Consider the following 57,671-nt stretch of genomic DNA (forward strand, 5'->3'; position numbering starts at 1 on the left):
CAATGGTGGGCTGGACGGGGGCATCGAAAGATGCGCCGGGTTCTCTGTTGACCGGTCTGCTAACCCCGTTCAGTCCACTACCCAAAGGGATTAGCAGCTCTTGGTGGTGGGATAAAGCCATCAACTGAGAGGTTGTCATCATAGATTCGACGACTAAAGCCCCTTGCCGTACCGCTTTTCTTCACCTGCCAGCATCACTGGCCGCCACTCTCCGGCCGAAGGTGCGCCATGTACGATAACTCGCCCCGCGAAGTGGAAGACCTCATTGATCATTGCCGTGCGCTCATTTACGCCGTTGTCGTACTTGATCAACCCGTTGCAAAAGAAATACTCAATCTCGTCCTATGGCAGCAAATAGACCTGCTATATCAAACTTATCATCACGCCACCAGCGAGCCTCTCGAGGCCGAATAACCCCTAAATGCAAAAAGGCATCGTGAGATGCCTTTAAAAAGTTTGGATAACTATTTCAGCCAGATAGCAAATATCCCTCCCCTATGCCCGTTTCCCAAACCTACCATGAATCACATTCTCGCCATTTTCCAGGCTATCCATATAGTCGGCATACCATTGAAGCATTTCTCTGCGACCATTCAGATATTGAGCGTGATTATAGGTACCGCGAATACTGTTTTTATCGACGTGAGCCAGTGGTGTTTCTATCCAGGCCGTATTGAAACCCTGCTCATGCAAAATAGTGCTCATTGTGTGGCGAAAACCGTGGCCGGTGGCCCTGCCGCCATAACCGATACGTCGGATCAGTACATTGAGTGTCATCTCACTGATAGGCTTGCTGTGCTGTATTCTGCCGGGGAACACAAACTGATAGCGCCCGCTGATAGGTTGAATCTGCTTTAGTATCGTAATGGCTTGATCCGGAAGCGGCACCATATGTGGCCGACGCATCTTCATTCTCACCGCGGGGATCTCCCATAAGGCATTATCAAAATCAAACTCTGCCCATTCGGCCTGCCGCAATTCACCTGGGCGGGTACCGGTGAGGATCAGCAACCGCATAGCTAATTTAACCAACATGCTGCCGCTATAACTGGCAAGGCTAGAAAGAAATTCAGGGATTTCATTAATCGTAAGATGTGGATAGTGTTCGCGTTTATGGGGAGCAAAAGCACTGGCAAGGTCAGGGGCGGGATTATATTCGGCTCGGCCTGTGATGATGGCGTATTTCCAAACCTCACCACATCGCTGCCGAACCTTACGCATTTTCTCAGTGGCACCCCGTTTTTCTGACTTGGACAGCACGGCCATTAGCTCAAGTGGTTTAATTTCTTTGATTGGCCGGTAACCGATATATGGAAAAACATCTCTTTCAAACGTGCTCATCATTTCTAAACGATAAGATTCAGACCATCTATCATAACGCCGCTGATACCACTCTCGGGTGATAGCTTCAAAGGTATTACTACCCTCTCCTTGCTGCACTAACTTTTGTTCTTTTCTTAAATCACTGGGGTTAATACCCACCATAACCAGCTTTTTAGCCTCATCCCTTTTTCGCCTTGCCTCAGTTAGCGAGACAGCAGGATAAGTGCCCAATGAAAGCATCTTAGGTTTGCCAGCAAAACGGTATCTAAAGCGCCAACCTTTCGAGCCATTTGGCTCCACCAGCAGCGACAATCCATTACCATCCGCTTTGGTGTAGGGCTTCTCTTGGGGTTTTGCACAGCGTATCTCAAGGTCCGTGAGTGCCATGTGTATAGAATCCAGAGTGTATAAAACATGATGTGTATAGAATTTGGAGTGTAGAGAATTTCTATACAGATAACTATACACGTTTGTATGTGGATTCCCGTGAGCAACAATAGCCGTCAAGAGACAACAACAGTGGCCTAAACCTTGCTATGACTGGGTTTGATGTACTTCGGGAGATACTGCGAGACGTTAAGTTGGAGCGGGTGAAGGGAATCGAACCCTCGTATAGAGCTTGGGAAGCTCTCGTTCTACCATTGAACTACACCCGCTTCGGTGTGCGGTTTGCATTATAACCGGTTCTTTGACGTGGGCAAGAGAAGATATGGTATAAGCGCCGGTATTTTAAGCGATTAGATTAAACAAAGCATGACCGCTGCTGTTTTTGCTTGGTAAAAAGGGCGCCGTGGCGCCCTGATAGGTTTACCGTTAATCCGCGTAACTTATTTTACCGGGCGCATTGCCGGGAACAAGATAACATCGCGGATAGTATGGCTGTTGGTAAATAACATCACCATACGGTCGATACCAATACCCAGACCCGCTGTTGGCGGCAAGCCATGTTCCAGTGCGGTAACATAGTCTTCATCGTAGAACATCGCTTCGTCATCGCCTGCTTCTTTAGCGCTAACCTGATCAGCAAAGCGTTGAGCCTGATCTTCAGCATCATTCAGCTCAGAGAAACCGTTACCAATTTCACGACCACCGATAAAGAATTCGAAACGGTCAGTGATAAACGGATTATCATCATTACGACGTGCCAGTGGGGAAACCTCAGCCGGGTATTCAGTAATGAAGGTTGGCTGAATCAGGTGGCTCTCGGCGGTCTCTTCGAAGATCTCGCATTGAACACGGCCCAGGCCCCAGCTCTTCTCAACTTTAATACCCATTGACTCGGCAATTGCCAGAGCTTTGTCCATATCGTCCAAATCTGCCACATTGGTTTCAGGACGATATTTGCAAATGGCTTCTTTCATGGTCAATTTAGCAAAAGGCTTACCGAAATCGAATGTCTGTTCGCCATATTGCACCACACTGCTGCCCAGCACGGTCTCAGTCAGAGTGCGGAATAACTCTTCAGTCAGCAAGATCAAGTCGTTGTAATCCGCATACGCCATATAGAGTTCCATCATGGTGAACTCTGGGTTATGACGCGGTGAAACACCCTCATTGCGGAAATTACGGTTGATTTCGAACACACGTTCAAAGCCACCAACCACCAGGCGTTTCAGATACAGTTCCGGTGCGATACGTAAGTACATATCGATATCCAGCGCATTGTGATGAGTCACAAACGGACGCGCCGCCGCGCCGCCTGGGATCACTTGCATCATAGGCGTTTCGACTTCCATGAAGCCTTTTTCTACCATGAAGCTACGAATACCGGACATGACTTGTGAACGAATTTTGAACGTTTTGCGGGATTCATCGTTCGCGATCAGGTCCAGATAACGCTGGCGGTAACGGGTTTCCTGATCAGCCAGACCGTGGAATTTATCCGGCAACGGACGCAGTGCTTTGGTCAGCAAACGCAGTTCGCTACAGTGGATAGACAGCTCGCCGGTTTTAGTCTTAAACAACTTACCGCGTGCACCCAGGATATCACCCAGATCCCACTTTTTAAATTCTTCGTTATAAACGCCTTCCGGCAGATCATCACGGGAAACGTACAACTGAATACGGCCACCGACATCTTGCAACGTTACGAATGATGCCTTACCCATGATACGACGAGTCATCATACGACCAGCAACAGTCACTTCGATATTCAGCGCTTCTAATTCTTCATTCTCTTTGCTGCCGTACTCAGCATGTAGCTGATCAGAGAGATGCTCACGACGGAAATCATTAGGGAAAGCAATCCCCTTATCCCGCAGCACAGCCAGTTTTTCCCGACGAGCTTGTAACTCACTATTGAGTTCTTGCGCTGGCTCAGCGACTTGTGTTTTTTGCTCTGACATCTCAGTTCCTCATAGCCCGGCTTTCAAACTTGCTTCAATGAATTTGTCCAGATCGCCATCCAGTACTGCTTGCGTGTTACGTGTTTCCACGCCGGTACGCAAATCTTTGATACGGGAGTCATCCAGTACATAAGAACGGATCTGGCTACCCCAACCGATGTCGGACTTATTGTCTTCCAGAACCTGTTTATCAGCATTTTTCTTTTGCATCTCAAACTCATACAGCTTCGCTTTAAGCTGTTTCATTGCTTGATCTTTGTTTTTATGCTGAGAACGGTCATTCTGACACTGAGTCACGATATTGGTAGGAAGATGGGTAATACGTACCGCAGATTCTGTTTTGTTAACGTGCTGACCACCCGCACCAGATGCACGGTAAACGTCGATACGCAGGTCTGCCGGGTTGATTTCAATATCAATATCGTCGTCAACTTCTGGATAAACAAATGCAGAACTGAAAGAAGTATGACGACGGCCACCAGAGTCAAACGGGCTTTTACGTACCAGGCGATGTACGCCAGTTTCAGTACGTAACCAACCAAACGCATATTCACCAATAATCTTAATGGTGGCAGACTTCAGGCCCGCAACATCACCATCAGATTCTTCAATGATTTCAGTTTTGAAACCTTTGGCTTCAGCCCAGCGCAGATACATCCGCAGCAACATGCTGGCCCAGTCCTGGGCTTCTGTACCACCGGAGCCAGCTTGCAGATCCAGATAACAGTTGGCGCTATCATATTCACCAGAGAACATGCGGCGGAATTCGAGCTGGCCCAGTTTACCATCGAGGATTTCTAGCTCAGCGATTGCTTCGTTAAAGGTCTCTTCGTCATCAGCTTCAATGGCTAATTCCAGCAGGCCGGAAACATCGTCCATACCTTGATCCAATTGATCAATGGTGGAGACAATTTCTTCCAGCGCAGAACGTTCTTTACCCAGCGCTTGAGCGCGCTCAGGTTCATTCCAGACGTCGGGCTGTTCCAGCTCGGCGTTTACTTCTTCCAGTCGCTCTTTCTTGGCATCATAGTCAAAGATACCCCCTGAGAACGGCTGTCCGATCAGACAGGTCCTGAATTCGGTTTTTTACCGGATTTACTTCAAACATGGTTTTGAGTCTTACTTTGGGTATAGAACCGGTAATTCTAACGGATCTATACGACGGTTTATAGCAGGTTGACTATATTTATAGCGCCTACCCTATTTGTAGCGCCTTACCCTGCAGACTTAACCTGGCAGCCGTATTTAGCGCTATTTAGGTCATTTCGATGCTAAATCAATAAGGCCATAAATGCTGAACCAGTAATTGAACACTGCGATTACCGCGATATTCATTAATATCGAGTTTATAGGCCAACTTAACTTCACGCACGCTGCTGTCTGGCCACAAGGTGGTATCGATATTAAAAGCAATGCCATCCAGTAATGGCCCACCATTTAGCGGTTCAACCATTAGCTTCAGGTGGCGTTCCCCCACCAGCCGCTGTTGCAAAATGCGGAACTTGCCGTCAAATGTGGGTTCAGGGAAAGATTGCCCCCACGGGCCACCATCGCGCAATAACTCTGCTGTTTCCAGCGATAACTCCTGGCCTTTCAGTTCACCATCGGACCAGACAATGCCTTCTAATTGTGAGGCATCCATCCATTCACCGACTAAATCTGCAAAGCACTGGCGAAACGCTTCAAACTTATCCTGCTCCAGCGACAACCCTGCCGCCATCGCATGCCCACCAAATTTCAGTATCAGCCCTGGGTTCAAAGTATCGAGACGCTCAAGGGCATCGCGCATATGTAAACCAGCAACACTGCGCCCCGAGCCTTTCAGTAAGCCGTCACCCGCTGGAGCAAAAGCGATAACTGGCCGGTGAAAACGCTCTTTAATCCGTGAGGCCAAAATCCCTACTACGCCCTGATGCCATTCAGGGTGATACATCGCGATACCGTAAGGTAATTCAGTGCTGGTACGTTCCAGTTGATCACACAGTTGTAATGCTTCTACCTGCATGCCCTGCTCTATCTCACGGCGTGTCTGATTAAGTGTATCAAGATCGATGGCTAGCGCTCGAGCCTGACCAATGTCATCACTGAGAAGAAGTGCCACTCCGATAGACATATCATCCAACCGACCCGCCGCATTCAGCCGTGGGCCAAGGGAGAAGCCAAGATCGTTGGCTACCAGTTGGCGGGCATCACGGTTGGCAACTTCCAATAATGCGCGGATCCCCGGGCGGCATTTCCCCGCACGGATACGGCTTAACCCCTGATGCACCAGAATGCGGTTATTGGCATCCAGTGGCACCACATCCGCCACGGTACCCAGCGCCACCAAATCGAGCAATTCAGCTAAATTTGGCACGGCCAAAGCCCGTTGGTCAAACCAGTCGCTGTCTCTGAGGCGGGCGCGTAACGCCAGCATCAGATAAAAAGTGACCCCGACCCCGGCCAGAGATTTCGAGGGAAAGTCACATCCGGCCAGATTCGGGTTAATGATGGCTTCGGCTGCGGGTAAGGTGTCACCCGGCAAATGGTGATCGGTAACCAGCACCTGAATACCCTTGGCGTGGGCCAGATCCACCCCGGCATGGGAAGAAATACCGTTATCTACCGTCACAATAAGTTCCGCGCCACGGGCCGCAACTTGCTCGACCACTTCGGGGCTAAGCCCATAGCCGTCTTCAAAGCGATTAGGCACCAAATAATCAATATTACTGCCCCCCATACTGCGCAAAGCGAGTACCGCCAGCGCAGTGCTGGTCGCGCCATCGGCATCAAAATCACCGACAATCACGATACGCCGCTGATCAGCCAACGCCTGTTGTAACAGGGTTACGCCAGCATCGATACCGTCGAGTTGCTGCCATGCCAATAAGCCTTTTACGCCTCGTTCCAGCTCTTCGGCACTTTTTACGCCACGACTGGCATAAAGGCGGCGCAGCAACGGATGCAACTGTGTGGGCAAATCGTTATTATCCACCGCCTCACGACGACGAAGTTGAGTTTTCAGTGTCACGCGTGATTAACCCGCCGCTTTTACAGAAGCCTGATGCTTATTCAGCATCTGCAACATTTCTTTCGGCTCCAGATACCCAGGCACGACAGTGCCGTTTTGCAGCACAATGGCAGGCGTCCCCTGAATACCAAATTGCACACCTAGCTTATAGTGCTCTGAAATATCGGTTTTACAGGTGGCCGGTGATATCTCGGTGCCTTTCATCGCATTATCAAAGGCTTTATTGCGATCTGCCATGCACCAAATAGAACGCATGTCTTTTTCTGCCTGGGAGCTCAACCCCTGACGTGGGAAGGCCAGATAACGAACCGTAATACCCAGTGCGTTGTAGTCTTTCATCTGCTCATGCAATTTATGGCAGTACCCGCAGGTGATATCGGTAAATACGGTAACAACGTGTTTTTCCTGCGGCGCTTGATACACAATCATTTCGCCGCTCAATGCGTCCAGTTTTTTCAGTAATAACTGATTAGTGATATTAACCGGTGGGTTGCTGCTTACGTCGTACATCGGCCCTTGCAACAGATGCTTACCGTCTGCCGAAATATAAAGCACGCCACTTTCGGTCATCACCGTACTCAAACCGGGAATGGGCGATGGCTGGATATCAGTTTGCTGAATATCTAACTTTTTTAGCGTTTGTAGGATAGCGGCATCATCTGCGTTAACCGGGCCGGCGAATACGGCGATTAACATCGGCAATAGCAATAAACTTTTTCTCATTTTTAAATCCTATCTCGTTCCACACTGCAATTATGCGCGCGGATGATGCTGTTGATGTAGCTGCTTTAAGCGTTCCGTAGCTACATGGGTATAAATCTGGGTGGTCGACAGGTCACTGTGGCCCAGTAACATTTGTACCACCCGTAAGTCCGCACCGTGATTCAGTAGGTGCGTGGCGAAAGCATGCCGTAATACGTGAGGTGAAAGCCGCTCACTATCAATACCGGCAAGGATCGCATAGTGTTTGATACGATGCCAGAAAGTCTGTCGGGTCATTTGCTGGCTGCGGTTACTGGGGAATAATACATCCAGCGATTGGCCATTGATCAGCCATGGACGCCCGTGTTCCATGTAATTCTCAATCCAGTACACCGCTTCTTCACCCAATGGTACCAGCCGCTCTTTATTGCCTTTACCAATCACCCGTACCACCCCCTGACGCAAGCTGACATCACTGATAGTCAGCCCCACCAGTTCAGACACCCGCAGACCCGTGGCATACAGCACTTCCAGCATGGCTTTATCACGCAATTCTAGCGGGATATCCACATTGGGTGAGTTGAGTAACGAATCGACCTGCGCCTCGCTTAAATCTTTAGGCAAGCGCTGCGGTAATTTGGGCGATGACAACAATGCGGTAGGGTCATCTTCACGTAGCTTTTCACGGTATAAATACTGAAACAAGCGACGCATTGCACTGAGTAAACGAGCAGAACTGGTGGCTTTATAACCGCCCTCAATGCGCTCGGCAAGGAAAGACTGCAAGTCCTGCGAACCGGCACTCAATAAATCACTACCCTGATGGTCTAACCATCCGGTTAAAGCCTGTAAATCCAGACGGTATGAGGCCAGTGTATTCTCCGCCAGATTTCGCTCCAGCCACAAGGCATCAAGAAACTGTTCAATCAGCGGGTTATTTTGCTGTTGCATTGCTGTTTCTCTCTTTGATTGAACTCAACTGCCATTATGCCTGATGACGAGGCAAATCTGGTACACTCGATGCTATTCCTTATTAGTAATGCTATGGCTATACATCATGAAGATTGGTCTCTTTTACGGCTCCAGCACCTGTTATACCGAAATGGTAGCAGAAAAAATCCGTGATATTCTCGGCGAAGATTTAGTTGATTTACATAATCTAAAAGATGTCAGCCCGCGCCTGATGGAAGAGTATTCCATCCTGATTTTGGGCATTCCCACCTGGGATTTCGGTGAATTACAGGAAGATTGGGAAGCAATCTGGCCACAGTTAACACAGCTTAATCTCAAGGGGAAAATTGTCGCCATGTATGGCATGGGAGATCAATTTGGTTATAGCGAATGGTTTCTTGATGCACTTGGCATGTTACATGACCATATCGCGCCGCTGGGTGTGAAGTTTATCGGTTTTTGGCCAATCGAAGGGTTTGAGTTTACCAGCCCGAAACCACTCAGCGCAGACGGCAAGCATTTTGTCGGTTTGGCATTAGATGAAGTCAATCAATATGATGTGAGCGAAGCGCGCATCGATCAGTGGTGTGATCAAATTCTGTTAGAGATGGATGCACTACTGTAGTCAGATTCACGGGCGCTCAAGACGCCCGTTTTTACTTATCCTGACTGACGTTCACAAGCGAAACCTGTGTTGAGAGCCGTTGGCAAGTGCCGCCAGATCAAAGGTTTCATTAATCCTCCCCCTCATCAGAGCCAAATGAATGGCGCAACAGCAGGCATAACTGCCGCCACTCATCTTCTGACATACTGTCGGCGGCTAGCCATAAACGCTTACGTGTCGAACGACTGCTAGCTTGTTTTAAATTTAATAACACGCCATAACGGGTAATCCATGGCTGTTTGGCGACAATCCATTCATGCCTTTTCCACAGTACCAAGTTGCCGGGTTTCAGCCTGATCTCGCCCTGACAGGATGTAATGTTTTTCTGGCTGCGGATACACTCAAACACCGCCAACGTCAGCAATACCAACCACAGCGCGGTATACCCCTGAGGCCAGGGCGCGACCAGCGTTAATATCACTAACACGCCATGTGCTAATAGGGAGAAAAGCTGAGTGTGCCAGGATACCCGCAGGTCACATCGCCACTGGGCCACGGGCTTTATTTCGTGTTTGAATCAGTTTGACCATCTGACACAGCTCGCTGTCTTGCGGCTCCCCGTGATTCATCAGCCAGTTAAATAAGTCTGGGTCATCACATTCTAGCAAACGAATAAACACCAGCTTCTCGTTATCACTCAAGCCATCATACTCATATTCAAAAAACGGCATGATAGAGATATCCAGTTCACGCATACCACGACGGCACGCCCAATGAATACGGGCTTTATTATCGATTTCCATGTCCTGATTGACTCCTCAATGAAGGGGATTGTCTGAACCCGGCCGCTAATGAGCGCCCGATCCAGTGATGTGTAAGAGTAACAACTTGATACACCATCACCACTGAAATGTAAGCTTAAGGGGATTAATGTCCAGCAAATGCTGTTTTTTTTCAATCACCTTCGGCATCCTGATACAGGGGCGGTGGTTATTGTACCTCAGATATCGGTTAGTTCAGATATTGGATAATAATGGTAAATCTGTGGAATAACTGCTTGCAAAGCTACCCGGCTATTTTACCATTGGGCATCAGTTCACCGCATCTCATTGGCTCAATACGGCTAATGTGCAAGATGCCATCTATTCACAAACACTATACCCAAAGTCATTGGCGTTGCAGGTAGGCCGCAAGCAAACAGATCCCGATGAGCTTACTTCAAGTAAGTGATTCGGGTAAGTGCGCGTAGCTAATACCCCTGCGACTTCAAGGACGAAGGTGATACTTATTTGCAGGTAAACCATGGTCTATAACACTCCATTTGCCGCACAACCGCCGGTCGCCTCTTCCGGGCTACCTTTGACCCTTATTTCACTTGATGATTGGGCGCTGGTAACCTTAACCGGTGCTGAGCGGGTCAAATATCTACAAGGGCAAGTTACCGCAGATATCGATGCCCTACCCACTGACCAGCATATACTTTGCGCCCATTGCGATGCTAAAGGGAAGATGTGGAGCAACCTGCGGCTATTTTACCGTGGCGAGGGACTGGCGTTTATTGAACGTCGCAGTCTGCTCGATAATCAGTTAAGCGAACTGAAAAAATATGCGGTGTTTTCTAAAGTGGTGATTGCAGCACAGCCCGATGCAGTTCTGTTGGGGGTTGCTGGCACATCGGCAAAAGCTGCGCTGGCGGAAGTCTTCGCCGAATTACCGAGTGCCGAGCATCCGGTCGTACAGCAGGGTAACAGTACATTGTTACATTTCTCACTGCCCGCCGAGCGTTTCCTGCTGGTGACCCATGCGCAGCAGGCGCAACAGTTAGTGGAAAAACTGGCTGACCGTGTACAGTTTAATAACAGCAAACAGTGGCTGGCACTGGATATCGAAGCTGGCTACCCGATTATTGACACTGACAGCAGCGCGCAATTTATCCCACAAGCAACAAACATTCAGGCATTGAATGGCATTAGTTTTAGCAAAGGTTGCTACAGCGGGCAGGAAATGGTCGCCAGGGCAAAATACCGGGGTGCCAACAAACGTGCGTTGTACTGGCTTGCGGGGGCTGCCCGTCGTGTACCGGTAGCCGGTGAAGATTTAGAGTGGCAGTTGGGTGAAAATTGGCGTCGTACCGGCAGCGTTTTGGCTGCGGTTGAGCTCAAAGATGGCACTGTGTGGATTCAGGCCGTATTGAATAACGATCTGGCGGCAGATAGCGTACTGCGGGTGCGCGATGATACGGAAAGCCGGCTTACCATTCAGCCGTTACCTTACTCACTGACCGAAGAGAAGTAGTATAACTCGGACCAGAGGCCGGTTATCCGGCCTCAATGCATCAGTTAATACATCAAACGTACAAATAGATCGCCATAAAGTGGCAGACACTGCCACCCAAAACAAAACCGTGCCAAATGGCATGACCGAAGCGGATACGCTTAGAAGCATAGAAAACGACGCCCAGGGTATACAGCAAGCCGCCAATGGTCAGTAATGCCAGCCCGCCAATCTCAAGTTTTATCGCCAGTTGGTAAATTACAATCAGTGATAACCAGCCCATCGTCAGGTAAGTCACCAGCGACAGCACTTCAAATCGATGAGCAAAAGCCAGCTTGAATATCACGCCGAACAGTGCCAACCCCCAAATAACCGCCATTAGACCTCTGGCCAGGGGCGAATCTAACCCTACCAATAGGAAGGGTGTATAAGTCCCAGCAATTAAGATATAAATGGCGCAATGGTCAAACTTCTGCAACCAAAGCTTCGCTTTACGGTGCGGGATCGCGTGGTACAAGGTTGAAGCCAGAAACAGCAAAATAATACTGCCGCCATAGAGGCTATAACTGGTGAGTGCTTTGGTATCGGCACCACTATCAACGGCTTGAACCAACAGTAATACCAGGCCAACAATACCGAATATCACGCCAATACCGTGACTGATGCTATTGGCTATCTCTTCCGCCCACGGATAAGCCGGGGCGGTAGTCGCATTAGCGGTTACGGGAGCAGACGGTGTTTCAAGGACAGATGATGTCGTCGAGACAGAGGGGGTTGTAGCAATAGACTCTGTTGTGGAAATAACGTGTATCGCTGATTTATTGTTCAATACTGATTACCCTGAACATGTGCTGTTCTGCCATTGTGCAAAAATATTACACTCAGGTTAGCTGAGAATGATTCCAGTGTACACGTGTAAGCTTAAATATTCTGTCAGTACATGTAACCCGCCATGTCCGCGGCTCAGTGAATAGCCTCCCCCCGACAATCCGGATAGACCTCTGTCGCCTAAAGATACGGGCAATACTGTATTCTGCTTATTTCCCGCCCGCCAGATCCAGCACACTGCCGGTAACATAAGAGGCATTATCTGACAGTAACCAGATAATCGCCTCCGCCACTTCATGAGGGTGACCACCACGTTTCATGGGTAACAAATGTTGGATCCGGTCAACCCGCCCCGGTTCACCACCACTAGCATGTATATCGGTATAGATAACACCTGGCCGTACCCCGTTGACCCGAATCCCCTCAGCCGCCACCTCCAGCGACAAACCGATGGTCAGCGTATCAATCGCCCCTTTCGAGGCCGCATAATCCAAATACTCCCCCGGCGCACCAAGGCGGGCAGCGGCAGAAGAAACATTAACAATTGCCCCACCATTACCACCATGACGCAATGCCATACGTCTGACAGCCTCGCGGCTACATAAAAAATAGCCCGTAACATTGGTGGCTAACACTCGGTTAATACGTTCGGCGGTCAAGCCTTCAATACTGGTTTGTGGGAACAGAATACCGGCATTATTGACCAGCGCAGTGATTGGCCCAAGTTGGGCCTCAAGCTTTTCAAATAGTGCGACAACCTGTAGTTCATCAGCAATATCAGCCTGTAGTGCCACTGCCAGCCCACCCCCGGCGGCTATCTCAGCAACAACCTGCCGGGCTGCCTGTTCATCATTAATATAATTTACTGCCACCCGATAGCCATGTTTTGCCAACAGCAATGCGGTGGCACGACCAATTCCCCGGCTACCGCCCGTCACTAATGCCACTTTCTTATGCATATCCCTGTTCCTTATTCAGCTGTGAGTTTTTTCCCAACTTAACACGCCAACCAGCACAGAGTTATTCATTTGCAGCGGCGGTGTCCGCAGCGTTAAACGGTCTTCCTCAAATTGATAATAACGAACCTGCTGACTACCCACCCAGTTGGGGAATAAACAGCCTTCGACAATATGGGTGACGATGTTCTGCTCTTCATCGATTTTGTAACGACCAAAATAAGTGAGCGCGGTAAGAAAAGCATTTTTTATCTCACCATCACTGCCTTGTAGCCAGTCTTCAGAAACAAACTTCGTTCTACCTCCACTGTAAATTTGTGCCGCCATAGTGCCTTGTTTTTCATAATTAAGTCGCCCTAACACCTGCTGCCCCATCGGGTAATGAATACGGCCATCCGGCAAGGTAAAGTACTGCGAGATAAGTGACCAACTACCTATAAATCGGCTATTCATCATAATATTCCCCCATTGATATAACTAAGAGTAAGCGTAGCCATTAATTGAGGGATATATCGAATATCACTGTTATGCTGATAGCAAAAGAGCCGCTTGCGCGACCCTTAGATTTACTCACAACATATCTCACAATGTATATCACTCATAATCACTGACTGGCACACATGAACAGAACAAATTACGATCGCCGTACACATCATCCAGACGTTTCACGGCCGGCCAGTATTTATTTTCCATCACACCCGCAACCGGGAATACCGCCAGCTCGCGGCTGTAAGGATGCTGCCAGTTACCCACCAACTCAGCTTGAGTATGTGGCGCATTCACCAGTGGGTTATCTTCCAGCGGCCACTCGCCTCGCGCCACTTTTTCAATCTCAGCGCGGATAGCTAACATCGCATCGATAAAGCGATCCAACTCAGTTTTACTTTCAGATTCCGTCGGCTCAACCATCAGTGTTCCGGCAACTGGGAAGGACATGGTCGGGGCGTGGAAACCGAAATCAATTAAGCGTTTGGCGATGTCCATCTCGCTGATACCGGTCGCTTCTTTCAACGGGCGGATATCCAGAATACATTCATGTGCCACACGACCATCATGGCCGATATACAGTACCGGGTATGCCTCTTTCAGACGGGTAGCAATATAGTTGGCATTCAGGATCGCCACCTGACTGGCTTGTTTCAGACCATCGGCTCCCATCATGCGGATATACATCCAACTGATTGGCAAAATAGACGCGCTACCGAATGGTGCTGCAGAAACCGCCCCTTGCTGGGTCGTCATGCCATCAATTTGAACGACACTGTGGCCTGGAACAAAGGGGGCTAAATGGGCTTTGACACCAATTGGCCCCATGCCTGGGCCACCACCGCCGTGTGGAATACAGAAGGTTTTGTGCAAGTTAAGGTGTGAAACATCCGCGCCGATATAACCCGGCGTAGTGATGCCCACCTGCGCATTCATGTTCGCGCCATCAAGATAAACCTGCCCACCAAACTGATGTACTATCTGACACACTTCACGGATAGTTTCTTCATACACACCGTGGGTCGACGGGTAAGTCACCATAATACAAGACAGCTCATCACCGGCTTCACCCGCCTTTTGGCGCAAGTCATGCAAGTCGATATTGCCTTGCTTGTCACAAGCCACCACCACTACCGACATACCGGCCATTTGCGCCGAAGCCGGGTTAGTGCCGTGAGCGGAACTGGGGATCAAACAGATATGACGGTTCGCCTGATTACCGCTTTCATGGTAACGACGAATAGCCAACAGACCGGCATATTCACCTTGAGCACCTGAGTTTGGTTGCATGCAAACCGCGTCATAACCGGTCAGTTGCACCAACCACTGTGACAATTGACTAATCATTTGCTGATAACCAGCCGCCTGCTCCGGCGGGCAGAACGGGTGTAACTCAGCGAACTCCGGCCAGGTGATAGGGATCATTTCTGCGGCAGCATTCAGCTTCATGGTGCAAGAACCCAGCGGGATCATCGCCTGATTTAGCGCCAAATCTTTGCGTTCTAAACGATGCATATAACGCATCATTTCGGTTTCGCTGTGGTAGCGGTTAAATACCGGGTGGGTCAGAATAGGATCTTGACGCAGCATCGTGTTCTGAATCGATTGGCTATTCTGGCTAACCCTGGCGTCAAGTTGGTCAATATCCAAGCCGTGATTATCACCGGCTAACAATGCAAACAGGGTTTGAAGATCGTCGCGGGAGGTGGTTTCATCCAGCGTAATACCCACTGCGCCATGAATGTCAGTACGCAGGTTAATACCAAAACTCAAGGCGCGGGCCAATACGGCGGCTTTATCTTTGACTTCAACTGTCAGAGTATCGAACCAATGCTGGAAGCGCAGAGTCAGACCCGCTTGCTGTAAGCCAACGGCCAGAATATCGGTCATCCGATGAATGCGGCCAGCGATACGCTGCAAGCCCTGTGGACCATGATAAACTGCATACAGGCTGGCGATATTGGCCAGTAATACCTGAGAAGTACAGATATTGGAGTTGGCTTTTTCACGGCGGATATGTTGCTCACGAGTTTGCATCGCCATACGTAATGCGGTGTTACCGGCGGCATCGCGCGATACGCCAATAATCCGGCCCGGCATCGAGCGTTTAAACTCATCACGGCAGGCAAAGAATGCGGCATGTGGCCCACCATAGCCCATTGGCACACCAAAACGCTGCGCGGAGCCAAAGACCACATCGGCACCTTGTTTGCCCGGTGCAGTCAGCAATACCAACGTCATAATATCAGCGGCAACACTGGTAATAATTTTGCGACTTTTCAGTTCAACCAGCAGCACGCTGTAGTCATGCAGCTCACCAGTAGTACCCACCTGTTGCAGCAGCACCCCGAAAACGCCCTCTAGCTCCAGCACTTTTTCAGCACGGTCAACAATCACTTCAAAACCAAAGGTTTCAGCGCGAGTACGCACCACATCCAGCGTTTGTGGATGTACGTCATCGGCGACGAAGAAGCGATTAGTGTCCTTTAGCTTACTGGCACGTTTAGCCAGTGCCATAGATTCTGCCGCTGCTGTTGCTTCATCCAGCAAAGAAGCGGAAGCCAGATCCAAACCGGTCAGGTCTTGTGTCAGTTGTTGGAAATTCAGCAATGCCTCAAGGCGACCCTGAGAAACTTCAGGCTGATAAGGGGTATAGGCCGTGTACCAACCGGGGTTCTCTAACATATTACGCAGGATAACCGGTGGTGTCAGAACCGGACTGTACCCCATGCCGATATAGGATTTATAGCACTGATTCTGGCTGGCAATCCCTTTAAGTTCCGCCAGCGCCTGATGTTCCGTGGCAGCATCACCTACCGGTGGTGGGCTTGGTAATTGGATATCTGCCGGAACAATCTGCTGGATCAATGTACTTAACGAGCTGGCACCAATGGCGGCCAACATCTGTTGCTGCTGTTCAGTTGAAGAGCCAATATGGCGCTGAATAAAAGCATCGTTATGTTCAAGCTGGCTGAGATTCTGAGTCATTGCTACACATTCCTGAATAGGGCATGGGACGGAAAATATTTGATATTATTTACTAACCGCGCCTTGGAGAGGTTTTAGACATACTCACAAAGCCGAACTAAGGGGAAACACGTCGTTCGGATCGTAGTGGCGTAAGCCACCGGAGTGCCCGTAGACGTGGTCAACCCTTAGCTCATTGCACTGATCACTCACCTCAGGCTTTTTTCATTTACTCGTCGATAGTCGCCAGATAAGCATCGGCATTTAGCAAGCTGTCTAACTCGCTTTCATCAGATGCTTTAATGCTGAACAACCAACCATCGGTATAAGGCGCGCTGTTCACCAATTCTGGGGAACTTTCCAACTCGGTATTCACGGCAATGATTTCGCCGCTGATGGGGGCGTAAATATCGGAAGCCGCTTTCACTGACTCGGCCACAGCACAATCACTGCCAGCGGAAACTTCACTGCCCACTTCTGGCAAATCAACAAACACCATGTCGCCCAGGAGTTCTTGCGCATGTTCGGTGATCCCAATGCTATAGACGCCATCGCCATCGGCACGAACCCACTCATGTGATGACGCATATTTTAATTCTGCTGGTACATTGCTCATGACTGCTCCTTAAAAAAGAGTTAGAGCCGAAAATTTAGGCCCTTATAATTCGGAATAATTTACAGCGCGACCGGCTTACCCGCCCGCACAAAACCCGGTTTTGTCACCCGCACCGGCATTTCACGGTTACGGATTTGTACTACGGCACTCTCACCAATGCCCGCAGGCACACGGGCCAGGGCAATACTGAAGCCCAGCGTTGGCGAGAAGGATCCGCTGGTGATTACACCGACATGCTGATTGCCCGATGCATCAGAAAAATGCACTGGCAACTCATTACGTAATACGCCTTTTTCGGTCATGATCAAGCCAACCAGTTGCTCAGTCCCTTTAGCACGTTGCTGCTCCAGGGCTTCACGGCCAATGAACTGACGATCCTCCGGCAACCAGGCTACCGTCCAGCCCATATTGGCGGCTAACGGAGAGACACCTTCATCCATTTCCTGACCGTAAAGATTCATACCGGCTTCCAGACGCAAAGTATCACGTGCGCCAAGCCCTGCGGGTTTCACACCAGCGGTCAGCAATTGTTGCCAGAATTCAACGACCCGCTCTTTCGGTAACGCGATTTCATAACCGGCTTCACCGGTATACCCCGTGGTGGCGATAAACAAATCACCCGCTTGAATACCAAAGAATAGTTTCATACCGGCGATAGCTTGCTGCTGCTCAGCAGTGAGTAACTTCGCTACTTTCTGTTGGGCTGTGGGGCCTTGTACCGCGACCAGCGCCAAATCGTCACGCACCGTTACTTCAACCTGATAAGGTTCGGCATGCTGAGTTATCCAGGCCAGGTCTTTATCACGGGTGGCGGAGTTAACCACTAAGCGGAAATAGTCTTCGCGGAGGAAATAAACAATCAAATCATCGATAACACCGCCGGATGCATTCAGCATCCCGCTGTAAAGGGCTTTGCCCGGCTGGGTCAGTTTGGCAACATCATTAGCCAACAGATAACGCAGAAACTCACGAGTTCGGGCACCCTGTAGATCGACAATAGTCATATGAGAGACATCGAACATACCGGCGTCCTGACGCACAATATGATGCTCATCGATTTGTGAACCATAGTGTAATGGCATCATCCAGCCATGAAAATCTACCATGCGCGCACCGCACGCTAGGTGTTGGTCGTACAGTGGGGTCTGCTTAGCCATTTTGTCCCTCAAACAGTTGCATGTAACGAGTGTCACTATAAACAGGCATATACCCTAGATAATTCGGGTTGCAGGAAGGCGGCAACTAAGCGAGCCCCCAGGAGCTTACATCAGTCAGTGACTGGGGTAACAAATCTGCCGGGAGCAGATTTGAACGCTGTTTGCCGCGGCCTCGCAGAGGCGAGGCCCATGGACGGGCCGAGTAATGAAGGCAGCCAACACACATGCAACTTGAAGTATGACGGGGATACGCAAACGATACCTTTCACCCAACGTATCACCGAATCTATCCGGTAACCATAAGCTAAAATAGGCGATAACACGCCATGAAGGTATAAAATTCGGGGATATTGTGTAGAGTTTTCCACTGTAAAACTGCGCACGCAGGCACAAAATTAACAATTAAACCGTTAAATCAGCGATTTTATATAACCAGATAACCAAAATCCTGTCAGTTTCAACTTTTCAGGCTTTGGTTATCAATAAGAAAAACTAATGCGAAAATCATGCTGAAATTAGATTATTTCAACTGAGGGTAAATTTGGCGAGTCACGAAATTACTTATCTAGCCAATCGGGTAAATCATTTAGCCCCATCGCCTGACGGACTAACTGTGGTTTTACACCCGGCAAGTTATCAGCCAGGGTTAACCCAATGTCACGTAACAACTTTTTAGCCGGATTGCTGCCAGCAAACACCTCACGGAAACCCTGCATACTGGCGAGCATAACCGCAGCACTGTGCTTGCGGCGGCGTTCATAACGGCGCAGATAGAGATGCTGACCGATGTCTTTGCCCTGACGCTGTAAGCGCCGGAGTTCTGAAACTAATGCGGCGGCATCCATAAAGCCCAAATTAACACCCTGCCCAGCCAAAGGATGTACGGTATGAGCCGCATCACCCACCAGTGCCAAGCGATGGGCGGCAAAACTACGCGCATAACGCCCAGTCAGTGGGAAGGTCTGTCGCTCACTCTCAAGCTGACATGGCCCCAAACGCATATCAAATGCCATTCCCAACTCGCGGTTAAACTGCTCTGCAGGCAGTGCGGCTAATTCGGCGGCGCGTTCCGGGGGTAATGACCAAACAATCGAGCTGAGATGTGGATCACCAAACGGCAGGAAAGCCAGAATGCCATCGCCATGGAACACCTGACGTGCTGTGGCCTGATGAGCCTCTTCAGTTCGAATGGTTGCCACCAGCGCATGGTGAGCGTAATCCCAGAAAGTCAGCGGAATATCTGCATGTTGGCGTAACCAAGAATTCGCGCCATCCGCCCCGACCACCAGCCTGGCACTGAGCATCCGGTCGTCAGTCAGGGTGATAAAAGCTTCGCTTTCCCCCCAAGCTACCTGCTTGAGGCTGGCTGGAGCCAACAGCGTGACGTCTGCCAATTGGCAGGCACGCTGCCACAGTGCCTGCTGAATCACCTGATTCTCAATGATATGCCCAAGATGGCTGAAACCGTATTCATCGGCATGGAAAGCAATTTTGCCAAAACTGTCCTGGTCCCAGACGTCCATACCACCGTAAGGGCTGGCACGCAGCGCCAGAATGCTATCCCACACGCCAATTTTTTGCAGTAAGCGCTCACTGGCTGCATTGATCGCCGAGACACGGAGCGCCAACTCGCCGGTCAGAGGCGCGGGAAGCAACTCCTGCACCGGCTGGTGCTCAAGGATAGCGATACGTAGGCCACTGCCCTGTAGGCCACAGGCTAGCGACAGACCGACCATTCCGCCACCGGCGATAACCACGTCATATGATTGCATGCCGAAACATTTCCCCATGAAAGATGAACTTTATTTACCCTATAGATTTCTCGATGCAGGAAGGCGGCAAGCGAGATAACCCCGATGAGCTTACATCGGCGGTTATTGAACGCCGCCAACACACCTGCAACGTGAAAGATGACGGGTAAAACGTTAACGTTCAACCCACCCCAGTGTACGCCGGGCAAAAGTATCACGTATTGCAGGTATCTGTTCCATCGACATCAGAGCCAAATTACGCCCAACTACCAACGGCCCATAGCGATTGGCAAACAGGCGAATCAACCCATCAGTGACACCGATAGTCGCCTGTTGGTCCGGTTGCCGCCGTTGTTGATATTGGCCAAGCACCGCATAGCTACCAGGATCGCTCCCCACAAGGGCAGCCTGTGCAATGGTTTCAGCCAGTGACATCACATCACGCAGCCCTAAATTAAAGCCCTGCCCGGCTATCGGATGCAATGTTTGGGCGGCATTGCCCACTAACGCCAGACGATGGCTGACATGGCGCGAAGCCGTTAGCAGCTGCAATGGGTAGCTGTCGCGTTTGCCAGCATGAAGCATTTTCCCCAGCCGCCAACCGAAAGCCCGCTGTAGTTCAGCCAGAAAACGGGTGTCATCCCAGCTATCGACTTGCTGCCTATCTTGTTTGGCGTGACACCATACCAGCGAGCTGCGCCCTTGTGACATCGGCAATAACGCCAATGGCCCATTGCGGGTAAAGCGCTCAAAGGCACGGCCATCAGGCGGTTCGGCGGTCGTGATATTGGCAATTACCGCAATCTGTTGATAATCCTGTTGCTGCCACTGAATATTACAGGCCTGTGCCAGTGCTGAATGCGATCCATCGGCAGCGACCAGTAACTTGGCACTCAGTTGCTGGCCGTTATCCAACGTTACGCTGGCTGATTCGGCGATACGAACCACATCAACCACAGTGGCCGGGCAATGCAGCGTCACACCCGGTGCTGTCTGTAATAAGGCGAACAGACGTTGGCCGGCATCATGCAGCTCAACAACATGGCCCAATGCCGGAACACGATAATCTGCCGCCCGTAAATTGACAAAACCGGAATGGCCGCAGTCACTGACGTGAACATGTTCAATAGCAGTGGCACAATCGGCCAAAGCCGACCAGATACCAATACGGTCCAACTGCTGGCAGGTTCCCTGCGCCAGTGCAATGGCTCTGGCATCAAAGCCCGGATGTTGCCTGCTATCAGGTTGTTGTGCCTCAACCAGTGCTACCGGCACCCTCCCTTGAGTGAGGGATGAAATAGCCAACGCCAGTGTCGCACCGGCCATACCGCCACCAACAATGATCACGCTCATCAGTTATCTCGCCGCCGCCATCAGTGCTTCAATGGCATCGGGGTCTTTCACTACACTGGCGGTCAGATTTTCATTGCCATCAGCGGTAATCACGATGTCATCTTCAATACGAATACCGATACCACGGTATTGCGACGGGACATCGGCATCTGGCGCAATATACAGGCCAGGCTCAATGGTCAGCACCATGCCGGGTTCAAGAATGCGGCCACGGTCGCTGTTGGTATAGTCGCCGACATCATGCACATCCAGCCCCAACCAGTGGCTCAGGCCGTGCATAAAGAATGGCCGGTGTGCCTGCTCTGCGATTAACTGCTCGATATCGCCTTTCAGAATAGCCAAATCGACCAACCCGGTTACCATAATCCGCACCACCTGCTCGGTAACCTCGCGGATGCTGGTTCCCGGACGGAACAGTTCCAGTGATTTATTAATCGAAGCCAGAACAATGTCATAAATCGCCCGTTGTGGCGGGGTAAATTTACCGCTAACCGGGAAAGTACGGGTGATATCACCGGCATAGCCCTGATATTCACAACCCGCATCAATCAACACCAAATCACCGTCGCGCAGTTCACACTCATTTTCGGTGTAATGCAGAATGCAGCCGTTTTCACCGCCGCCGACGATAGTGTTATACGCCGGATAGCGCGCACCGTGGCGAGTAAACTCATGTAGAATTTCCCCTTCCAATTGGTACTCAAACATACCGGCGCGGCATTTCTCCATCGCGCGGGTATGGGCCAGGGCGCTTATCTCACCGGCGCGGCGCATCACTTTAAGCTCTTCGTCTGACTTAAACAGGCGCATCTCATGTAACCATGGACGCCAATCAGTTAAGGTCGCGGGCGCACGCAAGTTTTTACGAAAACCGTTACGTAATCTTTCCAATGCGGCAAAAACAATTTTATCAGCATAGCTGTATTGCCCCTGCGCGTGATAAATCACATCAAGGCGATTGAGTAGCAAATAAAGCTGTTCATCGATGTCATCGAAAGGTAATGCGCGATCAACACCTAACTTAGCGGGAGCGGCCTCTTGCCCTAAACGGCGACCAAACCAGATTTCAGCGGTTAAATCCCGCACCCGGTTAAACAGCACACTGTGGTTATGGGTTGCATCACTTTTTACCAAAATCAACACGGCCTGTGGCTCATTAAAGCCGGTCAGATAACTAAAATCGCTATTCTGCCGATAAGGATATTCCGAGTCTGCGCTGCGCGTGGCCTCTGGCGCGGCAAAAAAAATTGCCGCACTGCCTGGAGCCATCTTCGCCAACAGCGCCTGACGGCGGTTCTGGTATTCTTGCTGAGTCATTACACCCTCCTGAAATATCCGGTTTTAATTACCTGAGACTCACTTAACCATAGCTACCAATTGATAAAATCAGCTCATTGCTCACAATCAATGCAGTGTCGGTTTGCGCATCTCTGGCGCAGTAGGCTTTTGTTGGGTAAATTCGATATGGCACAAAATGGCTGCCACACGGACATATTCGATAACTTCTTCCAATGATTGAGCCAGCTCTTCTTGATCTTCATCTTCGTCATAGCCTAGCTGGGCAATATTACGCAGATCATCAATGGCTTCGCCCACTTCATCTTTCACTTGGGCCAGCTTCGGCTGCATCATGCCCAGCCCCAGTAAAAAATGGTTTACCCAACCAGAAAGTGCGTCAGCCCGGTCAAATACCGTGGCGGGTTCCCCTTCGGGGATCAGCAACTGGAACATAAAACCTTCGTTCTCCAGTGCTTCTTGTGTTGCTTCATGTAACTGTTGTAACGGTAAGTTGAGGGCTTGCGGGAAAGCGAGACCTTCATTGGTCAGGTCATACACCAGTGTCTGCCAGCCGTTGTCCTTGCTGCCGCCACACAGTATGCCGCTGATAAGACCATGCATTTCAGCGGGGGTTAATGCCACTGCTTGCTGGCTCAGCGCCAGGGCAAGTGATGAGTAAGTGGGTAATGTATTCTCTATAGACATGCGTATTGGTCATCGTTGGCAGGATAAGTTCGTGTTATGCTACCATCAAGAAAGGTCGCTATACCAGAAACGCAACACTCTATCCTCTATAGATTTTAAGATACAGGAAGGCAGCAAACGAGAGCAGCTAACATGTCTGCGGCTTGAAAGATGACGGGGATTAGGGGTTGAATCTTGGTATCGAGATATATATAGTGACGCCCGCTTGACGGCTACGAGCAATTTGCTTCGGGTTTACAAGGGCAGCGCGAAAATCAGTCAGGAAGGTGGCATGTCTGCACAACCGGTAGATATTCAAATTTTTGGTCGCTCGTTAAGGGTAAACTGCCCGCCAGAACAACAAGATGCGTTGAACATGGCAGCAGAGGATCTTAACCAACGGTTGCAAGATCTTAAAGTTCGCACTAGAGTCACAAATACTGAGCAGTTAGTTTTCATCGCGGCATTGAACGTCTGTCACGAATTAGCTCAGGAAAGGTTGAAAACCCGTGACTATGCATCCAATATGGAGCAACGTATTCGGATGTTACAACAGACCATTGAACAGGCATTGCTTGAGCAGGGTCGCATCTCTGAACGTCAGGATGCACAATTTGAATAAATCACTGTTGAATGATAAATTCAGCAGTGAGTAAAAAATTCTCTGAGATGTTTGCCAGCGGGCCCGTCCCCTGAGCCGATAATTAATACCAACAGAATGTAGTGCCTCCGTAACTGGTGCGCATGCTCGGTTCGCCGAGAAGCCTTAAGGTTACGACGCTGCGTTCACCTTGAACCATGGGTTCAAGGGTTACAGCCTGCAGCGGCATCTCGGAGATCCCCCTTCTTTATCGGGTAACCCGCATTCTGGGTTATCACGTTCGTTTTGATACTGGCAGCTTTATTTACCTGAATTAACGACAAGTATTTGAATTTACGACAACGACTTGAATAAACAATAAGTATTTGGATTAACAACACGCCATTTGAATCAGCATATGCCTTTGAATCCACAACATGCTCTTGAGCGGCAACATATTCGTAGCGAAATTCGTAAACGTCGGCGTCTTTTGACTCCAGAGCAACAGCAACAATCAGCCCATCTGGCAGCCAAACACATCGCTACCCACGACAAAATTCAACAAGCCAGCACCATTGCCGTGTTTCTCTCTTTTGATGGCGAGCTGAATACCCACCCCATTATTGAACGGTTATGGCAGCAGAAAAAACGCGTTTATCTGCCGGTTCTCCACCCTTTCAGCCCCGGCCACCTCTTGTTTCTGCGTTATCGCCCTAATAGCACGCTGATCCGTAATCGCCTCAAAATCCTTGAGCCACAATTAGATGTCCGCGATGTTCTGCCGTTAAACCAACTGGATGTAGTGATCACTCCACTGGTGGCATTTGATAGCCTCGGGCAACGCTTAGGTATGGGCGGCGGCTTTTATGATCGTACACTACAGCACTGGCAGGATGGTGGCCCATATCCTATTGGTCTGGCCCATGATTGCCAGCAAGTAGAGAGTTTACCAAGTGAATTTTGGGATGTGCCATTGCCAGAGATTGTGACACCAACAAAAGTGTGGCGGTGGTGAGAAATAACCCTTCAATATAAAAAACACCCGATATTTTATAGATAGCGGGTGTTTAGTTATTCAATTCAATGTTTATACTCAAATCATTGGCAATGCAGCCAGACAGCAAGCGAACTAATCCCGATGAGCTTACATAAGTAAGTGATTCGGGTTAGTGAGAGCCGCTAACAACGCTGCAAAGTCAAGACCGAAGGGCATATCAGTAAAGCAAACGAGCGCGGATAGTCCCTGGGATCGCCTTCATAGCCTGCAATGCTTTTTCTGCATTTTCCGCATCATCAGTTTCAACATCAATAACGACGTAACCAATTTCAGCGCTGGTTTGCAAATATTGCGCCGCGATGTTCACGTTCTGCTCAGCAAAAATTTTGTTAATGCTGGTCAGAATGCCAGGACGGTTTTCATGAATATGCAACAAACGGCGGGTATTATCGCCATGAGCAGGCAGAGAAACTTCCGGGAAGTTAACCGCAGACAGCGTTGAGCCATTGTCGGAGTACTTCGCCAGCTTACCAGCCACCTCATCACCGATATTTTCCTGCGCTTCCTGAGTGGAACCACCGATATGCGGTGTCAATAACACATTATCGAACTCGCACAATGGTGAATTGAACGGGTCTTTATTGGTGGCCGGCTCTTCAGGGAATACGTCGATTGCCGCCCCTGCCAAATGATTGCTGGCCAAAGCATCACACAGCGCCGGGATATCAACCACAGTACCGCGTGAGGCATTAATCAGCATGGCACCCGGCTTCATCAGTGCCAACTGCTCAGGACCAATCATATTCTTGGTAGAGCGATTTTCCGGCACATGCAAGCTAATCACATCACTCATATTCAGTAGATCAGACAGGTGACGAACCTGCTGCGCATTCCCCAACGACAGTTTATTTTCGATATCGTAGAAGAACACTTTCATACCGACACTTTCGGCCAGAATACCTAATTGAGTCCCGATATGACCATAACCGATGATACCCAACCTCTTGCCACGAGCTTCATAGGAGCCCACAGCCAGCTTATTCCACTCGCCACGATGTGCTTTGGCGTTAGCGGACGGAATGCCCCGGAACATCAGCAGTAACTCGCCCAGCACCATTTCGGCGACCGAACGGGTATTGGAGAAAGGTGCATTGAATACCGGCACGCCGCGCTTGGTGGCCGCGTTTAAATCAACCTGGTTGGTACCGATACAGAAACAACCTACCGCAACCAATTTCTCTGCTGCGGCAAAAACTTCTTCGGACAGATGCGTGCGCGATCGAATGCCGACGAAGTGAGCATCACGAATAGATTTTTTCAGTGATTCGGTGTCTAAGGCACCTTTATGGTATTCAATATTGCTATATCCGGCTGCACGCAGATTATCAACTGTGCTCTGGTGCACCCCTTCCACTAACAGAAACTTAATTCTGTCTTTCTCCAGTGATACTTTTGCCATGTCCCCGACCCTATTTTCAGACTTCAGATGTGGCTGCCGCTATCGAATGAATCCGGTCAGCACCCTGTCAACATAACAAATATTACACGGGCAGCAATACAAACGATTGCCTGCCGGTCAGCATAACAATCAGTGCCAATGTTAATTTATGGAATAAAAAACTGGCAGGAAGAGGGTTAATGGCAGGTTAATAAAACGAAATGAAGAAATGTGATATATATCACCAAATTTAACCATTTTAAGAAAAGAGTTTTAAAAGCAAAAAAACTTTCAGGATGAAGCGGCCAGACCTTATCCTGAGAGCGAATTAACTGATCACTTTAATTTTATGGTCTTAACACCGTCGGCAGTACCGATCAGCGCCACATCAGCACCACGATTAGCAAATAGCCCCACCGTGACGACACCGGCAATCCCATTGATGCTATTTTCTAACGCGATGGCATCTAAAATAGTCAGGTTGTGGACATCCAAAATGACATTACCGTTATCGGTCAGCACATTCTGACGATATTCAGGCAACCCACCCAGTTTAACCAGTTCACGAGCGACGTAAGAACGAGCCATCGGGATCACTTCAACCGGCAGAGGGAATTTGCCCAGCACATCAACCTGTTTGGAAGCATCAGCGATACAAATAAACTTACGGGCGATCGCGGCGATGATTTTCTCGCGGGTCAATGCCGCACCACCGCCTTTGATCATCTGCATCTGACCGTTAATTTCGTCGGCCCCATCAACATAGATATCCAGTACATCCACTTCGTTGCAATCAAATACGTGGATGCCATAACTTTTCAGTTTGGCGGTAGACGCATCAGAGCTGGAAACCGCCCCCTCTATCTGGCCTTTGATGGAGCCGAGAGCATCAATAAAATGTGCCGCGGTTGAGCCGGTACCAACCCCAACGATAGTACCGGGTGTAACATAGTCTAATGCTGCCCAGCCCACTGCTTTTTTAAGTTCGTCCTGAGTCATGGTAAGTTCACGCCTTGATGTGAAAGAAAACCTGACGTCATTATAGAGCATGTGCGCAGGAAATCCTGTGAATAAAGCCCGTATGCGATACGGTTAACTCTAGCGAGATCACAGTTATACCGGTTTATTTGTGGCGAACGTCTTGGGATTGCTTCATAGCAAAATGACCAAAACGTAGCGGTAAAATGTGGCATAGTGCCGTATCAACTTAATATTTGGAGAGATGACTCCGATGAAACGCCCAGACTACCGTACGCTACAAGCGCTGGACGCGGTGATCCGTGAACGCGGTTTTGAACGCGCTGCACAAAAACTTTGTATCACCCAATCGGCGGTATCTCAACGCATTAAGCAGTTGGAGAACCTGTTCGGTCAGCCACTGCTGGTGCGCACTGTGCCACCACGGCCGACTGAACAAGGGCAGAAATTGCTCGCGTTACTGCATCAAGTCGAGCTGCTGGAAGAAGAGTGGCTCGGTAATGATAACGGGGGGGATACGCCACTGTTACTGTCACTGGCAGTCAACGCCGACAGTCTGGCCACCTGGCTGCTACCGGCTTTAAAACCGGTACTGGTAGACTCCCCTATCCGCTTGAATTTACAAGTCGAAGATGAAACCCGGACGCAAGAACGGTTACGCCGTGGTGAGGTTGTCGGCGCGGTCAGTATCCAGCCACAGCCTCTGCCCAGCTGCTTAGTCGATCAACTCGGCGCGCTGGATTACCTGTTTGTGGCGTCCAAACCTTTCGCTGAGCGCTACTTCCCCAATGGCGTGACCCGTTCAGCATTACTGAAAGCTCCGGCAGTGGCCTTTGACCATTTGGATGATATGCATCAAGCGTTTTTACAGCAGAATTTTGATTTATCGCCGGGCAGCGTACCCTGCCATATCGTCAACTCATCGGAAGCCTTTGTACAGTTGGCGCGGCAAGGAACCACCTGCTGTATGATCCCGCACTTGCAAATCGAGAAAGAACTGGCTTCAGGCGAATTGGTTGATCTGACACCGGGGCTACTGCAACGGCGGATGCTGTTCTGGCACCGGTTTGCACCTGAAAGTCGGACGATGAGAAAGGTGACTGACGCCCTGCTATCTTACGGGCGTCAGGTGTTACGGCAGGACTAGTGTTGTAAAGTGATTGAGTTACTTGGCAGGAGTGCTGGCGCGGGTTTGTAGCTCAAATACGACATCAACCTGATCATCAAAATGGATGGTCTGTTGCTCGTAAGTTTGGGCTGCATCATTAGCAGGTGCCGCTTCCGCGCTTTTAAACATGCGGGCTACCGGCATTGGCTGGTAGTTAGCCACATGGTAACGGATGCTGTACACCGGCCCCAGTTTGACATTAAACCCATCGGCCAGCGACCCGGCCTGGCTAATGGCATTCTCAATGGCTTTTTTACGTGCCTGCTCACGATAATTCTCCGGATTAGCGACACCCAGCTCTACCGCACGGATCTCATTCAGACCAGACTTCAGCGCCCCATCCAGTAACTCATTCAACTTATCGAGCTGGCGCAGTGTGACCTGAACCTGACGCACCGCACGGTAACCTTTCAATACCGCTTCACCGGTTTTCTGGTAATCGTACTCGGGTTGGGTACGGATATTAGCGGCATTGATATCTTTCTTATCAATGCCACTTTTACGTAAGAAATCAAAATATTGTGCGACGCGAGTATCCGCCTGTTTTTTGGCATCAGCGGCATCTTTAGCAGAGACACTCACTTCAATGGCAATGGTGGCAATATCCGGTGTTGCATCAACACTGGCAGTACCGGAGGTGACAACATGCGGCCCTTCTGGCACTTCGGCGGCCTGAACGTGCAGCGCCAAAGGTAACGTCCCTAATCCCATCATTGCGGCCAAAGCCAATGTCTTCAACTTCACAGTGCCTCCTAAGATATACATGACAAATTATTTATGCCTTGCCAGTTAGATAACCAGTGAATTCAATTAGTCGCAAATACATTTGCAGTTAATTACACTCACTTGCATCTCATTGGCAAGGTGATTAATTTGCCGTTGGTGATCGTCTTAACGCATCAACCGTAGCATATCTTACGAAGCATGGGATTCAGATTAATGATAAAAACTCACAGATTTAATCCCTGCCGTGCTAACTGAAAAGCAATAAACCACATCACGCCGCCTACCAGCAGATGAATCACCCGTTGCGAGGTTGGACGGTTGAGCCAGGGTGATAACCACGCTGCCAGTAGCGCCAGAGCAAAGAACCAGACAATAGACGCACTTACTGCCCCCAAAGCAAACCAAGACCGTACATCCGGTAATAGCTGGCCGCCAAGACTACCCAGTACAACAAAAGTATCCAGATAAACATGTGGATTAAGCCAGGTCACTGCCAGTAGCGTTACCAGTATCCGCCAGCGCCCCTGTGCACCTGCACTGACAGAAGACGATGCGCTATCACCCCGCCATGCTGCCACCAACGCCCCCCAGCCATACCACAGCAGAAAAGCCACCCCACCCCACGTCACCAGCGCCAGCAGTAATGGCGAACGGCTCAATAAAGCACTGCCGCCAAAAATACCCGCGCAAATTAAGATGATGTCACTGAGGGCGCACAGCGATGCACTCATCAAATGGTGCTGGCGCTTTATCCCTTGGTTCATCACAAAGGCATTTTGTGGCCCCAAGGGCAGGATCATGGCCGCACTGAGGACAAACCCTTGCAAATATACAGCTAACATACTGTTACCTTTAAATAATACTCAGAATTGACTGAGCGAACAGGAGAGTAATGAGCAGCATAATACGGGGATAAAATCATCAGAGGAAATTGATATTTCTTATCAACTATAAGTAAATCTAATAATGAATAATGGGAAGCCAAAATAAGCGGAAAAAACGGGCTGATAACCGCCCGTTTTGAAATATTTACTGTTAATTTTTAGATGGTTACTGTTAACCAGTGCTTACGCAGGCCGGTTAGATTCCACTTTTGCTATCTGATGTAAATGCACATCCATCTGCGGGTAAGGAATGCCAATTTTGTGGGCATCCAGCGCGCGTTTGAAGCTCTCCATCAGATCCCAATACACGTCCATCGCATCGCCATTAGTGGTCCAGACGCGCACCGTAAAGTTCAACGAAGAGGGTGCCATCTCATTCAGACGCACCGTAACGCCTTTGTCATGCATGATGCGCTCGTCGGCTGCAATAATGTCACCCAGCACTTTCTTCACCGCATCAATATCAGCATCGTATGCTACGCCAATAACCATATCGGTACGGCGGTTCGGTTCGCGGCTGGTATTGATGATGTTGTTGGCAATAATTTTGCCATTTGGCACTACAATGATTTTGTCATCAGCAGTGCGCAACGTGGTTGAGAAGATCTGCACCTGCACCACCGTACCGGCTACACCGCCCAAATCGACATACTCACCCGCTTTAAATGGACGGAAGGCCACCAGCAGCACACCGGCTGCAAAATTGGATAGCGAGCCTTGTAGCGCCAAACCGACGGCTAAACCAGCGGCACCAATAACCGCAATCACCGAGGCGGTTTGCACGCCAAGACGCCCCAGTACTGCCACAATGGTGAATGCCAGAATGCTATAGCGCGCCATTGCCGCCAGGAAATCCGCCACAGTGGCATCAATACCCCGTAGCTTCATTACCCGACCGATCATACGTGATACGACTTTAGCGATGATCGAACCGACAATCAGGATCAAGAGCGCTGCAACAAGATTGACAGCATATTGAATCAGCAAGTCTTGGTTATCCACCAACCAAGTACTCGCATTATTGATACCATCAACTACGTTTAATTCTTCCATTTTAACCATCCTACAAAAAGCTCCCTGCGGGAGAGATTACGCCAAAAATTACCGCAATATGCTGACCAACATGGCAGACAGCCTGTTTAGGGTAACTAACAATAGAGAATGTTGCCAATTTTGGCCGATAACTTAAGGCCGAGAGACCAGACTATGAGTCTATAGCGGCAGCGAGAATGCTATTTAGGCGGGTTAGATTACGAAAAAAGGCCCCGCAGGGCCTTTAAAGTCAGTCAAAGCAGAGCTGAATTACAGAACGTCTTTCGCGTTCAGTTCTTCAAATGCTTTTTCCAGACGAGCGATCATAGTCACCTGTGCAGCACGTAGCCACGCACGTGGATCGTAGTATTTCTTGTTAGGTTTATCTGCGCCTTCCGGGTTACCCAGTTGAGCTTGCAGATAGCCTTCGTTCTTTTTGTAGTAGTTCAGAATACCGTCCCACGTTGCCCACTGGGTGTCGGTGTCGATATTCATTTTAACTACGCCGTAGCTGACGGCTTCTTTGATTTCAGCAGCAGTAGAACCTGAACCGCCGTGGAAAACAAAGTTTAAGCTGTTGTGCGGCAGATTGTGTTTCTTAGAAACATAATTCTGAGAATCACGCAGAATAGTTGGGGTCAGCTTCACGTTACCAGGCTTGTAAACACCGTGTACGTTACCGAAAGAAGCCGCGATAGTGAATCGTGGGCTGATAGCATTCAGTTTTTCGTAAGCGTAATCAACATCTTCCGGTTGAGTATACAAAGAGGATGCGTCCATATGGCTGTTGTCTACGCCATCTTCTTCACCACCGGTGCAACCCAGTTCAATTTCCAGTGTCATACCCATTTTCGCCATGCGAGTCAGGTATTTGCTACAAATTTCGATGTTTTCTTCCAGCGACTCTTCCGACAGGTCAATCATGTGAGAAGAGAACAGAGGTTTGCCGGTCGCTGCAAAGTGTTTCTCACCCGCGTCCAACAAGCCGTCTAACCAAGGCAGCAATTTCTTGGCGCAATGGTCGGTATGCAGAATCACGGGAACACCGTAGTGTTCAGCCATCTGATGTACATGGTGCGCACCAGAGATAGCGCCCAGAATTGCAGCACCTTGTGGCACGTCAGTTTTGACGCCTTTACCTGCGATAAATGCGGCACCACCGTTAGAGAACTGAACGATAACCGGCGCACGCACTTTGGCTGCTGTTTCCAGCACTGCGTTGATAGAGTCGGTGCCGACACAGTTAACCGCTGGCAGAGCAAAGTTGTTTTCTTTTGCTACTGCGAACACTTTCTGAACGTCATCGCCTGTGATGACACCTGGTTTTACGAAATCAAAAATTTTAGACATGTACGTTGTCCTGTTTCGTCGACTGAAGATAGCAGCTATCCGATGGGGATAGGCCCTAAATGTAAATCGCCTATACCCGTCATACTTCAAGCTGCATGTGCGTTGGCTGCCTTGCTCACCCGAATCATTGACTCGCGTCAACTCATCGGAATTCACTTAATTGCCGCCTTCCTGCAACTCGAATTATTTAGGGTATAAAGCCCGCGAGCTTCATTGGCTAAAAGCGAAACGGGTGGCTCTCGCCCCCCGTTATCTAAATTACTGCTTAGCGCGTTCTTCCAGCATCACCACCGCTGGCAGTTTTTTCCCTTCTACGAACTCCAGGAAAGCGCCACCGCCGGTAGAGATATAGGAGATTTGGTCAGCAATACCGAACAGATCGATTGCCGCCAGTGTGTCACCACCGCCGGCGATTGAGAATGCGTCGCTCTCTGCAATAGCACGAGCCACAATCTCGGTACCTTTACGGAAGTTAGGGAACTCAAACACACCCACCGGGCCATTCCACAGAATGGTCTTGGCGTTTTTCAGGATCGCAGCCAGACGTTCCGCAGACTCGTCGCCCAAGTCCAGAATTTGCTCATCATCTTTGATTTGATCAGCAGGCTTCAGTGTTGCAATTGCCGTTTCAGAGAACTCAGTAGCAACACGAACATCAGTAGGAACCGGGATATCGCAGGTTTCCAGCAAGCGCTTGGCTTCGGGGATCAGGTCTGCTTCGTACAGAGATTTACCGACATTGTGGCCTTGAGCTGCCACGAAGGTGTTAGCGATACCGCCACCAACGATCAGTTGGTCGGCAATTTTAGACAGCGCACCCAGCACGGTCAGCTTAGTAGACACTTTAGAACCACCCACGATGGCCACCATTGGGCGCGCGGGGTTACCCAGAGCTTTACCCAGTGCTTCCAGCTCTGCTGACAACAGCGGGCCAGCACACGCGATAGGGGCAAATTTACCTACACCGTGAGTAGAAGCCTGTGCACGGTGAGCGGTACCAAAAGCATCCATGACATACACATCACACAGTGCGGCATATTTCTTGGACAGAGCTTCGTCGTCTTTCTTCTCGCCTTTGTTAAAGCGAACGTTTTCCAGAACAACCAACTCGCCAGCTGCAATTTCAACGCCGTCCAGATAGTCTTTCGCCAGACGCACCGGAGATGACAATTTGTCTTTCAGGTAGTTAACTACTGGCAGCAAGGAGAACTCTTCGTTGTACTCGCCTTCGGTCGGGCGACCCAAGTGAGAGGTAACCATTACTTTAGCGCCTTGCTTCAGTGCCGCTTCAATCGTCGGCAAAGATGCACGGATACGCGCATCAGAAGTCACTTTGCCATCTTTTATCGGCACATTGAGGTCCGCACGGATCAGCACGCGTTTGCCAGCCAGATCCAGATCGGTCATCTTAATTACAGACATGGTGAATCCTCTTGTTGATTCTCTTTAAAGTTGCATAAGCTGCACATCAACGCTGATATAACCGCAGTAAATCACAGTAAAACAAGACGTTAGCATGCCGTACTAGAAACCACTCCTGGCCATCGCCAATGTCGTATCCAACATTCTATTGGCGAAACCCCATTCGTTATCGCACCATACCAAGGTCTTAATCAGGTGCTGCCCACTGACCCGCGTTTGCGTGCAATCGACAATCGCACTGTGCGGATCATGGTTAAAATCGGTCGACACCAATGGTAATTCCGTATAGTCAACTATACCACGAAATAAACCTCTTGCTGCCTTTTGCAAAAGCTGGTTAACCTCAACTACCCCAACCGGGCTTGTGACGCTAACGCTTAAATCGATAGCCGTTACGTTGATGGTCGGCACCCGTACCGAGATAGCTTCAAACCGGTCACAAAACTTCGGAAAAATACGGGTAATCCCTGCGGCCAGTTTAGTATCCACCGGGATAATGGACTGGCTTGCTGCCCGGGTACGACGTAAATCCTGATGATAAGCATCAATAACGGGCTGGTCATTCATTGACGAATGAATGGTGGTAACGGTGCCGGATTCAATACCATATGCATCATCCAATAACTGAATAATAGGAATAATACAGTTGGTAGTACAGGAAGCGTTGGACACAATCCGGTGCTTAGCCTGTAAATCCTGATGGTTAACGCCATACACCACCGTGGCATCCAAATCATTGCCGCCGGGATGGGCAAATAGCACCTTTTTGGCACCAGAGGTTAAATGCGCCTCGCCATCTGCACGGCTGCCATAAACGCCGCTACAATCCAGAACAACATCAACGCCTAACTCACCCCAGGGTAACTGCCCGATTTCTGGCCGATGAAGCAGCCGGATAATATCGTCCCCGACGTATAAATTGTCACATTCCTGACGGACATCCCAGGCGAACCGGCCATGGCTGGAGTCATACTTCAACAGATGGGCCATCCCTTCCGCATTCGCTAACTCATTAATCGCAACTACTGAAATTTCTGCCCGACGGCCTGATTCATATAACGCACGTAAAACGCTACGACCAATTCGGCCAAAGCCATTTATCGCTATGCGGATTGTCATGTTACTTCCTGCTACTGGTTATTATCATGCAACCCCATAGCGTACTGCACCGTACCCTAAGATGTTAATCGTCTTATCACAATTCAGCCAGAATACTCCCGGTTTTTTCCTCAGCAAATTTGACTAAAGCTGAAAATCAATTATGACTGAAACGCTTCAGCCAGAATAAACCAAACTAATCATAAAAGGAATATCTGCCTGATAAAGGGCACAATTCACCTATGAATTGGCGAAAAAAAAGACCGCCGAAGCGGTCTTTTAACAGGTGAGTTACCGGGATTATCATCACCGTTTACACCTGATATTCTCTTTGCACTTGAAGCCGCAGAGTTGTTAGCTGCAACTGCCCGTACTTTAGGTATAGGACAGCGTAACCTGACGGCTTATTTCAGTAACGCCTGAGCTTTCGCCACCACATTTTCTACGGTGAAACCAAACTCTTTGAACAGCAATTCAGCCGGAGCAGATTCACCGAAGGAATGCATGCCAACCACTGCGCCGTTCAGGCCAACGTATTTGTACCAGTAATCTGCAATACCCGCTTCTACTGCAACGCGAGCGCTAACCGCTGCTGGCAATACGGATTCACGGTAAGCCGCGTCTTGTTTGTCGAATGCATCGGTTGATGGCATAGAGACAACCCGCACTTTGCGGCCTGCGGCAGTCAGTTTATCCGCCGCCGCAACCGCCAGTTCAACTTCAGAACCGGTGGCAATAAAGATCAGTTCAGGCTGGCCGGCACAATCTTTCAGCACATATGCGCCTTTAGAGATGTTGGCTAACTGCTCAGCAGTACGTGGCTGTTGGGCCAGGTTCTGACGCGAGAAGATCAAAGCGCTCGGGCCATCTTTACGCTCCAGTGCATACTGCCATGCCACCGCTGATTCAACCTGATCACAAGGACGCCAAGTGCTCATGTTTGGGGTCACACGCAGGCTGGCCATCTGCTCAACCGGCTGATGGGTTGGGCCATCTTCGCCCAGACCGATTGAGTCATGGGTGTATACGAATATGGTGCGGATTTTCATCAGTGCAGCCATGCGCACTGCATTACGGGCATATTCCACAAACATCAGGAAGGTTGCGCCGTAAGGGATGAAACCACCGTGCAAAGCGATACCGTTCATGATGGCAGACATACCAAATTCACGGACACCGTAGTGAATGTAGTTACCGGCCAGATCTTCGCTCAGTGACTTAGAGCCAGACCAGATAGTCAGGTTACTGGGTGCCAGGTCAGCAGAACCACCCAGGAATTCAGGCAACACTTTACCGAAAGCTTCCAGTGAATTTTGTGATGCTTTGCGGCTAGCAATGTTCGCCGGATTTGCTTGCAGCTGTTCGATGAACTTCTTGGATTCTGTTGCCCAGTTAGCTGGCAGCTCACCGCTTACACGGCGTTTGAATTCAGCAGCCAGTTCTGGATAGGCTTTAGCATAAGCGGCAAACTTGTCGTTCCAGGCAGCTTCTTTCGCCTTACCCGCTTCTTTAGCATCCCACGCGGCATAGATATCTTGTGGGATTTCGAATGGCGGATATTTCCAACCCAAGGCTTCACGGGTGGCGGCAACTTCATCAACACCTAATGGTGCGCCATGTGAATCATGGGTGCCGGCTTTCTTCGGTGAACCAAAACCGATAATGGTTTTGCACATCAATAATGACGGTTTGTCGGTCACTTTGTGGGCTTGTTCGATGGCCGCTTTGATGGCGTCTGCGTCATGACCATCAACACCACGAACCACATGCCAGCCGTAAGCTTCGAAACGGGCAGCGGTATCATCAGTGAACCAGCCTTCAACATGACCGTCGATAGAGATACCGTTGTCATCATAGAAAGCCGTCAGTTTGCCCAGCTTCATGGTACCCGCCAGAGAACAAACCTCGTGGGAGATGCCTTCCATCATGCAACCGTCACCCATAAAGGCATAGGTGTGATGATCGACAATATCATGGTTCGGGCGGTTAAACTGCGCGCCCAGAGTACGTTCTGCAATTGCAAAACCGACGGCATTAGCGATCCCCTGACCCAATGGGCCGGTGGTGGTTTCTACGCCAGCGGTATAACCGTATTCAGGGTGACCTGGGGTTTTAGAGTGCAGTTGACGGAAGTTTTTCAGCTCTTCCATCGGCAAATCATAACCAGTGAGATGCAACAAGCTATAGATCAACATGGATCCGTGACCATTCGACAAAACGAAACGGTCGCGATCAGCCCAGTGTGGATTGGTTGGATTATGGTTCAGGTAATCACGCCACAGAACTTCGGCAATATCTGCCATGCCCATTGGGGCGCCGGGGTGGCCGGAATTCGCTTTTTGCACTGCGTCCATGCTTAGTGCGCGGATCGCGTTGGCAAGCTCTTTACGAGAGGACATGTTTTACTCCAGGTCGGATTAAAAAAAGCGTTCAAGTTTACCATTTTCTCAGATTAAGCATTGAAACGGCAATCACTAAAAACAACGAATGGAATCTGCTGATTTTCAGAACAAAGATATCGCTCTGACGCCAATAGCGGATTAATCTTCGCTATCCATTGTCAGTCAGACAATACCTTGGGTATTTCAGCCATCGCGCTCCAGAGTAGTAGAAGCTGCACTGATGCAATAGCTATTAATACGATTGATGTAATGTAACAATAAAAGCCCCATAACCACAGGAAGAAAGTGTTATGAAGATGAGTACCTCAATGATTGCACTGAGCCTTACCGCACTGCTTAGCGGCTGCCAGAATATGAATACTGATGGTTTAATGCAATCCGGCGCTCAGGCATTTCAGGCGGCAACCCTGAGCGACACTGACGTAAAAAGCCTCAGTGAGAAATCTTGCGCAGAAATGGATCAGAAAGCCCAGATAGCACCGGCAAATAGTGTTTACGCGCAGCGTCTGGCAAAAATATCAGCTGCATTGGGCGATAACATTAATGGTACGCCAGCCAACTATAAGGTTTATGTCACTAAAGATGTCAATGCCTGGGCGATGGCAAATGGCTGTATCCGTGTCTATAGCGGCCTGATGGACATGATGACCGACAATGAAGTGGAAGGTGTTCTCGGCCATGAAATGGGCCATGTGGCCTTAGGGCATACCCGCAAAGCCATGCAAGTGGCCTATGGCACTACCGCCCTGCGCACTGCGGCCACCTCAGTGGGGGGTATTACCGGGCAATTGTCTCAGTCTCAGTTAGCCGACATTGGCGAGAAACTGGTTAACGCCCAGTTCTCACAAAAACAAGAAAGTGAAGCAGATGATTACTCATTCGATTTGCTGAAAAAACGGGGTATTGATCCCAATGGCTTAGTGACCAGCTTTGAAAAACTGGCAACCATGGAAGCCGGCCGCAGCAGCAGTCTGTTTGATGACCATCCCTCTTCACAAGCGCGGGCGGAACATATTCGCCAGCGTATTGCTGCCGAGAAGTAAATCTAGTCAGTTTATACATGTAAACGCCTCAATTAGAGGCGTTATTACCTATTCTACCGCCAGATCAATCTCAATTTGATCACCATTGATCCGCACCGGATAGGTGACTAAATCCCGATCGCCGGGTTCACGCAGGCACTGCCCGGTCCGCACATCAAACAGCGCACCATGCAATGGACACTCAACGGTTTCACCGTCCACAAATCCCTGAGTTAACAATGCATTGGCATGAGGGCAAATATCCTCCATCGCGAAATACTCACCATCAACCAAATAAATACCAATCCTTTTATCATCAACCTTTGCTGAAAAAGGAGCATCAGGTTTGACGTAACTTACCTTACAGACACTGAACCACCCCATTGAAGCGCCCTCACCTTGCCAGCATGGTAACAATTAAAACCATTAATATGAGTGTGGTTGATATTTGGCTAATAACCAGTCGCGATGCAAACAAAAAGGGCAAACCTGAGTCTGCCCTTTTGTCGATATTGAATAAATTCGTTAGTGATTACTCATCTTCGAGATAAGTATAACCATACAGACCGGCTTCAAACTCTTCCATAAACTGTGCCTGCAATTTTGTGTCCAGGTCAGTTTCTTTCACTTGATCGTGGAACTGTTTCAGCAACTTCTCTGGATTCAACTGAACGTATTCCAGCATATCCGCGACGGTATCACCTTCGTCGGTCTGCTTAACTTCAACCGTGCCATCCTTGTGAACAAGCACATCAACGGCTGCGGTATCGCCAAATAGATTGTGCATATTACCCAGGATTTCCTGATAGGCTCCCACCATAAAGAAGCCCAACAGTGGTGGGTTTTCGGCATCATACGGCGGCATTGGCATGGTAGTTGCCACGCCATCACCGTCAATATAATGGTCGATAGTCCCGTCAGAATCACAGGTGATATCCAGCAAGACGGCACGGCGTTCAGGTGGATTATTTAATCCCTCCAGTGGCAAGACCGGGAAGAGCTGATCAATGCCCCATGCATCCGGCATTGACTGGAACAGTGAGAAGTTGACGTACAGCTTATCGGCCATACGCTCTTGCAGCTCATCAATGATTGGCCGATGCGCACGATTGCTTGGATCCAGTTGTTTTTGGATCTCGTTGCAAATACTCAGATACAATTCCTCAGCCCAGGCACGTTGCTTTAGATCCAGCATACCGTGAGCGTATTGGGTATGAACATCGTGCAAATCCATCTGGCTATCGTGCAGCCATTCGCGCAGCGAGCGACGATTTTCTGGTTCTTGCATTTCCAACCAGGTATCCCACAGGCTTTCCAGCGCGCGTGGTGCATCGGTAGCCGGTGCCTGTGGCGCGTTGAACTCATTACGCTCTACACCGATAACATTAGATACCAGCACCGTATGATGCGCGGTTACTGCGCGGCCTGATTCAGTAATGACTGTTGGGTGCCGCAAACCATGCTCATTACAAGCATCACCGATACCCCAGATAACGTTGTTGGCATATTCATTCAGGCCATAGTTAACTGAGCAATCGGATTGGGAGCGCGTCCCTTCGTAATCCACCCCCAGACCGCCACCCACATCAAAGCACTGGATATTGACGCCCAGTTTATGTAATTCCACATAGAAACGCGCAGACTCACGCACACCAGTGGAGATATCACGGATGTTGGATAGCTGAGATCCCAAATGGAAATGCAACAATTGCAGGCTGTCCAGACTATTGGCATCACGCAGCATATCAACCAGTTGCAACACCTGAGTGGCCGACAAGCCAAATTTGGATTTTTCACCACCACTGGCCTGCCATTTACCAGAACCTTGTGATGCCAGACGCGCACGAACTCCCAAACGCGGCACTACGTTCAAGCGCTCAGCTTCTTCCAGCACCATTTTGATTTCTGACATCTTCTCGATAACCAGATAAACCTTATGGCCCAGTTTTTCGCCGATCAATGCCAGCCGAATATATTCACGGTCTTTATAGCCGTTACAAACAATGACCGAACGGGTCATACCGGCATGGGCCAGAACCGCCATCATCTCAGCTTTAGAACCCGCCTCCAGCCCTAATGGCTCGCCAGAATTGACCAACGACTCAATGACCCGGCGATGCTGATTGACTTTAATCGGGTAAACCAGGAAGTAATCGCCTTCATAACCAAACGAATCACGCGCACGTTTAAACGCGCCGTTAATTGAGCGCAGGCGGTGCTGTAAAATTTGGGGGAAACAGAATAACGCAGGCAGACGTTGCCCCTGCTCAAGCTGCATTCTTTTAACCAGTTGCGCCAGATCGACACGCGCCTCACGAACATCCGGATCAGGGCAAACACTGATATGACCCAGTTCATTGACGTCATAATAGTTGCCACCCCAGTAGGCGACGTTATACGTGCTCAGCATCTTGCTGGCATTACGATCGTTCATGGCAACCTCCTGCATCGAGCGTAAAGAAACATGTGCGCCCGCAGCTGACGGACGGCCAATCAAGTTATCATCAGACATAATTCGCCTCTATTGCGATACTGACGATAAAGTCAGCCACTATCGCAGCTACACCCTGCAAGGACAACCCACGTGAATGCCAAATAGGCAGGATCTTACGCTGAAATGCGCTATCCACGAGCGGTTTATCACTCAAAAATCTATTCACATAGAAAAGGGTAAACACGTTTAAATGTAAAATACGTTCGACTGTAAATACGTATTAAGATTTTGTGAATCGGATTAGCCGCAAAGTCGTTAGGCTCCCCGGATTCAGTGCTTCAGGCGGCTGTTAACCTGCCCGCGAATCCTGAGTCGCACCCATGTGGGTGTAACATCGCCTTGATGGTGTACAAGAAAGGAAGGTTGCAAGGGGGGATTGAACGTCAGAACGACGCAGCTGTTGATGTGCAGCAACAAGTAGACAACGGATCATTAATCCAACCACCTCCACGCATGCCGCTCACAATGAACGGACAAGAATTTAAATAGATAAATTTAAGTAACAGTTTGATTACGCAGTAATTTTAGTGCTCATCCAGGGTTAACTCCCCATAAAAAATGAGGCTTATCACTGAGGGTAAAACACTGAAAATCTAACAATGAGCCGATGCCCTCTTCCGGCATCCGCATCATTGCATATCAAATAAGTTGCGCGCGCAGTTTATACCTATAACGCGAGCAAAATGCAAATAGCGCGTATACCCTAAATAATTCGAGTTGCAGGAAGGCGGCAAGCGAGATAATCCCGATGAGCTTACTGTCGTAAGTGATTCGGGTTATTGAGTGTCGCCAACGCACATGCAGCTTGAAGTATGACGGGTATAACTGTATCAAGCGGTAAATAAATCAAGTCACAACCAAAGAGAGAAATCTCTTGATGCAAAAAGGGCTGGCATTAAAGATAAAAGCTGACCTAAAATAGACGTCCAGATGTTAATACATCCATACATTTTAATTGCTAGAATGCTAAGTGCATTGTCAATGCACCGGCTTCTAAATTGATATACCCAAAGAACCTGGAGTTGCAGCTAACCACCCTGTGGCTTCAAGTACGAATGGGATCGACTGCTAAAGGCTTTGCCTAAAGGGGCGTTGCAAGGCGTCAACGCATCAGACTATCTAACCAATGTCGGTTTCTGTTGCCTGGCACTCAACGCTATGCAGTGACTTTTCACTTGTATTTCAAGGTAAAGAAAACAATGGCTAAACATCTATTTACATCAGAATCTGTCTCTGAAGGGCACCCTGACAAAATCGCTGATCAGATTTCAGATGCGGTACTTGACGCAATTCTTGAACAAGATCCAAAAGCACGTGTTGCCTGCGAAACCTATGTCAAAACAGGTATGGTCATGGTTGGCGGTGAAGTCACCACTAACGCATGGGTAGATATCGAAGAAATCACCCGTCGTACCGTGCGCGAAATCGGTTATGTTAATTCTGAGATGGGTTTTGACGCTAACTCTTGCGCCGTTTTAAGTGCGATTGGTAAGCAATCACCTGATATTAATCAGGGTGTTGACCGTTCAGATCCATTAGAACAAGGCGCGGGTGACCAGGGCCTGATGTTCGGCTATGCCACTAACGAAACCGACGTTTTAATGCCCGCACCTATTACCTACGCTCACCGTTTGGTCAAGCGTCAGGCTGAAGTGCGTAAAAATGGCACCTTGCCGTGGCTGCGCCCGGATGCAAAAAGCCAGATTACCTTCCAGTATGACGACGGCAAGATTGTCGGTATTGATGCGGTTGTTCTGTCGACGCAGCATTCAGAAGATATCAGTCTGAAAGATTTGCAAGAAGCGGTGATGGAAGAAATTATCAAGCCGGTTCTACCTGTTGAGTGGCTCACTGCTACCACCAAGTATCATATTAATCCGACGGGTCGTTTCGTTATCGGTGGCCCAATGGGTGACTGTGGTCTGACGGGCCGTAAAATCATTGTTGATACCTACGGCGGCATGGCTCGCCATGGTGGTGGGGCATTTTCGGGCAAAGATCCGTCCAAAGTTGACCGTTCAGCCGCCTATGCAGCTCGTTATGTCGCGAAAAATATCGTCGCGGCAGGCTTGGCAGACCGTTGTGAGATTCAGGTTTCTTACGCCATCGGTGTGGCAGAACCGACCTCCATTATGGTGGAAACATTCGGTACCGGTAAGGTTTCAGAGGATCAACTGATTACTCTGGTGCGTGAGTTCTTCGAGCTACGCCCTTATGGCCTGATTCAAATGTTGGATCTGTTGCATCCGATCTATCAAGCTACCGCAGCTTATGGTCACTTTGGTCGTAAAGAATTCCCTTGGGAAAAAACCGACAAAGCCGAATTACTGCGTGATGCTGCTGGCCTGAAATAAGCTTTAGTACGCAGAATTCGAACAGCAAAAACCCCGCTGAATATATTGCGGGGTTTTTTATGAATTATGGGTTTATCGCGCCTGCTGGCTTGCATATGGTTACCTGCCGTTTTATTCTTCCGCAATATGAGTACACTAAGAATCCCTATCGCGTTACAGCAAGCCATTATGCGCTGTTTGCGCCACAAATTGCAGTTGGCGAATCAGCATCTGGGCACCGCCTATCCGGAGCCAAAAATCAACTATCATCAACGTGGTACCAGTGCGGGCAGTGCTTATCTACAATCCTTCGAAATTCGCCTTAATCCCGTGCTATTGCTGGAAAATCAGCAGTCTTTTATCGATGAAGTGGTACCTCATGAATTGGCTCACTTGCTGGTTTATCGCCAATTTGGCCGGGTTGCCCCCCATGGCGCAGAGTGGCGCTGGATGATGGAGCATGTATTGCAAGTCCCGGCCAGCCGTACTCATCAGTTTGAAGTGGCCTCAGTGCGCAGTAAAACTTTCAATTATCAGTGCACATGCCAACAACACGCCTTAACCATTCGCCGCCACAATAAAGTACAGCGTGGCGAGAGTGAATATCGCTGCCGTCACTGTGGGGAAAAACTGCAATTTATTGCAGTAAAAAGCGGTTAGGAATGAACGTTAATTGTTATAAAACAGCGTGTTAATTTGCCATTCATCCGTATTATCTATAACCTGCCTGCTTTTCATCATCGAGCTGTTGTGAGATATGTTACGCAAAATCCTGTTCCTGCTGGTTTTATCCTCCCCGTGGCTTCCTCTGGTCAGTCACAGCCAAAGCATTAATAACTTTTCTCAGGCCAAAACAGTGGCCGTGAAAATTAACCATGATGCGCCTGGCAGTTTTTACTGTGGATGCAAAATTGACTGGCAAGGCAAGAAAGGTGTTCCAAACCTGAAGAGTTGTGGCTATCAACCCAGAAAAAATGCCCAACGAGCCGCACGGATTGAATGGGAACATGTGGTCCCCGCCTGGCAGTTTGGCCACCAGCGCCAGTGCTGGCAGCAAGGTGGGCGCAAAAATTGCGCTAAAGATCCGGTCTATCGCCAGATAGAGACTGATTTACACAATCTGCAACCCGCTATTGGTGAAGTGAATGGCGACCGCAATAACTTTATGTATTCCCAATGGAATGGTGGCAACGGCCAATACGGTCAGTGCGATATGAAAGTTGATTTTAAAAACAAGCTGGCAGAGCCTCCAGCCCGTGCTCGCGGGGCAATTGCACGCACCTATTTTTATATGCGCGACCAGTATCAATTGCGGCTCTCCAGCCAGCAAAGTAAGCTATTTGATGTTTGGCATCGTCAATATCCCGTCACCGATTGGGAATGTCTGCGTGATGAGCGAGTAGCAAAAGCGCAGGGTAATCATAACCCTTATGTACAACGAGCTTGCCAGCAACAAAAAGGCTAATCTAGTATATCGCTAATATTTTCGTTTCAGGACTCAGAGCACCCCATGCGCATACCCCGCATTTATCATCCGCAGCCTTTACAGGCGAATACCGAGCTGGCGCTAAGCGATGAAGCTGCCAATCACGTAGGTCGTGTGCTCCGTATGATTGAAGGCCAAAGCCTGCAATTATTTGACGGCAGTAATCAGGTTTTTGCAGCCGAGATCGTGCGGGCAGATAAAAAAAACCTGGTGGTCCGACTCACCGAAGGGCAGTTGGAAAACCGTGAGTCACCATTAAACTTACACTTAGGGCAGGTTATTTCCCGTGGTGAGAAAATGGAATTTACGGTACAGAAATCCATTGAGTTGGGTGTCAATGTGATTACTCCGCTGTTTTCTGAACGCTGTGGCGTTAAGCTGGATGGCGAACGTCTGGCGAAGAAAATCCAACAATGGCAAAAAATTGCTATCGCTGCCTGTGAGCAATGTGGCCGCAATACTATCCCAGAAATCCGGGCGGCAATGCAGCTAACCGACTGGTGTGCGGAGCAAGATGATAGCCTGAAACTCAATCTGCACCCGCGTGCCAGCAATAGCATTAACACCCTTCCCCCGTCGCTCAACAAAGTGCGTTTGTTGATTGGCCCGGAGGGCGGTCTGTCTGCCGATGAAATTGCCATGACCTCGCGCCTTGGATTTACTGATATCCTGCTGGGACCGCGAGTTTTGCGTACTGAAACTACCGCCCTTACTGCCATTACTGCTTTGCAGGTGCGGTTTGGTGATCTGGGATAAAATTCGTTCCCATTAGGAGAGAAGAATGATCAAGCTCGGCATCGTAATGGACCCAATCTCGTCCATTAATATCAAGAAAGACTCCAGCTTCGCTATGCTGTTGGAAGCACAGCGCCGTGGTTGGGAACTGCATTACATGGAGATGGACGATCTTTACATGCGTGGCGGTAATGGCTGCGCCCGTACTCGCCTGTTGAGTGTGAAACAAGATAAAGACGATTGGTTCAGCTTTGGTGCGGAACAAGACCTGCCGCTGCACTCTCTTGATGTCATTCTGATGCGTAAAGATCCGCCGTTTGATACTGAATTTATCTATGCCACTTATATTCTGGAACGCGCAGAAGATAAAGGTACGCTGGTGGTGAATAAACCGCAGAGCCTGCGTGACTGTAACGAGAAGCTATTTACCGCCTGGTTCCCTGAGTTAACGCCAGATACCTTGGTCACACGCAGTAAAGAGCAGATCCGTAAATTCCATCAGGAACATGGCGATATCATTCTAAAACCCCTGGATGGTATGGGTGGCACCTCGATATTCCGGGTGAAGCAGGATGACCCTAACGTATCGGTTATTATTGAAACATTGACCGAACTCGGCAGCCGATTCTGCATGGCACAAAACTTCCTGCCCGCCATCAAAGAAGGCGATAAACGTGTATTGGTGGTTGACGGCAAGCCAGTGCCTTATTGCCTGGCGCGTATTCCTGCTCAGGGTGAAACCCGTGGTAATCTGGCTGCCGGTGGCCGTGGCGAAGCCCGTCCACTCAGTGAGAGCGATTGGAAGATTGCTAACGCGGTGGCACCAATACTGAAGCAAAAAGGCTTAATTTTTGTTGGCCTGGATATTATCGGCGATCGTCTGACTGAAATTAACGTCACCAGCCCGACCTGCATACGTGAAATTGAAGCCGCCTTCCCGGATGTCTCGATAACCGGCATGCTAATGGATGCGATTGAAGTGCGTTTGGCTAGCAGCCCTAAACGAATGAAATAACAAAAACGGAAGTGGTGTATTTTTGAGCGCTACTTCCGTGACTTTATTCTCACTTATCCGCATACTCACATGAGTTCACCCCTTAACTCAGCGAATCCCCTATATAATATAATGAATTTACAGCATCACTTTCTTATAGCTATGCCTTCTCTTCAGGCCCCCCCATTTATGCGATCGGTTATTTACGTCTGTGAGCATAACGAGGAGGGTGCAATGGGTTTGGTGATAAACAAACCTATGGAACAGTTCACGGTAGAGACTGTGCTGAAAAAACTGAAAATCAGCCCTTCACCACGCGACCCATCCATACGTCTGGATAAACCGGTATTAACTGGCGGGCCACTGGCGGAAGATCGCGGTTTTATTCTGCACTCGCCACGGGAAGGTTTCACCTCCAGTATTCCTATCTCACCAGATACCATGATAACCACCTCCAAAGATGTCCTGGAAACGTTAGGAACACCAGATCAGCCTAAAAATCTATTGGTGGCGCTGGGTTATGCCGGCTGGCAGCAAGGGCAGTTAGAACAGGAATTGTTAGATAATGTCTGGCTGACTATTGAGGCAGATCCTCATATTCTGTTCCACACGCCAATTGCTGAACGCTGGCAAGCAGCAGCCAACAAGCTGGGGATTAATATCTTCAACATTGCTCCGCAAGCAGGACACGCCTAATGGCTAACCGCACCATTGTTTCCTTTGATTTTGGTACTAAAAGTATCGGTGTGGCTATCGGTCAGGAAGTCACTGGCACCGCAAGAGCGCTGACATCATTTAAAGCGCAGGATGGCACCCCAGACTGGCAGAAAGTCGAAAAACTGCTGAAAGAGTGGCAACCTGATTTAGTGGTGGTCGGGTTGCCACTGAATATGGATGGCACTGAGCAACCGCTGACCGCGCGCGCACGTAGGTTTGCCAACCGCTTGCATGGCCGTTTTGGTGTACAGATAGCCTTACAAGATGAACGCCTCAGTACAGTAGAGGCCCGTGCCAATTTGTTTGACAGTGGTGGTTATCGTGCACTGGACAAAGGCAGCGTCGATGCTGCTTCTGCGGTCATTATTTTGGAAAGTTGGTTTGATGAACAGGCAGGCTGAAGACGTTTTTTTGACATTATCCCTTGCTGTTTTCCATTTTCCATTTCCACTGCCTAACCCGACAATCCCGGCATGCATGGCACCCATGCCCGCACAATTGTATACTACCTTTATGCCAATCAGCGGCTCAAAATATTGCACACCCCATACGGGTGTTTTTTACATTTATTGAGGTTTTCTCATGACAAAAGTGACTGTTGCTGCGACTCAAATGGCCTGTTCTTGGGACCTGCCTAAGAACATTGAAAATGCCGAGAGACTGGTACGTGATGCACACGCCAAAGGCGCGCAAATCATCCTGATTCAAGAGCTGTTTGCCGCACCTTATTTCTGTATTGATCAAAGCCCGGAACACTATGCACTGGCCCAAGAGCTGGATAATAGCCCGCTCATTAAGCACTTCGCCAAGCTGGCGGCCGAGCTGCAAGTAGTGTTACCACTAAGCTTCTTTGAGAAAGCCAATAATGCCTACTACAACTCACTGGTTATGATTGACGCTGATGGTTCGGTTCTGGATGTGTACCGTAAAACTCACATTCCTAATGGCCCGGCTTACCAGGAAAAACAATTCTTTATTCCGGGCGATACCGGCTTCAAAGTCTGGCAGACCCGCTATGCAAAAGTCGGCGTAGGCATCTGCTGGGATCAGTGGTTCCCGGAAACAGCCCGCAGCCTGGCGCTGCTTGGCGCAGAAATCATCTTCTACCCAACGGCTATCGGCTCTGAACCGGCTTACCCTGAAATCGACAGCCAACCACACTGGACCCGTGTTCAGCAAGGCCATGCCGCAGCAAATTTGGTGCCCGTTATCGCGTCTAACCGTATCGGTACCGAAAAAAGCAAGTTTATCGATGGTCTGGAAATGACCTTCTACGGTTCCTCCTTCATCGCAGACCAAACCGGTGCACTGCTGGCTCAAGCCAACAAAACTGACGAAACCGTGTTGGTGCACCAGTTTGATTTGCAGGAAATTGCTGCTCAGCGCGCTTCATGGGGCTTGTTCCGCGATCGCCGTCCGGAAATGTATCAGACATTAACCACTTCTGACGGCAAGACCCGGAGATAATTTATGTCTACACAAGACCAAGTTTTACCAAGCATAGCGTCACAAGAACTACCCGGTACACCACAACAGGATGGCTTTTTTATGCCCGCCGAATGGGCAAAGCAGGATGCCGTCTGGATGCTGTGGCCATATCGCCAGGATAACTGGCGCGGCAAAGGTGTCCCCGCTCAGCAGACGTTTGCCAAAGTCGCCGAAACCATCAGCGGAGCAACCCCCGTATTTATGGGAGTGCCTGCTGAGTTTATGGCACAGGCTAAAGTAATCATGCCAGCCAGTGTCACGTTGGTCGAAATGGCCAGCGATGATGCCTGGATTCGCGATAGCGGCCCGACCATGGTGATTAACGGTGCCGGTGAACGCCGCGCTGTTGACTGGCAGTTCAACGCTTGGGGCGGACTTAATGGCGGCTTATATACCGATTGGCGGCAAGATGAGAAAGTTGCCGTTCAGGTTAGTGACTTCCTGAATAATGCCCATTACAGCGCACCGTTAGTGCTGGAAGGTGGCTCTATTCATACTGACGGTGAAGGCACGTTACTGACTACCGCTGAATGTTTGCTGAACCCAAACCGCAACCCGCATCTGAATCAGGCGCAGATTGAACAGCTACTGCGTGAATACCTCGGTGTCACGCATTTCATCTGGTTACAGGACGGCGTCTATAACGATGAGACTGATGGTCACATCGACAATATGTGCTGCTTTGTCCGCCCTGGTGAAGTCGCTCTGCATTGGACTGATAATCAGCAGGACCCGCAATACGCGCGTTCTGTTGCCGCTTTTGAGGTGTTATCCAATGCGGTCGATGCCAAAGGTCGTAAGCTGAAAATCTGGAAGCTACCGGCACCCGGCCCGCTGTATAACACCGAAGCCGAGACTTTCGATGTGCTGTCCAGCGATGCCGTTCCCCGTACCGCCGGTGAGCGGTTGGCGGGCTCTTACGTCAACTTCCTGATCAGCAATCAACAGATTATTTATCCGCTGTTGGATAGCAACACCGATGGGCTGGCGCATGATCTGTTGCAGCAGATGTTCCCTGACTATGCGATTGTCGGCGTTCCTGCCCGCGAGATCCTGCTAGGGGGCGGCAATATTCATTGTATTACCCAGCAGATCCCAGCAGCCTAGTTACCCATCGTACTTGGAGCCGCAGCGGTGTTAGCGGCTCTCACTTACCCGAATCACTTACCAATGTAAGCTCATCGGGATGCATTCGTTTGCTGCCTTGCTGCAACACCAATTACTTTGAGTAACCTCTTTTTATACTTGGAGCCGCAGCGGTGTTAGCGGCTCTATCTCAATTGACTCACATGGTGCTCTGCCAATACGCCCTGTTTCTCTCGCTGCGCCATGCCCTGCTCAAAGGTTTGCATTCCCCATTGCCCACCCGTCTGTATCACCGAGGGTAACTGGTAGGTTTTACCCTCCCGAATCAAATGACTGCTTGCTGTGGTCTGTGTCAGAACTTCAAATACAGCAATACGCCCTCCCCCGGTTTTATGACACAATTTTTGCGCGATAACAGCGCGTAAACTGGCGGCCAATTGTGACTGGATAGCCGTTTTTTCTGCCGCAGGGAAAACATCCACCAGTCGATCGATTGCCTGAGTTGCAGTGCGGGTATGTAACGTTGCCAGCACCAGATGCCCCGTTTCAGCCGCCGTCAGAGCCAAGCGAATAGTATCCAGATCCCGTAATTCACCCAGCAAAATAATATCGGGATCCTGACGCAGTGCCCCGCTTAAGGCACTATTAAAAGATGGGGTATGACTCCCCAACTCCCGTTGCTGGATCAAACATGACTGGCTGTTATGGATAAACTCGATCGGATCCTCCAGCGTAATAATATGGCGTGCCTGCTGCTGATTAATAGCGCGGATCATCGCGCTCAAGGTGGTGGACTTACCACTGCCTGTCGCGCCAGTAACCAGAATTAATCCATTTTCTTGCTCAATGAGTTGGTTAATAATCGGCGGAGCATCCAATTCGTCCAGTGACGGGCAAGCTGCGGAGATAAGACGAAAAGCTATCGATTGCCCCTGATTCTGCTGAAAAATATTCGCCCGTAACCTGTGACCAGCAACCGTGGTGTAAGCACAATCAACCTGCCCCATTTGTTGCAATCGGCTTTGTTGCACCTCACTCAATAAATGCTGACTTAATTTATGGAGCCAGCACGCCTTGACCCGCGGCCAGTGCGTAAAGGTTTTCAATGCACCATCAATGCGTAATACCGGGTGATAACCGGTACAAAGGTGCAGATCCGATGCGTTATGATTTACACTAGTCGCTACCTTATTTGCGAAATCCTGTTCGTTAAAGCCACTATCGGCATGTTCAGGGTTTTCTAAATCAATGCGTTTGGTAGCAATACCGCTAAATGCTGGGTTATCCAGTTCGGTGTTTTTATCATTCAGACTGGTGAAATCCATATCAAACTCCTGGGTCCATATGAGCACAATTGAGCACAATCTACAGGATGTCAGAGCGAGGATCGCAGCAGTTGCACATAATTGCGCACGCTCTCCAGAAGAAGTGACATTGCTTGCAGTCAGTAAAACCAAACCTGTGACAGCTCTCGAAGAAGCTATCGCCGCCGGGCAATATGCCTTTGGCGAAAACTATGTGCAGGAAGGGGTGGATAAAATCCACTATTTTGCGAGTAAAGCCGATAACGCCCCTCTTGAATGGCACTTTATCGGCCCGCTGCAATCCAATAAAAGCCGGTTAGTGGCAGAAAACTTTGCCTGGTGCCATACCGTCGATCGGCTGAGAATAGCACAACGTCTGAGCGACCAACGCCCGGCAGATATGCCCGCGTTAAACGTATTGATTCAGGTCAATATCAGTGATGAGCAGAGTAAATCAGGGATTACCTTAGCCGAGTTACCCGCATTAGTTGCCAGCATAAGTGAATTACCTAATTTGCATTTACGCGGGTTAATGGCCATTCCGGCACCCGAAAATGATTACCAACGGCAACTGGCTGTATTTGAGCAAATGCATCAGGCTTTCTTGACTTTAAAAGCCAGCTACCCTCAGATGGATACGCTTTCCATGGGGATGACAGATGATATGGCAGCAGCGATCAGTGCCGGCAGTACATTAGTGCGCATTGGCACCGCTATTTTTGGTTCCCGCACTTAAATACCCGGTGGCTTCAAATACAAAAGGGATAAGGAGTTATTTAATGCAATATCGTCACATTACATTCATTGGCGCTGGCAATATGGCTCGCGCGATCGTCGCCGGTTTGGTTGCTGGGGGTTACCCCGCTAACATGATCAGCGTTTGCGCGCCGTCAGGTAAAAATCGTGATGCTCTGGCCGCAGAGTTTGGTGTTATCAGCAGTGATGATAATAGCGCGGAGGCACAAAAGGCTGAAGTGGTAGTTTTGGCCGTTAAACCTCAATTAATGGCTGATGTATGCCAGCCGTTGCGGGAAAAAGTCGATTTTAGCGGTAAGCTAGTGCTCTCTATTGCCGCAGGTATTCAGGTTGCACGTTTCTACGCGCTATTAGGCGATAAGCTCAGTTTGGTGCGCATTATGCCAAATACCCCGTCGTTGGTAGGTAAAGGGATGAGCGGCTTATATGCCCCCGAGCAGGTTTCACAGACAGATCGTGACTTCACTGCCACACTAATGAGCTCCGTGGGTAAAGTTTGTTGGGTGAATGACGAGAACGGTATCAACAGCGTTATTGCCGCAGCAGGCAGTGCACCGGCCTACTTCCTCTTGTTTATGGAAGCGATGCAACAAGAAGCCGAGCAATTAGGTTTTAATCGTGAAACCGCCCGTCTATTGGTGCAACAAGCCGCCGTTGGTACCACTGCGCTGGTGGAAGCTAACCCGCAATTATCGCTGTCGGCCCTACGTGAGCAGGTCACCTCTAAAGGTGGTACTACCGCTGAGGCGATTCGGGTGTTTAATGAGCATTATCTATCGAAAACTGTTGCCAACGCCATGCAAGCCGCTATTGTGCGTGCGGAGGAAATGGAAAAGCTGTTCTGATAGCCGCAAAATTTACAAAACTCAACACTGCCCCTGACACTTTCTCGTTAAAATAGGGGTCTATCCATATAATATGCGAATACATTTTCTAAAGGATCAAGGCAACTCATGCTAACGCTGACTTTTCTGGCCAAAACGGTTATTGACCTGTACGTAATGATACTGCTGTTACGTATCTGGATGCAGTGGGTTCACAGTGACTTCTACAATCCATTCTCACAATTTGTGGTAAAAATAACACAACCGATTGTTGGTCCGCTGCGCCGAATTATTCCTTCGCTGGGGCCAATAGACAGCGCATCCTTGCTGTTAGCCTTCTTGCTGATGACCATTAAGTACCCGCTGCTGGTACTGATCCAAAGCGGTTCGATGTCACTCAGCCTTTATAATCTACTGTTCGGTATCATTTCGTTGGTGAAGGCCGCCGGTTATCTGATTTTCTGGGTGATGATTATTCGTGCGTTGATGAGTTGGGTCAGTCAGGGTCGCGGCGCAATGGACTATCTGCTGCTCCAGTTAACTGAGCCGCTGATGGCACCAATTCGCCGCATCCTGCCAGCGATGGGTGGTATTGATTTCTCGGCAATGATAGTTATCCTTATCTTGTATTTGATCAACTATTTAGGCATGGATCTGCTAGGCGAGCTTTGGTTCGTACTGTGAGTCCAGTAACACCCTTACTAGACGGGCTGGCGCTCAAGCTATATATTCAGCCGAAAGCCAGCCGCGATCAGATTGTCGGTTTACATGGCGATGAACTGAAAGTCGCCATCACCGCCCCGCCCGTTGATGGTCAGGCTAATGCCTATTTAATCAAGTTTATCGCCAAACAATTTCGAGTAGCCAAAAGCCAGGTGATTATCGAAAAGGGCGAGTTAGGGCGGCATAAACAAATCAAAATTGTTAACCCGCAACAGATCCCGCCAGAAGTTGCGGCGCTACTCGAGTGATAGAGACTTCCCGCTAGAATTGGGTTAATGATCGTCAAGCGATATGGCGCTCAGCCCAAATAGAAATTCAGGACCCCTCCATGCAAAAAATAGTATTAGCCACCGGCAACCCCGGCAAAGTGCGTGAATTGGCAAACTTGCTGGCCGATTTTGGGTTAGATGTGGTAGCACAAACCGAACTTGGCGTTGAATCTGCTGAAGAAACCGGCTTAACCTTCATTGAAAACGCCATATTAAAAGCACGTCATGCCGCACAAATTACGGGTTTACCGGCCATCGCCGATGACTCAGGTTTGGCAGTGGATGCTTTGGCGGGTGCGCCGGGGATTTATTCCGCACGCTTCGCTGGCGCTGATGCCAGTGATCAGGAGAATCTCGAGAAACTGCTGATTGCGTTGAAAGATGTGCCTGATGAACAACGCAGTGCCCAATTCCATTGTGTACTGGTCTATATGCGCCATGCCGAAGATCCAACGCCATTGGTATTCCATGGTCAATGGCCTGGTATAATTGCTCACCAAGCTACTGGTACCGCCGGATTTGGCTACGACCCTATTTTCTATGTACCAGAACTGGGTAAAACCGCGGCTGAGTTAACCGCTGAAGAAAAACACGCGGTATCCCACCGAGGTAAGGCCCTGAAACTGATGTTGGATGCGCTGCGCAATGCTTAAATTACCGCCGCTCAGTCTCTATATCCATATTCCCTGGTGTGTGCAGAAGTGCCCTTACTGTGATTTTAACTCCCATGCACTGAAAGGCGATGTGCCTCATCAGGAATATGTAGAGCATTTATTAGCCGACCTTGATGTGGACGTACCTTTGGTCAGTGGCCGGGAGATCAGCACCATTTTTATTGGTGGTGGCACCCCCAGCTTGCTCAGTGCCGAAGCTATGCAACAGTTACTTGATGGTGTCCGCGCCAGACTGCCACTGGCAGCCGATGCAGAAATCACCATGGAAGCAAACCCAGGTGCCGTCGAAGCCGATCGTTTCAGCGGCTATCAACGCGCTGGTATCAATCGTATTTCTATTGGTGTGCAAAGCTTTAGTGCGCAGAAACTAACGCGTCTGGGGCGGATACACGGGCCGGAAGAAGCAAAACGGGCAGCAGAGCTGGCAACCGCACTAGAACTACGCAGTTTTAATCTGGATTTGATGCATGGATTGCCAGATCAGACACTGGAAGAGGCATTGGACGATTTGCGCCAGGCCATCGCGCTGAACCCACCACACCTATCCTGGTACCAATTGACCATCGAGCCAAATACCGGTTTCAGCTCTCGCCCGCCAACGTTGCCGGATGACGATGCGTTGTGGGATATTTTCCAGCAAGGCCACCAGTTACTCAGTGAGGCCGGGTATCAACAATACGAGACCTCGGCCTATGCCAAGCCGGGTTATCAATGCCAGCATAACCTTAACTACTGGCGCTTTGGTGACTATCTTGGCATTGGCTGTGGTGCTCACGGTAAAGTCACCTTCAGCGACGGGCGAATTCTACGCACCATAAAGACTAAGCACCCCCGGGGTTTTATGCAGGGGAAATATTTGGATAAACAATACCAAGTGGCGGCCGTTGACCGGCCTTTTGAGTTCTTTATGAACCGTTTCCGTTTACTGGAAGCCGCGCCGCGTGCAGATTTCACCCATTTCACCGGATTGGCCGAAAGCACTATTCGCCCACAGTTGGACGAGGCATTGACCAAAGGGTATTTAGTCGAAACGGAAGAATATTGGCAGATTACCGAGAAAGGTAAGTTATTCCTTAACTCGCTGTTGGAGCTGTTTTTGTAGCTCTGACGCATAAAAAAGCAGGTTCAGACGGAGTCCCCAACCTGAACCTGCTAAATCTGCAGTAAGAGATCAGTTCAACACCTTAAGTAAATCCTTACGCTGCTGCTCGAGTACCGTCACCCGACCACACACCTCATGGCCAAACTGCTGGAAGTCCTGCTCCTGATTGTTCCATTCGTTCTGGATAGCCTGCTGTAACCCCCCAAGATTGCCCATAATGGCCTGTAACGGATTATTACCCGCACTGCCACTGGTCGCTTGCTTGACGCCCATCTCATTCAAGCTGTCCTGCAATACGCCGCCCATGCTTTGCTGCACCAACTGACGACCATCTTTTTCTACCTGATCGATAGCCTGATGATGGAAGGTTAAGCCATCACTGCGTTTTTCAATAATACGGCTCATTTGCTGCTTAAGCTGATCGTTCAGTGTGATCAGCCGGTTACGCACATTGCTGCTGCTACCCAATTGCTGAACAATCACTTTATCCAGTGAAACTCGTGCTTTTTCGAGATGCTGCTGCGCGCCCTGTTCTATCCACGGTAAATCTTTGCGCAATGCAGTCTGGTAGCGGAAGGCCTGCTGACGCTGCGCATCGGTTAGCGTGAGGGTCTTACCATTGCGGATAACATCGCCATCCGGCGAAATCTGCAAATTGCCACTGGCACCCACCACCTGCACAGATTGCGGGCTGATAATCACATCATCCTGTGGCTTTACGTTGCACTGGTATTCAGCCTGTACCTGCCAGGCGGTCAACATCAATATCATCAGACCTGCCGTTCGTAATGCTTTCATTTTATGTAACATAAAACTCCTGAGAAGCTGTTTTAAAAAATGGAGCGGCCAATCCGCTGTGCCAGTAGCTCTAAGGCAGCAGTTCCCGCGAGAGAGTTCCCTGCGCTATCTAATTCAGGTGACCACACCGCAATACACAGTTCATCCGGGACAATAGCTATAATGCCGCCACCTACACCGGACTTACCCGGCATACCAACACGGAAGGCGAACTCACCCGCGCCGTCGTACATGCCGCTGGTAATCATCAACGCGTTGATTTGCCGTGCCTGCATCGGCGTAATCAGCGCGTCATGTCCACTGATACTGCGCCCCTGATTTGCCAGATAGACAAAACACCGAGCCAGCTCGATACAACTCATGCGCATGGCGCAGTAGTGAAAATAGGTTTGCAGTACCGTCAACACATCGTTATCAAAATTACCAAAAGACTTCATCAGATAAGCGATAGCGGCGTTACGGTCTGAATGCTCAAACTCTGAGCGGGCCACTCGAGGATCATAGTTGATGCTATCGTCATTCACGAGTCGGCGCACCACTTCCAGCATCCGTTGTTTTGGCGCACTTAGGCGGCTTTGTAGCATATCGCACACCACCAGCGCGCCGGGATTAATAAAAGGATTACGCGGTTTACCCTTTTCTAATTCCAACTGGACCAGTGAGTTAAATGGCTGACCAGACGGTTCTTTGCCTACCCGCTGCCAGACGTCTTGTTCGCCATAACGAGATAATGCCAGTGTCAGGCTTAATACTTTAGAAATCGATTGAATAGAGAAGCGCTCATCGGCATCTCCGGCCTGAAAAATCTTACCCTCCAGCGTACAAACGGCAATGCCCAGTTTGTCAGTAGAGACCTCGGCCAAGGCTGGAATATAATCAGCAACTTTCCCCTGACCAATCAGCGGGCGAACCTGCTGCAATATATCCGTCAGCAAAGCACTATCTAAAACGGTTGCCACCTCTAGAATTTTTGCCAACACAATGCTCCCAATAGAATCTCAGTAACAGCTTGCACTAACTGGGCAGACTAAAAACAAAGGCGCCTGCATTAGGCGCCCTTATTGATTACCTGCCACCAACGCGGAAGATCAATCCCACCAGATATCAAACAGTTCACTGGTTTCTACATTTTTCATTTTGCGAGCTTCCAGCCATTTAGTGACTAATGCGCGGTGCTCATCAGTACAATGACCGATCTCTTGCAGACAAATCAGCCCTTCCCACTGCAAATAGCCACTGCCATCAAATGCCAAGCCGTTTGCTTCAATCACTTCACCGATAAAAGCATCGACAGTTTCATCAATAACATCAACACTGGTCCCTTCAGGGAAGGTCCACTGTACGGAAAAACCCAATTCTTGAAACTCGTCAATATGCATTTTTTTGCGTAAACGACGACTGCGATTGTTAGCCATTATTCTTTCCTCTCAAACATCAGATCCCAAACGCCATGTCCCAGACGCTGGCCACGTAATTCAAATTTTGTCAGCGGACGCGAGTCCGGAC

At 49.5% G+C, this 57,671-nt stretch carries 57 protein-coding genes, 1 tRNA gene and 1 other RNA gene (1 of these 59 cut by a window edge); 23 read left to right on the top strand and 36 right to left on the bottom strand.

What is annotated here, in order from left to right:
- The first annotated feature begins 228 nt into the window (after window positions 1–228).
- Entirely contained in the window at window positions 229–414 is a 186-nt protein-coding gene (locus tag AEP37_RS14155) for a hypothetical protein (protein WP_049613935.1), read from the top strand.
- 81 nt (window positions 415–495) lie between these two features.
- On the opposite strand, the gene AEP37_RS14160 is transcribed toward AEP37_RS14155, so the two are convergent.
- From AEP37_RS14160 to xerD, 7 genes are all read right to left on the bottom strand, one after another.
- A complete protein-coding gene (locus tag AEP37_RS14160) occupies window positions 496–1,710 on the bottom strand; it encodes a tyrosine-type recombinase/integrase (protein ID WP_049613936.1) in 1,215 nt (404 codons plus the stop codon).
- Window positions 1,711–1,905: 195 nt separating this feature from the next.
- Window positions 1,906–1,979: transfer RNA gene (locus tag AEP37_RS14165), tRNA-Gly, on the bottom strand.
- A gap of 171 nt (window positions 1,980–2,150) precedes the next feature.
- Window positions 2,151–3,668, bottom strand: a complete 1,518-nt coding sequence (lysS, locus tag AEP37_RS14170) for a lysine--tRNA ligase (protein ID WP_049613937.1) — start codon at window positions 3,666–3,668, stop codon at window positions 2,151–2,153.
- Between the two features lie 9 nt (window positions 3,669–3,677).
- Window positions 3,678–4,776 (bottom strand): peptide chain release factor 2 gene (gene prfB, locus AEP37_RS14175; RefSeq protein ID WP_156168602.1). Its coding sequence is split into 2 segments (ribosomal slippage): window positions 3,678–4,700 and window positions 4,702–4,776, totalling 1,098 coding nucleotides; the frame shifts between segments, so codons are not numbered across the junction.
- Window positions 4,777–4,944: 168 nt separating this feature from the next.
- Window positions 4,945–6,678 (bottom strand): single-stranded-DNA-specific exonuclease RecJ, encoded by a 1,734-nt coding sequence (recJ, locus tag AEP37_RS14180; protein WP_049613939.1) that lies wholly within the window; start codon window positions 6,676–6,678, stop codon window positions 4,945–4,947.
- 6 nt (window positions 6,679–6,684) lie between these two features.
- Window positions 6,685–7,401: a bifunctional protein-disulfide isomerase/oxidoreductase DsbC gene (dsbC, locus tag AEP37_RS14185; RefSeq protein ID WP_049613940.1), complete on the bottom strand. Its 717-nt coding sequence runs from the start codon at window positions 7,399–7,401 to the stop codon at window positions 6,685–6,687.
- Between the two features lie 30 nt (window positions 7,402–7,431).
- Window positions 7,432–8,331, bottom strand: coding sequence for a site-specific tyrosine recombinase XerD (gene xerD, locus AEP37_RS14190; protein ID WP_049613941.1), 900 nt, complete (start codon window positions 8,329–8,331; stop codon window positions 7,432–7,434).
- Between the two features lie 106 nt (window positions 8,332–8,437).
- Between xerD and fldB the strand changes: the two genes are divergently transcribed.
- Window positions 8,438–8,956 (top strand): flavodoxin FldB, encoded by a 519-nt coding sequence (gene fldB / locus AEP37_RS14195; RefSeq protein WP_049613942.1) that lies wholly within the window; start codon window positions 8,438–8,440, stop codon window positions 8,954–8,956.
- A 109-nt stretch (window positions 8,957–9,065) separates the two neighbouring features.
- On the opposite strand, the gene AEP37_RS14200 is transcribed toward fldB, so the two are convergent.
- Window positions 9,066–9,491, bottom strand: coding sequence for a protein YgfX (locus AEP37_RS14200; RefSeq protein WP_049613943.1), 426 nt, complete (start codon window positions 9,489–9,491; stop codon window positions 9,066–9,068).
- The gene (sdhE, locus tag AEP37_RS14205; RefSeq protein WP_049613944.1) at window positions 9,472–9,738 is read right to left on the bottom strand and encodes an FAD assembly factor SdhE; all 267 of its coding nucleotides are present in this window, start codon (window positions 9,736–9,738) and stop codon (window positions 9,472–9,474) included. Before sdhE ends, AEP37_RS14200 begins: the two co-directional genes overlap by 20 nt.
- Window positions 9,739–10,237: 499 nt before the next feature.
- Between sdhE and ygfZ the strand changes: the two genes are divergently transcribed.
- Window positions 10,238–11,230, top strand: coding sequence for a tRNA-modifying protein YgfZ (gene ygfZ / locus AEP37_RS14210; protein ID WP_049613945.1), 993 nt, complete (start codon window positions 10,238–10,240; stop codon window positions 11,228–11,230).
- Between the two features lie 52 nt (window positions 11,231–11,282).
- Here the strand turns inward: ygfZ and trhA are convergent, their stop codons facing one another.
- The 10 genes from trhA to AEP37_RS14260 form a co-directional block, all read right to left on the bottom strand.
- Window positions 11,283–11,993, bottom strand: a complete 711-nt coding sequence (gene trhA / locus AEP37_RS14215; RefSeq protein WP_049613992.1) for a PAQR family membrane homeostasis protein TrhA — start codon at window positions 11,991–11,993, stop codon at window positions 11,283–11,285.
- A gap of 253 nt (window positions 11,994–12,246) precedes the next feature.
- Window positions 12,247–12,996, bottom strand: coding sequence for an SDR family oxidoreductase (locus tag AEP37_RS14220; RefSeq protein WP_049613946.1), 750 nt, complete (start codon window positions 12,994–12,996; stop codon window positions 12,247–12,249).
- 15 nt (window positions 12,997–13,011) lie between these two features.
- The gene (locus AEP37_RS14225) at window positions 13,012–13,449 is read right to left on the bottom strand and encodes a lipocalin-like domain-containing protein (RefSeq protein WP_049613947.1); all 438 of its coding nucleotides are present in this window, start codon (window positions 13,447–13,449) and stop codon (window positions 13,012–13,014) included.
- 138 nt (window positions 13,450–13,587) lie between these two features.
- A complete protein-coding gene (gene gcvP, locus AEP37_RS14230) occupies window positions 13,588–16,467 on the bottom strand; it encodes an aminomethyl-transferring glycine dehydrogenase (RefSeq protein ID WP_049613948.1) in 2,880 nt (959 codons plus the stop codon).
- Window positions 16,468–16,675: 208 nt separating this feature from the next.
- Entirely contained in the window at window positions 16,676–17,062 is a 387-nt protein-coding gene (gene gcvH, locus AEP37_RS14235) for a glycine cleavage system protein GcvH (RefSeq protein WP_049613949.1), read from the bottom strand.
- A gap of 59 nt (window positions 17,063–17,121) precedes the next feature.
- On the bottom strand, window positions 17,122–18,219 hold the full coding sequence (gcvT, locus tag AEP37_RS14240; protein ID WP_049613950.1) for a glycine cleavage system aminomethyltransferase GcvT: 1,098 nt from the start codon (window positions 18,217–18,219) through the stop codon (window positions 17,122–17,124).
- A 557-nt stretch (window positions 18,220–18,776) separates the two neighbouring features.
- A complete protein-coding gene (gene ubiI / locus AEP37_RS14245; protein WP_049613951.1) occupies window positions 18,777–19,991 on the bottom strand; it encodes an FAD-dependent 2-octaprenylphenol hydroxylase in 1,215 nt (404 codons plus the stop codon).
- Window positions 19,992–20,144: 153 nt separating this feature from the next.
- Entirely contained in the window at window positions 20,145–21,323 is a 1,179-nt protein-coding gene (gene ubiH / locus AEP37_RS14250) for a 2-octaprenyl-6-methoxyphenyl hydroxylase (protein WP_049613952.1), read from the bottom strand.
- Between the two features lie 3 nt (window positions 21,324–21,326).
- Window positions 21,327–22,640: a Xaa-Pro aminopeptidase gene (gene pepP, locus AEP37_RS14255; RefSeq protein WP_049613953.1), complete on the bottom strand. Its 1,314-nt coding sequence runs from the start codon at window positions 22,638–22,640 to the stop codon at window positions 21,327–21,329.
- A gap of 87 nt (window positions 22,641–22,727) precedes the next feature.
- Window positions 22,728–23,306, bottom strand: a complete 579-nt coding sequence (locus AEP37_RS14260) for a YecA/YgfB family protein (RefSeq protein WP_049613954.1) — start codon at window positions 23,304–23,306, stop codon at window positions 22,728–22,730.
- Window positions 23,307–23,577: 271 nt separating this feature from the next.
- On the opposite strand from AEP37_RS14260, the gene zapA reads away from it, so the two are divergent.
- From zapA to AEP37_RS14270, 3 genes are all read left to right on the top strand, one after another.
- Window positions 23,578–23,907: a cell division protein ZapA gene (gene zapA / locus AEP37_RS14265; protein ID WP_004706812.1), complete on the top strand. Its 330-nt coding sequence runs from the start codon at window positions 23,578–23,580 to the stop codon at window positions 23,905–23,907.
- A 36-nt stretch (window positions 23,908–23,943) separates the two neighbouring features.
- A non-coding RNA gene (ssrS, locus tag AEP37_RS24980) (6S RNA) lies at window positions 23,944–24,127 on the top strand.
- A 156-nt stretch (window positions 24,128–24,283) separates the two neighbouring features.
- Window positions 24,284–24,880, top strand: coding sequence for a 5-formyltetrahydrofolate cyclo-ligase (locus AEP37_RS14270; protein ID WP_049613955.1), 597 nt, complete (start codon window positions 24,284–24,286; stop codon window positions 24,878–24,880).
- Between the two features lie 199 nt (window positions 24,881–25,079).
- Here AEP37_RS14270 and serA read toward each other — a convergent pair whose 3' ends face one another.
- Entirely contained in the window at window positions 25,080–26,321 is a 1,242-nt protein-coding gene (gene serA, locus AEP37_RS14275; protein WP_049613956.1) for a phosphoglycerate dehydrogenase, read from the bottom strand.
- Between the two features lie 315 nt (window positions 26,322–26,636).
- Entirely contained in the window at window positions 26,637–27,299 is a 663-nt protein-coding gene (gene rpiA / locus AEP37_RS14280; protein ID WP_049613957.1) for a ribose-5-phosphate isomerase RpiA, read from the bottom strand.
- A 232-nt stretch (window positions 27,300–27,531) separates the two neighbouring features.
- Here rpiA and AEP37_RS14285 point away from each other — a divergent pair, with 232 nt between their 5' ends.
- Window positions 27,532–28,425 (top strand): LysR family transcriptional regulator ArgP, encoded by an 894-nt coding sequence (locus AEP37_RS14285; RefSeq protein ID WP_049613958.1) that lies wholly within the window; start codon window positions 27,532–27,534, stop codon window positions 28,423–28,425.
- Window positions 28,426–28,443: 18 nt separating this feature from the next.
- On the opposite strand, the gene AEP37_RS14290 is transcribed toward AEP37_RS14285, so the two are convergent.
- From AEP37_RS14290 to tkt, 7 genes are all read right to left on the bottom strand, one after another.
- Entirely contained in the window at window positions 28,444–29,190 is a 747-nt protein-coding gene (locus tag AEP37_RS14290) for an oxidative stress defense protein (RefSeq protein WP_049613959.1), read from the bottom strand.
- Window positions 29,191–29,396: 206 nt separating this feature from the next.
- On the bottom strand, window positions 29,397–30,014 hold the full coding sequence (gene argO, locus AEP37_RS14295; protein WP_049613960.1) for an arginine exporter ArgO: 618 nt from the start codon (window positions 30,012–30,014) through the stop codon (window positions 29,397–29,399).
- A 225-nt stretch (window positions 30,015–30,239) separates the two neighbouring features.
- A complete protein-coding gene (mscS, locus tag AEP37_RS14300) occupies window positions 30,240–31,109 on the bottom strand; it encodes a small-conductance mechanosensitive channel MscS (protein ID WP_049613961.1) in 870 nt (289 codons plus the stop codon).
- A 249-nt stretch (window positions 31,110–31,358) separates the two neighbouring features.
- Complete coding sequence (fbaA, locus tag AEP37_RS14305) at window positions 31,359–32,438, bottom strand: class II fructose-bisphosphate aldolase (RefSeq protein WP_049613962.1); 1,080 nt, start codon at window positions 32,436–32,438, stop codon at window positions 31,359–31,361.
- A gap of 258 nt (window positions 32,439–32,696) precedes the next feature.
- Window positions 32,697–33,860: a phosphoglycerate kinase gene (gene pgk / locus AEP37_RS14310; RefSeq protein WP_049613963.1), complete on the bottom strand. Its 1,164-nt coding sequence runs from the start codon at window positions 33,858–33,860 to the stop codon at window positions 32,697–32,699.
- 102 nt (window positions 33,861–33,962) lie between these two features.
- Window positions 33,963–34,979 carry an erythrose-4-phosphate dehydrogenase gene (epd, locus tag AEP37_RS14315; RefSeq protein WP_049613964.1) on the bottom strand — a complete coding sequence of 339 codons (1,017 nt, stop codon included), beginning with the start codon at window positions 34,977–34,979 and terminating at the stop codon, window positions 33,963–33,965.
- A gap of 383 nt (window positions 34,980–35,362) precedes the next feature.
- Entirely contained in the window at window positions 35,363–37,357 is a 1,995-nt protein-coding gene (gene tkt / locus AEP37_RS14320) for a transketolase (protein WP_049613965.1), read from the bottom strand.
- 293 nt (window positions 37,358–37,650) lie between these two features.
- Here tkt and loiP point away from each other — a divergent pair, with 293 nt between their 5' ends.
- On the top strand, window positions 37,651–38,403 hold the full coding sequence (gene loiP, locus AEP37_RS14325) for a metalloprotease LoiP (RefSeq protein WP_049613966.1): 753 nt from the start codon (window positions 37,651–37,653) through the stop codon (window positions 38,401–38,403).
- 48 nt (window positions 38,404–38,451) lie between these two features.
- Here loiP and AEP37_RS14330 read toward each other — a convergent pair whose 3' ends face one another.
- The 3 genes from AEP37_RS14330 to AEP37_RS28055 all read right to left on the bottom strand — a co-directional run bounded on the left by AEP37_RS14330 (window position 38,452) and on the right by AEP37_RS28055 (window position 41,309).
- Window positions 38,452–38,766, bottom strand: coding sequence for a non-heme iron oxygenase ferredoxin subunit (locus AEP37_RS14330; protein ID WP_049613967.1), 315 nt, complete (start codon window positions 38,764–38,766; stop codon window positions 38,452–38,454).
- A 148-nt stretch (window positions 38,767–38,914) separates the two neighbouring features.
- Window positions 38,915–40,894 (bottom strand): biosynthetic arginine decarboxylase, encoded by a 1,980-nt coding sequence (speA, locus tag AEP37_RS14335; protein ID WP_049613968.1) that lies wholly within the window; start codon window positions 40,892–40,894, stop codon window positions 38,915–38,917.
- Between the two features lie 271 nt (window positions 40,895–41,165).
- Window positions 41,166–41,309, bottom strand: coding sequence for a hypothetical protein (locus AEP37_RS28055; protein ID WP_418394564.1), 144 nt, complete (start codon window positions 41,307–41,309; stop codon window positions 41,166–41,168).
- Window positions 41,310–42,075: 766 nt separating this feature from the next.
- Here AEP37_RS28055 and metK point away from each other — a divergent pair.
- The 9 genes from metK to aguA all read left to right on the top strand — a co-directional run bounded on the left by metK (window position 42,076) and on the right by aguA (window position 49,736).
- Window positions 42,076–43,230 (top strand): methionine adenosyltransferase, encoded by a 1,155-nt coding sequence (metK, locus tag AEP37_RS14345; RefSeq protein WP_049613970.1) that lies wholly within the window; start codon window positions 42,076–42,078, stop codon window positions 43,228–43,230.
- Between the two features lie 126 nt (window positions 43,231–43,356).
- Entirely contained in the window at window positions 43,357–43,869 is a 513-nt protein-coding gene (locus AEP37_RS14350) for a SprT family zinc-dependent metalloprotease (RefSeq protein ID WP_049613993.1), read from the top strand.
- Between the two features lie 97 nt (window positions 43,870–43,966).
- Window positions 43,967–44,674, top strand: a complete 708-nt coding sequence (gene endA / locus AEP37_RS14355) for a deoxyribonuclease I (RefSeq protein ID WP_049613971.1) — start codon at window positions 43,967–43,969, stop codon at window positions 44,672–44,674.
- Window positions 44,675–44,719: 45 nt separating this feature from the next.
- On the top strand, window positions 44,720–45,451 hold the full coding sequence (gene rsmE / locus AEP37_RS14360; protein ID WP_049613972.1) for a 16S rRNA (uracil(1498)-N(3))-methyltransferase: 732 nt from the start codon (window positions 44,720–44,722) through the stop codon (window positions 45,449–45,451).
- A 25-nt stretch (window positions 45,452–45,476) separates the two neighbouring features.
- Window positions 45,477–46,445: a glutathione synthase gene (gene gshB / locus AEP37_RS14365; protein WP_049613973.1), complete on the top strand. Its 969-nt coding sequence runs from the start codon at window positions 45,477–45,479 to the stop codon at window positions 46,443–46,445.
- A gap of 111 nt (window positions 46,446–46,556) precedes the next feature.
- Window positions 46,557–47,120 (top strand): YqgE/AlgH family protein, encoded by a 564-nt coding sequence (locus AEP37_RS14370; protein WP_049613974.1) that lies wholly within the window; start codon window positions 46,557–46,559, stop codon window positions 47,118–47,120.
- The gene (ruvX, locus tag AEP37_RS14375; RefSeq protein ID WP_049613975.1) at window positions 47,120–47,542 is read left to right on the top strand and encodes a Holliday junction resolvase RuvX; all 423 of its coding nucleotides are present in this window, start codon (window positions 47,120–47,122) and stop codon (window positions 47,540–47,542) included. Before AEP37_RS14370 ends, ruvX begins: the two co-directional genes overlap by 1 nt.
- A 181-nt stretch (window positions 47,543–47,723) precedes the next feature.
- Window positions 47,724–48,608 (top strand): N-carbamoylputrescine amidase, encoded by an 885-nt coding sequence (gene aguB / locus AEP37_RS14380; protein ID WP_049613976.1) that lies wholly within the window; start codon window positions 47,724–47,726, stop codon window positions 48,606–48,608.
- A 3-nt stretch (window positions 48,609–48,611) separates the two neighbouring features.
- Window positions 48,612–49,736 (top strand): agmatine deiminase, encoded by a 1,125-nt coding sequence (aguA, locus tag AEP37_RS14385; protein ID WP_049613977.1) that lies wholly within the window; start codon window positions 48,612–48,614, stop codon window positions 49,734–49,736.
- A gap of 164 nt (window positions 49,737–49,900) precedes the next feature.
- Here aguA and AEP37_RS14390 read toward each other — a convergent pair whose 3' ends face one another.
- Window positions 49,901–51,040 (bottom strand): type IV pilus twitching motility protein PilT, encoded by a 1,140-nt coding sequence (locus tag AEP37_RS14390; RefSeq protein WP_049613978.1) that lies wholly within the window; start codon window positions 51,038–51,040, stop codon window positions 49,901–49,903.
- Between the two features lie 19 nt (window positions 51,041–51,059).
- On the opposite strand from AEP37_RS14390, the gene AEP37_RS14395 reads away from it, so the two are divergent.
- The 6 genes from AEP37_RS14395 (at window position 51,060) to hemW (ending at window position 55,367) form a co-directional block, all read left to right on the top strand.
- A complete protein-coding gene (locus tag AEP37_RS14395) occupies window positions 51,060–51,755 on the top strand; it encodes a YggS family pyridoxal phosphate-dependent enzyme (RefSeq protein ID WP_049613979.1) in 696 nt (231 codons plus the stop codon).
- 43 nt (window positions 51,756–51,798) lie between these two features.
- Window positions 51,799–52,620, top strand: coding sequence for a pyrroline-5-carboxylate reductase (gene proC, locus AEP37_RS14400; protein WP_049613980.1), 822 nt, complete (start codon window positions 51,799–51,801; stop codon window positions 52,618–52,620).
- Between the two features lie 108 nt (window positions 52,621–52,728).
- The gene (locus AEP37_RS14405) at window positions 52,729–53,283 is read left to right on the top strand and encodes a YggT family protein (RefSeq protein WP_049613981.1); all 555 of its coding nucleotides are present in this window, start codon (window positions 52,729–52,731) and stop codon (window positions 53,281–53,283) included.
- The gene (gene yggU / locus AEP37_RS14410) at window positions 53,280–53,570 is read left to right on the top strand and encodes a DUF167 family protein YggU (RefSeq protein ID WP_049613982.1); all 291 of its coding nucleotides are present in this window, start codon (window positions 53,280–53,282) and stop codon (window positions 53,568–53,570) included. Before AEP37_RS14405 ends, yggU begins: the two co-directional genes overlap by 4 nt.
- A gap of 80 nt (window positions 53,571–53,650) precedes the next feature.
- The gene (locus AEP37_RS14415; RefSeq protein ID WP_049613983.1) at window positions 53,651–54,244 is read left to right on the top strand and encodes an XTP/dITP diphosphatase; all 594 of its coding nucleotides are present in this window, start codon (window positions 53,651–53,653) and stop codon (window positions 54,242–54,244) included.
- Complete coding sequence (gene hemW, locus AEP37_RS14420; RefSeq protein ID WP_049613984.1) at window positions 54,237–55,367, top strand: radical SAM family heme chaperone HemW; 1,131 nt, start codon at window positions 54,237–54,239, stop codon at window positions 55,365–55,367. The genes AEP37_RS14415 and hemW overlap by 8 nt, the downstream gene beginning before the upstream one ends.
- Window positions 55,368–55,436: 69 nt before the next feature.
- Here hemW and AEP37_RS14425 read toward each other — a convergent pair whose 3' ends face one another.
- From AEP37_RS14425 to trmB, 4 genes are all read right to left on the bottom strand, one after another.
- The gene (locus AEP37_RS14425; RefSeq protein ID WP_049613985.1) at window positions 55,437–56,177 is read right to left on the bottom strand and encodes a YggN family protein; all 741 of its coding nucleotides are present in this window, start codon (window positions 56,175–56,177) and stop codon (window positions 55,437–55,439) included.
- Between the two features lie 20 nt (window positions 56,178–56,197).
- A complete protein-coding gene (gene glsB / locus AEP37_RS14430; RefSeq protein ID WP_049613994.1) occupies window positions 56,198–57,124 on the bottom strand; it encodes a glutaminase B in 927 nt (308 codons plus the stop codon).
- Between the two features lie 129 nt (window positions 57,125–57,253).
- Window positions 57,254–57,580, bottom strand: a complete 327-nt coding sequence (locus AEP37_RS14435) for a YggL family protein (protein WP_049613986.1) — start codon at window positions 57,578–57,580, stop codon at window positions 57,254–57,256.
- Window positions 57,580–57,671 carry the end of a tRNA (guanosine(46)-N7)-methyltransferase TrmB gene (trmB, locus tag AEP37_RS14440; protein WP_049613987.1) on the bottom strand. Its footprint extends 628 nt past the window's final position, so the window shows 92 of its 720 coding nt (coding positions 629–720); the start codon falls outside the window, past its right edge; it ends in the stop codon at window positions 57,580–57,582. Before trmB ends, AEP37_RS14435 begins: the two co-directional genes overlap by 1 nt.

Origin of the sequence: Yersinia pekkanenii (assembly GCF_001152565.1) — a bacterium.
GTDB lineage: Bacteria > Pseudomonadota > Gammaproteobacteria > Enterobacterales > Enterobacteriaceae > Yersinia > Yersinia pekkanenii.

What these genes read in the sequence shown, in the direction of transcription:
- hemW (WP_049613984.1), top strand. Translation starts at nt 54,237, where the DNA reads ATGCTTAAATTACCGCCGCTCAGTCTCTATATCCATATTCCCTGGTGT.
- zapA (WP_004706812.1), top strand. Translation starts at nt 23,578, where the DNA reads ATGTCTGCACAACCGGTAGATATTCAAATTTTTGGTCGCTCGTTAAGG.
- metK (WP_049613970.1), top strand. Translation starts at nt 42,076, where the DNA reads ATGGCTAAACATCTATTTACATCAGAATCTGTCTCTGAAGGGCACCCT.
- gcvT (WP_049613950.1), bottom strand. Translation starts at nt 18,219, where the DNA reads ATGGCTAAGCAGACCCCACTGTACGACCAACACCTAGCGTGCGGTGCG.
- gcvP (WP_049613948.1), bottom strand. Translation starts at nt 16,467, where the DNA reads ATGACTCAGAATCTCAGCCAGCTTGAACATAACGATGCTTTTATTCAG.
- AEP37_RS14405 (WP_049613981.1), top strand. Translation starts at nt 52,729, where the DNA reads ATGCTAACGCTGACTTTTCTGGCCAAAACGGTTATTGACCTGTACGTA.
- sdhE (WP_049613944.1), bottom strand. Translation starts at nt 9,738, where the DNA reads ATGGAAATCGATAATAAAGCCCGTATTCATTGGGCGTGCCGTCGTGGT.
- speA (WP_049613968.1), bottom strand. Translation starts at nt 40,894, where the DNA reads ATGTCTGATGATAACTTGATTGGCCGTCCGTCAGCTGCGGGCGCACAT.
- AEP37_RS14415 (WP_049613983.1), top strand. Translation starts at nt 53,651, where the DNA reads ATGCAAAAAATAGTATTAGCCACCGGCAACCCCGGCAAAGTGCGTGAA.
- AEP37_RS14350 (WP_049613993.1), top strand. Translation starts at nt 43,357, where the DNA reads ATGAGTACACTAAGAATCCCTATCGCGTTACAGCAAGCCATTATGCGC.
- aguB (WP_049613976.1), top strand. Translation starts at nt 47,724, where the DNA reads ATGACAAAAGTGACTGTTGCTGCGACTCAAATGGCCTGTTCTTGGGAC.
- aguA (WP_049613977.1), top strand. Translation starts at nt 48,612, where the DNA reads ATGTCTACACAAGACCAAGTTTTACCAAGCATAGCGTCACAAGAACTA.
- rpiA (WP_049613957.1), bottom strand. Translation starts at nt 27,299, where the DNA reads ATGACTCAGGACGAACTTAAAAAAGCAGTGGGCTGGGCAGCATTAGAC.
- argO (WP_049613960.1), bottom strand. Translation starts at nt 30,014, where the DNA reads ATGTTAGCTGTATATTTGCAAGGGTTTGTCCTCAGTGCGGCCATGATC.
- dsbC (WP_049613940.1), bottom strand. Translation starts at nt 7,401, where the DNA reads ATGAGAAAAAGTTTATTGCTATTGCCGATGTTAATCGCCGTATTCGCC.
- AEP37_RS14225 (WP_049613947.1), bottom strand. Translation starts at nt 13,449, where the DNA reads ATGATGAATAGCCGATTTATAGGTAGTTGGTCACTTATCTCGCAGTAC.
- fldB (WP_049613942.1), top strand. Translation starts at nt 8,438, where the DNA reads ATGAAGATTGGTCTCTTTTACGGCTCCAGCACCTGTTATACCGAAATG.
- AEP37_RS14390 (WP_049613978.1), bottom strand. Translation starts at nt 51,040, where the DNA reads ATGGATTTCACCAGTCTGAATGATAAAAACACCGAACTGGATAACCCA.
- AEP37_RS14435 (WP_049613986.1), bottom strand. Translation starts at nt 57,580, where the DNA reads ATGGCTAACAATCGCAGTCGTCGTTTACGCAAAAAAATGCATATTGAC.
- tkt (WP_049613965.1), bottom strand. Translation starts at nt 37,357, where the DNA reads ATGTCCTCTCGTAAAGAGCTTGCCAACGCGATCCGCGCACTAAGCATG.
- AEP37_RS14395 (WP_049613979.1), top strand. Translation starts at nt 51,060, where the DNA reads ATGAGCACAATTGAGCACAATCTACAGGATGTCAGAGCGAGGATCGCA.
- fbaA (WP_049613962.1), bottom strand. Translation starts at nt 32,438, where the DNA reads ATGTCTAAAATTTTTGATTTCGTAAAACCAGGTGTCATCACAGGCGAT.
- gcvH (WP_049613949.1), bottom strand. Translation starts at nt 17,062, where the DNA reads ATGAGCAATGTACCAGCAGAATTAAAATATGCGTCATCACATGAGTGG.
- AEP37_RS14155 (WP_049613935.1), top strand. Translation starts at nt 229, where the DNA reads ATGTACGATAACTCGCCCCGCGAAGTGGAAGACCTCATTGATCATTGC.
- ubiH (WP_049613952.1), bottom strand. Translation starts at nt 21,323, where the DNA reads ATGAGCGTGATCATTGTTGGTGGCGGTATGGCCGGTGCGACACTGGCG.
- ygfZ (WP_049613945.1), top strand. Translation starts at nt 10,238, where the DNA reads ATGGTCTATAACACTCCATTTGCCGCACAACCGCCGGTCGCCTCTTCC.
- endA (WP_049613971.1), top strand. Translation starts at nt 43,967, where the DNA reads ATGTTACGCAAAATCCTGTTCCTGCTGGTTTTATCCTCCCCGTGGCTT.
- mscS (WP_049613961.1), bottom strand. Translation starts at nt 31,109, where the DNA reads ATGGAAGAATTAAACGTAGTTGATGGTATCAATAATGCGAGTACTTGG.
- AEP37_RS14285 (WP_049613958.1), top strand. Translation starts at nt 27,532, where the DNA reads ATGAAACGCCCAGACTACCGTACGCTACAAGCGCTGGACGCGGTGATC.
- epd (WP_049613964.1), bottom strand. Translation starts at nt 34,979, where the DNA reads ATGACAATCCGCATAGCGATAAATGGCTTTGGCCGAATTGGTCGTAGC.
- proC (WP_049613980.1), top strand. Translation starts at nt 51,799, where the DNA reads ATGCAATATCGTCACATTACATTCATTGGCGCTGGCAATATGGCTCGC.
- pepP (WP_049613953.1), bottom strand. Translation starts at nt 22,640, where the DNA reads ATGACTCAGCAAGAATACCAGAACCGCCGTCAGGCGCTGTTGGCGAAG.
- loiP (WP_049613966.1), top strand. Translation starts at nt 37,651, where the DNA reads ATGAAGATGAGTACCTCAATGATTGCACTGAGCCTTACCGCACTGCTT.
- ruvX (WP_049613975.1), top strand. Translation starts at nt 47,120, where the DNA reads ATGGCTAACCGCACCATTGTTTCCTTTGATTTTGGTACTAAAAGTATC.
- AEP37_RS14260 (WP_049613954.1), bottom strand. Translation starts at nt 23,306, where the DNA reads ATGTCTATAGAGAATACATTACCCACTTACTCATCACTTGCCCTGGCG.
- AEP37_RS14160 (WP_049613936.1), bottom strand. Translation starts at nt 1,710, where the DNA reads ATGGCACTCACGGACCTTGAGATACGCTGTGCAAAACCCCAAGAGAAG.
- gshB (WP_049613973.1), top strand. Translation starts at nt 45,477, where the DNA reads ATGATCAAGCTCGGCATCGTAATGGACCCAATCTCGTCCATTAATATC.
- AEP37_RS14425 (WP_049613985.1), bottom strand. Translation starts at nt 56,177, where the DNA reads ATGTTACATAAAATGAAAGCATTACGAACGGCAGGTCTGATGATATTG.
- AEP37_RS14370 (WP_049613974.1), top strand. Translation starts at nt 46,557, where the DNA reads ATGAATTTACAGCATCACTTTCTTATAGCTATGCCTTCTCTTCAGGCC.
- ubiI (WP_049613951.1), bottom strand. Translation starts at nt 19,991, where the DNA reads ATGCAATCATATGACGTGGTTATCGCCGGTGGCGGAATGGTCGGTCTG.
- AEP37_RS14220 (WP_049613946.1), bottom strand. Translation starts at nt 12,996, where the DNA reads ATGCATAAGAAAGTGGCATTAGTGACGGGCGGTAGCCGGGGAATTGGT.
- AEP37_RS14330 (WP_049613967.1), bottom strand. Translation starts at nt 38,766, where the DNA reads ATGGGGTGGTTCAGTGTCTGTAAGGTAAGTTACGTCAAACCTGATGCT.
- lysS (WP_049613937.1), bottom strand. Translation starts at nt 3,668, where the DNA reads ATGTCAGAGCAAAAAACACAAGTCGCTGAGCCAGCGCAAGAACTCAAT.
- serA (WP_049613956.1), bottom strand. Translation starts at nt 26,321, where the DNA reads ATGGCAAAAGTATCACTGGAGAAAGACAGAATTAAGTTTCTGTTAGTG.
- pgk (WP_049613963.1), bottom strand. Translation starts at nt 33,860, where the DNA reads ATGTCTGTAATTAAGATGACCGATCTGGATCTGGCTGGCAAACGCGTG.
- AEP37_RS28055 (WP_418394564.1), bottom strand. Translation starts at nt 41,309, where the DNA reads ATGATCCGTTGTCTACTTGTTGCTGCACATCAACAGCTGCGTCGTTCT.
- rsmE (WP_049613972.1), top strand. Translation starts at nt 44,720, where the DNA reads ATGCGCATACCCCGCATTTATCATCCGCAGCCTTTACAGGCGAATACC.
- xerD (WP_049613941.1), bottom strand. Translation starts at nt 8,331, where the DNA reads ATGCAACAGCAAAATAACCCGCTGATTGAACAGTTTCTTGATGCCTTG.
- AEP37_RS14270 (WP_049613955.1), top strand. Translation starts at nt 24,284, where the DNA reads ATGCCTTTGAATCCACAACATGCTCTTGAGCGGCAACATATTCGTAGC.